The organism is Veillonella criceti, from assembly GCF_900460315.1.
Lineage (GTDB): Bacteria > Bacillota > Negativicutes > Veillonellales > Veillonellaceae > Veillonella_A > Veillonella_A criceti.
Genome location: NZ_UHIO01000001.1, coordinates 1,517,501 through 1,575,171 on the forward strand (window position 1 = coordinate 1,517,501; position 57,671 = coordinate 1,575,171).

Consider the following 57,671-nt stretch of genomic DNA (forward strand, 5'->3'; position numbering starts at 1 on the left):
ACTTCAAAAACAGCTCTTAGCAACTTTTGTGTATACGGATGCTTTGCCTTTGTCAATTGTTTAGCCGCTACCTCTTCAACTACTTCACCATAATACATGACTAACACACGATGGCACATACTACGAATAAAAGCAATATCATGAGCTACAAAGATATATGTTAAATTCTTTTCTTTCTGTAGTTTTACCAATAATTTAGCAATGGAATCCTGTACTGATACATCTAGAGCTGACGTAGCTTCATCAAACAGAATAATATCTGGTTCTAACACCAAAGCTCTAGCAATTGCTACACGTTGCCGCTGCCCACCACTCATTTCATGAGGATATCGGTTAGCAAACGAACCATCTAACCCTACCATTTCTAAATAGCGAATAGCTATATTAGTTGCTTCACCACGTTTCAGTAAACCGAAATTATATAAAGGCTCACAAATAATATCAGCTACCGTCATACGAGGATCAAAGGCTTGTGAAGAATCTTGAAAGACCATTTGTATCTTACGTCGCTGTTCACGAGCCTCTTTACCAGTCCGTTTTTCCATACGAACACCATCTAGATAGATTTCACCACTAGTAGGCTCCAGCATGCGCATAACCATCTTCATCAACGTACTCTTACCACAACCAGATTCACCAACAATCCCTAGCGATTCCCCACGCCACAAAGACCATGAGACTCCTTTACAGGCTTCTAACAAACCACCATTAGGCAAGGGAAACGTTTTACAAAGTGATTTCACTTCTAAAATGGGAGTACCAACCTCTCCTTTAGAAGCTAATGAGTCCTTTGTCATCACCACTTCTTTATTCAACTGTGTCAACATACCGCGTCCCTCCCAATGTTGGTACCGCGTCCAATAATTGAGCGGTATAAGTCGAATGCGCTTTAAATAACACATCATCACGCGTTCCATAGTCAACAACTTTGCCCTGTTGCATAACCATAATTTTATCTGCCATATACGCAGCCACACCTATATTATGAGTAACCATGATGATTCCCGTTTTATTTTGCTTACAAAGTCGCATCAATTCTTCAACAATCTGTGCCTGTGTCGTTACATCTAGCGCTGAAGTCGGCTCATCAGCTAACAATAAATGGGGCGTAAACGCCATGGCCATCGCAATGCCCAAGCGTTGCCGTTGACCACCACTCAATTCAAATGGATAGCGATGGAGTAATTCTTTGCCAGCTGGTAATGAAACCATATCCAATAAGGCCAAAGCTTTCACTTCAGCATCTGACTTAGTCATTTGGCTATGACGACGAATATGAGCAATAAACTGCTTACCTATGGTTTGAATCGGATCCATGGCACTACCACTATCTTGGAAAATCATAGAAATGTCGGTACCACGATACTTACGCCAATCAGCGTCTGACCAAGTACTGACATCTTGACCGCGATAGCAAATCTGTCCTTCCACTACATGACCGCCAACCGATAAACAGCCAATAAGAGACCGAATAACCGTTGTTTTACCGCTCCCTGATTCACCTACAATCACAAGGATTTCGCCTTCCCCTAAAGAAAAGTTAACGTCTGTCACCGAAGGCGCCGCTTCACCATAGGCTATACTTACATTATTAACTTCAACCAGTGCTGCCTCCCGTGTCATACGTTATGCGCACATCCCTTCTTTTAAATCCTATATATATTCTATTTCAAACGAATATATCTGAAATGACATACTTATGAAATGAAATTCTTATTTAGCAATATCATTGGTAATCCAATAATAATCAGATGGGAACATCACCATCCCTTTAAGCGCTTTATTAGCAATAATATTAGTCATAGGATAACCAAGATATAACGCCGCCCCATCATTTAACAACAACTGTTGAATATCAATAATCAACTGCTTGCGTACGGCTGGATCAAACTCAGTAGATAAAGCCTCTAACTTCGCATCTACTTCTGGATTGCTATAACCAGACCCATTTTGAGGATTATCACCATTTACATTCGTTTTCCAGTACCATTTTAAGAATGTTTCAGGATCCCCTGTATTGGCTGTTACAATGTTAGAAATGAGCAAATCATAATCGCCATCAATCCCCATTTTATCAATTAACGTATAATCAACTGTTTTGATTTTTACATCCACCCCGACTTTACGAAGGTCAGCCTGTACTGCCTCTGCATAAATCGGTAATTCAGCACGACTATTATATACTACAAAATCAACGGATAATGGTTTACCGTCTTTATCTAAAATGCCATCACCATCCGTATCTTTCCAACCTGCTTCAGCCAATAAGTGTTTAGACCGTTCTGGATTATAAGCATTAGGATCTGTTAATTGGTCAAACCCATAATCCATAGATGGTGGAATTGGTGCCTTCCCTGGGATAAAGGTACCTTTCAATAGCACATCGGCATAGTTTTTACGATCAGTCGCACTAATAAAAGCCGCTCTTACTTTAGGATCTCCGAGTAACCCTTTTTGATTAATCCGCGCTAATACAACTCGCAGGGAGGCAATTTCATCAACTTGGAATTTATCATTCCCCTTGAATAAGCCAATTTCACCAGGCCCAATATTCACAGCCATATCCACTTCCCCAGATTGCAAGGCCATAGCCCTTGTATTTGGATCTTCAATGGAAGGTACTTCAACTGTTTTAAATGGGACTGTGCCATTCCAATAATTTTCATTCGCTGCTAACACTGATTTATCTTTACTATAGGACACCACTTGGTATGGGCCTGTAGCAATAGGTCCTTCTTTAGAAAAATTGCGCCCCTCTTTTTCAGATTGTACATCAACTACCAAAAATAATGGATCAGCTAAAAGACCTAGCATATTAGGCATCGGTTTCTTTGTTTTAATGGTTAATTCTTGCCCATTAGCTTCAATGGCATCATATTCAAAAAACGTAGCCGCCCGTTTACTCTTAGCAAACACTCGTTCAATAGATTCTTTTACTTCTGCAGCCGTTAATTTTTTACCATTCGAAAATTTAGCTTTATCATCAATTGTGAATGTCCATGTCAACTGGTCATCACTTAACGACCATTTTGAAGCTAACCAAGGGGTTGGTTTCATTGCTTTGTCAAACTTCGTCAACGTTTCACCAATGCCATAACGCATAACAACCCAAGCATAGAAATTATCCGTTGGCTCAAGTGTATCAGCAAAGTTAGTCACCCCAACTTTTAATACATCCTTATTATCTGCTGATTCACTGCCACAACCAGCTAATAAAGAAGCACATAATACAACACCCACACTACCCAATAGAGCTTTACGCCAAAACTTTTTCATACTCAACATCCCTTCTTTAAATACATACCCTAAACCTAATGTTTACATCTGATACCACTTACTATATTTAAAATCACTCGCCCAAATAATCCTGACAACAATGTTTTATTATCAGTCTATAAAACACCCTATTTTTGGCGAGGATCTAATATATCACGCAAGCTATCACTCCATACATTAAATATAGCTACAACGAGTAAAATAGCAGCCCCTGGAAACATCATAAGCCAAGGCGCTAATTGTAAATATTGACGTCCTTCATTAAGCATAAGGCCCCACTCTGGTGTTGGTGGCTGCGCCCCAAACCCCAAAAAGGATAAACCAGCCACTTCTAGCATCATAATCCCTAAATCCATACTGGCGGTCACGACGACTAATGGCATACTATTCGGCAAAATATGGCGACGCAATATAACTGATGATGTTCCGCCACTCATAATAGCGGCCGCAATATAATCTTCTTGCCGTACTTTAATAACTAAACTTCGCACCAACCGAGCATATTTGGCCCAACCTACAATCGTAAGCGCTAAAATGGTATTGCCCACACTACCACCCATAATCCCAGCAATAGCAATGGCAAGTACAATACCAGGAAAAGATATCATGATGTCACAAATGCGCATGAGCACCATTTCAACTACACCACCGAAATAACCTGCTATAGAACCTACAATCGTACCAATAATGGCGACTAAACACACGATTGTAAACGCCATAAATAGAGATAATCCCGTGCCATAAATAATCCGTGATAATACATCACGCCCCAATTTATCAGTACCAAACCAATGCGTTTCACTGGGGGCCTTTAAAGCATTCCCCAAATCTGAAGCAAAGGCATCATGAGGTGTTAACCAAGGTGAAAAAATAGCAATAATAACAATTAACAATACAAGTGCTGAATACAATGAAAATGCCGTATGTGTTCTAATAAATTCTTTCATTATTTGTGCCCCCGTTTCAAACGCGGATCCAATAATGTATAGGAATAATCAATGATGCCATTAATCAACATATACGCTATGGACGCCCACAGTACAAATCCTTCAATTAGAGGATAATCACGGAAAGTAATAGCTTGTACCGCCATCTTTCCAAGACCGGGCCAAGAAAAGACCATTTCTACCACAGCTACACCACCTAACAGCCAACCCATCGACATGCCAAAGATGGTCAATAAGGGTAAAAACGCATTAGGTAAAATATGTCGGAACATAATTTCCATATGTCCCATACCACGAGCCCGTGCACCGACTACATAGTCTTTATTAATTTCCTCTAAAATAACAAGTCGCACTTGACGCATAAACTTAGATATTAAAGCAAACGCTAATGTAAACGCTGGTAAAATAGCATTTTTCAAAGATACCGTAGCCGTTGCAATAGGGGCAATCCCCAATTTATAGCCAAAAATATACAATAACATAAGACCTAACCAAAAAGCTGGTAACGAAATTCCTACAAACGCAATGCCACGAATTAAATAATCAGGCCATTTATTTTGATGAAGCGCTGCCACAATCCCTAACGGCACCGCCATAACTAAAATCATAACAATTGTTACACCTGCTAACATAAGGGTGCCTGGCAAGGCTTCCATCATCTTATCCACTACAGGCTTCTTAGCTGAGTATGACATCCCTAAGTCACCTTGCATAGCATGCATGACCCAATTACCATACTGCACTAAAAAAGGCTTATCTAATCCCAAATCCTGTCTTGTTTGATCAATCAACTCTTGTGAAACAATCGTATCTGCCGTTTCTAATAACATAAGCACTGGGTCACCAGGCGCCAAAAAGCTTAAACTAAAGGTTAAAAAGGTAACCCCTATTAATGTCACTAACACTTGCCCTAAATGTTGCAGTGTTTTCTTAACCATACCTTATCCTCCCTAATATATCTATTTGTTATCCCAATAAAAAAACTCGCTCTTTGAAAGAGCGAGTATGGACTCAGCAACAAATTAATCCTATATCAAGATATCTAATACAAAATCGTTAGACATCCATTGTGTAGTCAATAATTTGTTATAAGCAGGCTTTCTGGCTCATGATTCCTCATCAATTTCTAGCCTTCCCAGTTTCCCAGTGACTCTTTAGTGAAATTGACTCCTCATTTACAGCTGTATGGCAGCATAGGACTTACACCTATTTTCCTCTTATTATCGCTCGGCATACCCGACACTTACAACATGAAGTTCATTATAAAGTTAGCAATAGTATATTATCAACAATATATAACATAAAACCTATATCGCTATTATGATATCTTATCTATTTATATTCTGTCAATTATTAGTCATGAATTATTGATATTTTTTCTTAAAAAAGAACAAAATTCTCTTATTCGTTCATAAATACAGTAAATTCATCGATAATTAACTATTTATTATACCTAGCAGGGTATAGTATTAATACTAATAGGGGTATATGTAATAATGTGAAGCAATTAAAATAATCAGATAATTTACCAACTATACTATGTTTTACGACAATCTATTTTATATATGTGTGTTTTTAAATTATTTCTATACAATCAAATTTAATTAGTAAATAAACAGTCATGTTTTTTATTTACATTATTTATAAAAAGAGTATAATAGATGATAATTGGTCGCTGAATTTCATTTTTTATTAATCTAATGCGTATCTAGGAATTGATAGTGTCCATAATAAGACCAAATGCCTACCCTAAATATTTGCTTATACACTTCAATGCGTTTCCTAGTTATGAAAAAACTACCTTACACAGTACAATAGTATTTCAAATTAAGGAGACGATAACTTCATGTATAACAAAGAAAAAGAAGGTATTTTATTACATGTAGGGAGTTATACAAAACCACTTCATGCAGATATTGTAGTTCATGAAGAACATGATTTTTCAAAATATGGTACGAAGACCCCTGAACAGATTAGACAGGCTTACTATAAATCCAAACTACATCGGAAAAATCATTATAGTTAGTACTTGCTCATGATCTAACAATAAATCGTTTATAATGAATGAAATTTAAAATAGGTAGGTAAAACAAAGAACCCAGCAACCATAACGGTTACTGGGTTTTCATGTGTTATGCGATTATTCTGCAGTGAATGGCAACAATGCAATAGCGCGAGCGCGTTTAATTGCAAGAGTCAATTTGCGCTGATGTTTAGCGCAAGTGCCAGAAATACGACGAGGAAGAATTTTACCGCGTTCAGTCGTAAAACGACGAAGTTTAGCAATATCTTTATAGTCGATTTGATCTACATGATCAACGCAGAAGTTACATACTTTTCTTCTTGGCTTTCTGCCTCTATCTCTTCTCATTGTGAATCCTCCTTTTCGAATTAGTAGGAGTCCTAAACACTAGAACGGAATGTTTTCTTCGTTACCGCCACCAAAGCTGTCGAAATTAGATGAACCACCGCCAAAGCTATCAGCGTTTTGAGCATCTAACGACTGACCAACAAAGTTAGCCACTACTTCAGTAACATAGCGTTTTTGCCCATCCTGAGTTTCATAAGAACGGGTATTTAAACGACCTTCAACGAAACAACGGCTCCCTTTGCGAAGGTTACCAGCTGCTTCCCCTAACTTACCCCACGCCACACAATTAATGAAGGCTGTTTGTTCCTTCTGTTCATTGGTTGTAGAGTCAAAATACGTGTTTGTCGCAGCCACTGTAAATGTTGCTACGGCTCTACCAGTTTTAGTAAAGCGCACTTCAGGGTCACGAGCTAAATTACCTAAGATCTGTACTGAGTTCATAGTAAACCTCCCAGAGCTTACTTGCCGTGTTTAACAATTAGGTGTTTAAGGACATCATCGTTGATTTTCAATACACGATCGATTTCTTTGATTTCAGCAGGATCTGCTTCAAAGTTAACCAATACGTAGAAACCGTCAGTGAATTTTTTCACTGCATAAGCAAGACGACGCTTGCCCCAACGATCTACCTTTTCTACTGTGCCGCCTACACGAGCAATCAAAGCTTCTACTTTTTCAATAACCGCGTTGGTTGTCTCTTCTTCGGCTGGTTTCACAATCACCATGACTTCGTATTTGTTCATACAAAATCACCTCCTCTTTTGGACATATGCCCCTATCTTCCATAGGGGTAGGAAGCGCTTACCATCAATAAGCCTTACTATTATACCCCAAGTAAACATAAAACACAATACCCATATATGATATAAATTATTTTTTAATCATATTTATTTAATAATTTATCGCTCGTATTATAAACTTGCATTTCCTGTGAATCTGACCCTGCTATTTTTTAACACTGACTTAGCACTAATATAAAAATATAAAAATTTTCTATAGAAAATTCCACTTTTCTCTGTACAGTCCTCGTTTCAAAAGGTATACTAAAGTAAGATAATTAAATAAGAGTTATTATCACATACATTTTAGGAGGTTTTACCTATGAATTTAATTAAAGTAGGCATCGTTGGCTATGGCAATCTTGGTCGTGGCGTAGAAGCGGCCGTTAAATTGCAACCAGATATGGAATTAGTTGGTATATTCTCTCGCCGTAGTGGTTTAAAAACGGTAAGTGGTGTACCAAGTTATGCTATGAGCGAACTTGAAAATTTCAAAGGCAAAATTGATGTTATGGTTCTTTGCGGTGGTTCTGCCACTGACTTAATTGAACAAACACCAATGGTCGCTAAACATTTCACTGTTATTGACAGCTTCGATACTCACGCACGCATTCCTGAACATTTTGACAATGTAAATAAAGCAGCTAAAGAAAGCGGTCACGCAGCTCTTATTTCCTGTGGTTGGGATCCAGGCATGTTCTCTTTGCAACGTGTATTTGCAGAAAGCATTCTACCACAAGGTAAATCTTATACTTTCTGGGGCCGTGGTGTAAGCCAAGGTCACTCTGATGCCATTCGTCGCTTAGAAGGTGTTGTCGATGCTCGCCAATACACCGTTCCACGCGAAGAATATTTAGAGCAAATCCGTAATGGTGAAACTCCAGAAGTTACAGCTCAATCTGGCCATCTTCGCGAATGCTATGTAGTCGCTGCTGAAGGTGCTGATAAAGCTAAAATCGAAAATGATATTAAAACAATGGAAAACTACTTTGTTGGCTATGAAACCATTGTTCATTTCATCTCTCAAGAAGAACTCGATAAAAACCACAAAGGAATTCCACATGGTGGCTTTGTACTTCGTAGTGGTGAAAGCACAGAAGGAACGCGCCATGTAGTCGAATATTCCTTAAAACTTGACAGCAATCCTGAATTCACCGGCTCTGTATTGACTGCCTATGCACGCGGTATTTATCGCTTGGCAAAACACGGTGGCACCGGTGCTTACACTGTGTTCGATATTCCACCGGCTTGGATTTCCACTCACAGTGCCGAAGAATTGCGTGCTCATTCTTTATAAGAATTAATAAAGTAAAAAGCCTATCCCCATTCAAACGGCGGATAGGCTTTTGCCATAATTAACACACCTTTTATAAATAACAAATCAAATATCATATAGCAATAGCGTTTCAGTAATAGCGTTTCTATGCTATAATATATTGTTAGTATGCCTATATAGTTACTATCGTATAACAGACAACCATACGCATATAACTAGTTAAATTATAAAATAACCAACAATTATGTATACATTGAATCGTTTAAAAAGGTGGTATTATGAGCACAAATCTTGAAGTAGGTATCGTAGGTCTTCCTAATGTAGGTAAAAGTACATTATTTAATGCAATTACCAAAGCAGGCGCTGAAGCCGCTAACTATCCATTCTGTACCATTGAACCAAATGTAGGTGTCGTTGATGTACCAGATGATCGTATTTACAAACTCGCTGACATGTTCAAATCTAAAAAAGTAATTCCAGCCGCTATGCGCTTCGTTGACATTGCCGGTCTCGTAGCCGGTGCATCCAAAGGCGAAGGTTTGGGGAACAAATTCCTCAGCCATATCCGTCAAGTAGATGCCATTGCTCAAGTCGTTCGTTGTTTTGACGATCCTAATATTACCCATGTGTCTGGCTCTATCGATCCGATTCGTGATATTGAAATTATCAATACAGAGCTTTGCTTAGCCGATTTAGACTCTGTAGAAAAACGGAAACAACGTATTGAAAAAATTGCCAAAAGTGGCGATAAAGAGGCCCGCATCGAACTACCTATTTTAGAAAAAGTCATCGAAGGTCTTGGCGATGCCATTCCTGTACGCGCGCAAGGTCTTGACGATGAAGAATTAGAAATTCTTAAAGAATTAACTTTATTAACTGCTAAAAAATCACTATATGTAGCTAATATTTCAGAAGATGAAATTTCTGATTACTCCGGCAATGAACATGTAAAACGAGTACAAGAATATGCTGCTAACGAAGGATCTGGTGTCGTTGTCGTATCAGCACGTATTGAATCTGAAATTGCTGAATTATCTGATGAAGAAGCCACTGCCTTCCTTGAAGAATTAGGCGTAACAGAAAGTGGTCTTGATAAATTAATCAAAGCAAGCTATGCCTTACTTGGTCTTATCAACTTCTTCACAGCTGGTGAAATGGAAGCCCGTGCTTGGACTATCGTCGATGGCACTAAAGCCCCTCAAGCAGCAGGTAAAATTCACTCCGATATTGAAAAAGGCTTCATCCGTGCTGAAATTGTTGCCTATGATGATTTAGTAACTTGTGGTAGCCAAAATGCAGCTAAAGAAAAAGGTCTTGTACGCCTAGAAGGTAAAGAATATGTGATGAAAGATGGCGATGTAACCTATTTCCGTTTTAATGTATAAGTCGTCAACATAAAAGCATTTACAATGTCTTTTTACCTTCATTGACAATTACTTAACAAAAACTCCATAGAAATTTATAACCTATTAAAAGTCCTTATGACGAGGAGTCCATACATATAATGGATTCCTTTCATAAAGGCTTTTTTGCTTGTGTAACAACTGTTACAGACGACCTAATATTTTATTTGTATAATTAAATCACTGTGAGTAGAGCTATTAATGACTTAAGCTAGACATATATTGCGTGGCTTCTGAACAATACGCTTTAAGACGGTCCTTATTGAGCACTTCAAGGCGCATTCGTTGAGTCTGAATAATCCCTTCCTCTTTCAATCGACGAAGATAACGATTAATATTTACCCGGCTCATACCTAAAATTTGACCTAATCGCTCTTGCGTAATATCTAGTTCAGATTTATCACGACAGATTAATAAATAAATAATATTACAAAGCTTATTAAAACCATTATTATAGCCCTGATGGCCCGTTTCATAGAGAAGTAAATTAACAAATTTTGTATACCAACTAATCACGGCCATACTCATAGAGGGATGATGATGTAGTATCCGATAAAAATCGTCTTTTTTTATCGCCACCGTGTGAGTCTCTGTCAGCACATGGCCTTCAAGGGAATCTTCAAGCTGTACAGGTCCTTCATAAAAAACAGGGAATAATGTACTGCGACCATGAAAGGATATAATGCGCTCCCGCCCTGACGGATGATTCATAGCCAATTGAACTACACCTGATTTTATATAATGGAGTTCTTCAATAGAATCTCCTGGTGTCCATAAATAATCCCCTTCTTTAAAATGACAGATCCTAAAGGGCACTGTCTCAAGTAAGGGTTCAATGGCTGTAAAATCTTCTGAGAAAAAATACATAGGATATATCATAGTAACCTCCCTTTTTAAGATTGGTTTTAACGGTTCAATACCTATAAAGTCTAAACTGTTAATAAACGTAATTTTATCGTCCATATGGTAAAAAACAAAGTATAAGTATGCATGTAAAGGAGTTTGTATCATGAATGTAATTGCTATTAATGGAAGTCCACGACCTAACAAAAACACAGCTCAATTGCTCAATAAAGCCTTAGAGGGGGCTAAGCAAAGCGGTGCCACTACGGAATTCATTTCACTCTATCCACTTCAATATCGAGGCTGTGTCAGCTGTTTTTATTGCAAACGCAAAGATAAAGAACACGGAACCTGTATTGTAAAAGATGATTTAAGTCCTGTTATCGAAAAATTAAAAGCAGCCGATGCCATTATTTGGGGCTCACCCGTTTATTTTTCTAATATGTCAGCCGCGATGCTAGCCTTATTTGAACGTTTCCTTTTTTCCAATTATATTTATAGCGCTTCGAATCCTTCTGTATTAGGAAAACAAATTCCTTCTGCTTTTATTTATACCATGAATATGACAGAAGAACAAACTCATCAATTTCACTTTAGAGATGTTGTATTACCTGTTGAAACTGGCGTTCATCGCATTTTAGGCGTTGAGCCAGAAAAATTATATGCATATAATACGGTGCAATTTGATGATTACAGCAAATTTGAATCCTCTATTTTCTCAGAAAGTGACAAAAGAGCCTATAAAGAAGCTCATTTTGAAAATGACTTAAACCAAGCCTTCCAACTAGGGCAAAACTTAGTCGCTAAGGCCCAAGCCATTAATTAATAGCATATCCCCTATAAAATTAATAGCATATCCCCTATAAAATCCAAAATAAAAAGATGTTATGACTAGCTCTGTATGGCCCCGTTCCAGTTAGACCAAATTAATCTAACTGGAACAAATGGCAACACAGCCTCCTTAGTCATGACATCTTTTTTATTTAATATTTTTTTATTTAATATTTTTTTATTTATTTTTATTCAGTCTATTAGCGTTCGCTTTTACCTACAGGTACATAAATAGTACCGGCTGCCATAGATCCTACTGTACCTTGTTGGAAGATAATGTATAACTCATGGTCTTCTGTTGCATAGAAATCAGAAGGTACTTTATCAATTGGTAAACTATCAGGGAAGAACTGTAACTTCAACTCTTCATCGCTATTAATTGCTTTATTTAATACGTCTTTAGACACGCCACCAAAATCACCTAAAGATAATACTCTACCTGTAGTCGTATTGAAAGTAAACGCCTTCACAGTATTCAAGCCATTCGCTGCTTGATCACCAATTGTGTAGGATTTAATTAATACACTAAAAATCCCTTTATCATTAGCTTCTACATCATAGGTAATGTATAAATTTTCCTTCATATCAGCTTTTAGATTGGATTTTTCTAAATTCTTCTGTAATGTCTGTACATATTTTGTAATACGATCATTAATTTCCTTCGTTACAACAGGGCTAACTGAGGTAACAGTTGGATATGTAATATGTAAGCGATCACCTGTTACAGCGACTGGTGAAACTGATACAGCCAAACGTTGATAATAATCATTAGCCTCTGGTACTTGTACTAAATCAGCTTCTCTTGCTAATTCATCGGATTCTTCCCATAAAGCTTTATTCGTTGCAGGCGCAATATCTTTTGAAATTCGTTTCGTCATAATACCCGTTGTATTATTATGGGCTTCAGTTGGGGTAGCAACAGCTACTACATCACCATTATTATTCACAATAGCAGCAGCTGGTTCTGCGTTAACCTTTACGACATCCACATCAGCAGCTTGAACAGCGCCTGTAGCCCCAAAAGCAACTGACCCAATTAAAGCTGCTAACATATATGATTTAAATACACGTTTCATAACAAAAACCTCCTCAAAATATTAATTTTAATTATACTTTTATTGATATATACATAGTATATATGCATAAAACATATGATTAGTATAACAGCTTGTTATGAAAAATTCATGATGAACCGAAATGTATACAATATAGTTCATGACAAATTATTGAATTTTGTCCGTATATTTTGTACAATTGTCTAGTAAGGATATTATTTTATGTATTTATTTTTAAAACAGAAGTAAGGAGGATTAGTATGAAGCATGATTTTATGAGTCATGACTTACATCTGCCGGAATTAACGTTTCGCGGTATGCTACTAGGCGTACTTATAACTATTATCTTTACCGCGTCCAACGTTTATTTAGGGCTTAAAGTTGGGTTAACCTTCTCTAGCTCCATTCCTGCAGCCGTTATCTCTATGGCTATCCTACGTTTTTTCAAAGACTCTAACGTTCTTGAAAACAACATGGTACAAACCCAAGCATCTGCTGCTGGTACATTATCAGCTGTTATTTTCGTATTGCCAGGCCTATTGATGCTAGGCTATTGGCAAGGCTTCCCTTATGGTGAAACATTATTACTCTGTGCCTGTGGTGGTTGTTTAGGTGTATTATTTACTATCCCGCTACGCCGCGCAATGGTTGTAAATAGTGATTTACCATATCCAGAAGGTCGCGCTGCTGCTGAAATCTTAAAAGTAGGTAGCCAAGCTCACTCTGATGAAAACGGAGCTTCTAAATCAGCGAGTGGTATGAAAGAAATCGTAAGTGGCGGTATCTTTGCTGGTATTATCAGCCTTTGTACCAATGGGTTCCACTACTTAGCTGGTGAAATGAGTTTCTGGTTTGGTGTAGGCCGTGGGGTTACCCAATTCCCACTCGGTTTCTCAACGGCACTGTTAGGTGCTGGTTTCCTTATTGGTATTGCCAGTGGTATCGCTATTCTAGTAGGTATGATTATTGCTTGGGGTGGTTTCGTACCATACTTAACTAATGTCTTACCTATGGGTGATGCTAAATCCGTAGAATCCTTTGCTATGGCCGTTTGGAAAGAAAAAGTTCGTTTCATCGGGGCTGGTTGTATCGGTATTGCCGCTATCTGGACATTAATTACCTTAACTAAACCAATCATTGAAGGTATGCGTATTTCCATTAAAAACATGAAAATGTCTAATGAAGAACGTGATACCCATCGTATGGATACAGATATGAAACCTTCAACTGTGGGTCTCGTATTCTTAGTTATCTTAATTGGTCTTGTTATCTGCTTCTACTCCTTCGTAAGCGCTGTTGATATTAATCCAGCTCTTATGTGGACTCTCGTTGTATGTGGTATCGTCATTGCCCTTTGCATTGGTTTCTTCGTAGCCGCCGCTTGTGGTTACATGGCTGGTCTTATCGGTACTTCTGCTAGTCCAATCTCTGGTATCGGTATTTTAGGGATTATCATTTCCTCCCTTGTAGTCTTTGCCATTGCCTCAGCTAATGATTTATTTGCTACCGAAGCAGGCGTTAAATTCGCAACAGCCATGGCCTTATTTATGACCAGTGTAGTTGTATGTATCGCAGCTATTTCCAACGATAACTTACAAGACCTTAAAACAGGTCAACTCGTAGGGGCAACCCCTTGGAAACAACAGGTAGCCTTATTAATTGGTTCTGTAGCTGGTGCTATTGCTATCGCTCCAGTACTTAACCTTTTATATGAAGCCTATGGTTTCACTGGCGCTTTACCTCGTGCTGAAATGGATCCATCGGCGGCTTTATCTGCACCACAAGCTACCTTGATGACTACTATTGCTCAAGGTATCTTCAGTTCCAATCTTGATTGGGATTATATCCTTATTGGTGTTGGTATCGGGATTATCGTTAACTTAATTCTCAAGAGCACAACAGCTACTTTATCCTTACCTCCACTAGCTATTGGTATGGGTATTTACTTACCACCAAGCCTTGAAATGCCACTAGTAATTGGTTCTTTCATGAGCTACTTCGTAGGGAAATACTTAGTAAAACGTGCTAAAGAACGCAGTGGTGAATTAGCAGATGCTGATGTAGAACAATGTAACCGTCGCGGCGTACTTTTTGCGTCTGGTATGATTGTTGGTGAAAGTTTAATTGGTGTATTGATTGCGGTTATTATCGTTATTTCCGTAACCTCTGGTGGTGGCGAAGATCCACTTGGCATGGTTGGCAAAGATTTTGCTAGTACCGCTGAATGGCTTGGCCTAGCAGTCTTCCTCATTACAATTGCTTACTTTGTAAATCTTGTATTATCTACAAAATTCAATCGTGAAGAAGCATTAGCAATCCAACGCATCAATGAAGAAGAACATAAATAATATCTTACAATGAACGTGTAAAACCGTTATACCTTCTATTAATTAGAGGTATAACGGTTTTTTATCTTGAAAAAATTTTAATAAAATTTTACACCGCCTAGCATTTCTATTTACAATACTATGTTTAAATGGAAAATAGAGAGTGCACTAAATTTAATTATTTGTATTATAATCCCTTAAAGGAGGTAAGGATACATCATGAAATGCAAGGCTTTATTAGCAGGTCTTCTTTGTATGACATCCGCATTAATCTTTGCTGGCTGTGGTAATTCCACATCAAATACTACACCAGCCAATGACAAAGTAGTAGAAATTGAATATTGGCATGTAGCCTCTGACAGTTTTGGTGGACAAACCGTTCGCGAATTAGTCGCAGACTTTAACAAAACTCACCCCAATATTAAAGTCACTGAAAAATTTAATCCTGATATGTATAAGGGATTAACACAAAATCTACAAGCTGCTCTCGCCTCTGGCCAAACCCCCGATGTAGTACAAATGGGCTGGAATTTTCTAAATTATGCACATGAAAATTTTGAAAATGATGATATTAATACAGTATTTGCTAAGGCCGGCGATCCTGACTTCATTAAAAATACCTTTGAACCTAATATTGCACGCTTAGCTCAAACAGCAGACGGCAATCAAGTAGGTGTACCGTATTCCTTATCAGTTCCTGTCCTCTACTATAATCCTGACATCTTCAAAGCGGCCGGATTAGATCCTAATACGCCTCCTAAAACTTGGGCTGAAGTACAACAATATGCTAAACAAATAAAAGAAAATACTGGTTCGCCTGCTTTCTTCATGCAAGAATATGCGGATACTTGGACTAATCAGGCCTTAGTAGAATCGAATGGCGGCACTATGCTAATCCAAAAAAATGGTCAATGGCAATCCGGTTTTGATACGCCCGAAGCAGCGCAAGGCTACCAAGTTATTGCCGATATGATAAAAGCGGGTACTGGTTTACATGCTACTAATGAAGAAGGGTTCCAAAGCTTTACATCCGGTAAACTAGCCATGGTAGCAACCACTATCGGCAAACGTGCCAATTTTGAAAAATCCTCCCAATTTAAAGTGATGACCACAACATTCCCTGCTTTTGATAATAAGCCTGTTAAAGTTCCTGCTGGTGGTAACTTCTTAATGATTCTATCCAAAGATGAAGCGAAACAAAAAGCCGCTGTAGAGTTTATTAAATACTTAGAAAGTGCTGAAAACTTAACTAAATGGGATACTGGTACCGGTTATTTACCACCACGTAAAAACATGGATACCGAAGGACCTTACAAAAAACTAATCGATGAAAACGACAACATTAAAAAGGCAATGGCTATGCTCCCTAATGTAACACCTTGGGTTAGTTTCCCTGGACAAAATGGACTTCAAGCCGAACAAGTTCTAATCGATGCACGAGATGTAATCCTTAATGGCAGTCAAACCGCTACCGAAGCATTACATCAAGCAGCACTCAAAATTAATGAATTAATAAAATAAAAAATTTCTAATCTCTCATTCATCAATCAACTAATTTGCTATAGAGGGGTACCTTGCGGGGATTCCATCTAAAAAATAGAATCAATAGATATTACCTATTGGTTCTATTTTTAATTATTAATACTTGTATAACCTATATAACGAGGTATTGTTATGAATAAACTTACTAAAACTGGCTATTTACTATTTTTACCAGCCATGCTATGTTTTCTCATATTTTATTATTGGCCACTAATCGTCAATATAGGCATGAGCTTTTTTTCCTGGAATATGGTAAGTTCAAAAATTAAATTTGTTGGCTTAGATAATTATATAGATGTATTACAAAATGGAGAATTTTATTCTATCATCATTAATACTATATTATTTGTAGTGTTCTTATTGATTTTTAACTTCATACTTCCTTATATTTACTCTTATACCTTAGCGTATATATTAAAATATGGGAAAAATCTATATAAAATATTCTTTTTCATTCCTTCCCTCTTTAGTTTATCTGTAGCAAGTATTTTATTTTTATGGATCTACAATCCATTAGCCGGCCCTATTTTTACGATTCTACAAACCTTTGGCTTAGAATCACCTAGATGGTTAAAAGAACCTATTTTAGTTATCTTCTCTATCAGTCTCATTATTGCCTGGAAAGTATTTGGCTATAATTTTATTCTTATGTTAGCCGCCATGATGTCAGTTTCAAAAGAAATGATTGAAGCTGCTCGCTTAGAAGGGGCTTCTGATTGGATGATTTTACGAAATATCATTATTCCACAAACCTCCTCTTCTGCGATTTATGTCTTTGTTATAACTGTAGTATTTGGCCTACAGTATGTAATGATTCCTGTCAATATTCTCACGCAAGGTGGCCCAAATCAAGGCAGTGCTAACCTAGTATATGTAATATATCAATATGCTTTCGTCTTTTACCAAGTAGGCAAATCAGCAGCCTATGCGGTTGTTACTATGATTCTATTCGTACTCTTTGCCTGGTGGCGTAATAAAGTATTAGACAAGAAGGTTTACTATGAAAACTAATGTAAAAAAAGAACTACTGGGCCATATATTTTTAATCCTTTCTCTAATAATTTGCTTATGGCCTATCATTTTCTTATTATCAGCCTCCTTTAAAGATCTAAACCAAATCTTCCAATATCCGCTCAATCCCTTACCGGAAAACCCAACCTGGGCTAACTATACAACCGTATTAGAGCGATTCCCCATCTTTCAATTTACAGGAAATACATTCTTTATCGCTATTACGGTGACTCTATTTAAAATTATAACTAGTCTTTTAGCTGGCTTTGGCTTTGTGTATTACCGCTTCAAAGGCCGAGAATTTCTATTCAATTCGATGGTGCTTACCTTCTTCATTCCTATGTCCGTATTAATTATGCCTAACTATCTTCTCATATCCTCTATCGGTTTATTAGATACTGCCTTTGGCGTAATCCTAGTAGAAATGGTAGATGGTATGGGCATATTCCTTATGCGTCAAACGATGAGAAGCATTCCCAAAAGTATCTTTGAATCCGCCATTCTCGAAGGCGCTTCACCCCTTTACATTCTTTGGCATATTATAATGCCCCTTGTGCGCCCTTCCATCATCTCTATTAGTATTATGTTCTTTATTAACGCTTGGAACGAATACTTTTGGCCCTTACTCATATTAAAAAGTAAATCAGAATATACCTTAGCCTTAGCGCTCCCTATGTTTATTAGTGCTGAAGGGGGCAGTGAGTGGGGCTTAGCCATGGCTTTGGCCGTCTTAACTAGCCTCTTACCGTTTATCTTATTTATCATTTGTCAAAAATATATTCTTAACACATTTATTCAAGCAGGAGTGAAAGGATAATGCATAATATTGTATTTGATACAGTTACTAAATCGTATCATGGAAAAGAAATCATTAAGCAACTAAACTTTGAAATCAAAGAAGGGGAGCGCGTTGTTCTACTCGGCCCATCTGGCTCTGGTAAAAGTACCACCTTACGTATGATTGCTGGTTTAGAAACGATTACATCGGGTCAACTTTTTATGGGTAATACTTGTGTAAATGATATCCCTCCAGGCGACCGCAATATTGCTATGGTATTTCAAAATTATGCTCTATTTCCTCATTTCAATGTGTGGGATAATATCGTATTTGGCTTAAAACTTCAAAAACTACCACAGTCTGAAATAGAATTACGTACCAAAGCGGCTATTGATATGCTTAACCTTACTGGCTATGAACATCGATTAATACAATCCTTATCTGGTGGTCAAAAACAACGTGTAGCCCTATGTCGTGCTATTGTAAAACAATCGCCGTACTTTTTGCTGGATGAACCATTAGCCAATTTAGATGCGCAGTTACGTCAACATGCACGCCAAGAGCTCATAAAGATTCATGAAAGTTGTAATTCCACTATGATTTATGTCACCCATGACCAAATAGAAGCCATGACAATTGGCCAGCGTATTGCTATCCTCCATGAAGGAATTTTACAACAATTTGGCAACCCCCAAGAAGTCTATAATCAACCAGCTAACACCTTTGTTGCCTCCTTTATAGGAACACCAGCTATGAACTTATGGGAACTCCCTGTTACAAATGGCCAACTTCACCTAGGATCCACCACACTTGATTTACCAGATACTATTACGGATAACTCTATTATCCTAGGTATTCGCCCTGAAAAACTAAAAATAGTTCCTTCTGAAACAGCATTATTACATGGTAAATGTCAATACATAGAAAATATTGGTCATATTCAAAATTGCTTATTAGATTTTTCAAATGATTTAAAAGGTTTCATCCAAATTCCTAGTATGAATGCACAAGTACAGCTTGATGAACAACTCGGTATAACCTTCAATTTAGCAGATGCCTGTTTCTTTGATTCCCAAACCAAACAAAATCTTCAATATAAACTAACACACTAACTCAAATTACATTTTAGATTATAAGGAGTTCCCATGAATACACTTGCAATTAGTGATCTTATATTTCCTGCCTTTGCTAAAAACCAACTAAAAAAGATTCCTCTATCCTATGGCCTCGAATATTTTATTGAATTTGGCTCTAATGCCTATTGGGAACAGCTCTTTCCTCTATTAAATAGTGACCAACGCGCCATTTCATTACACGGACCTTGTGTAACTGTAAATCTAGCAGATCCATTGGATACACAATATATGAATCAATTTAAAGAAGCTTTCACCATAGGAAAAAATATCCATGCCGATTTTGTTGTTGTTCATACCAATGAATTTTGGCTAGGTCATAGAACAGAATGTCAAGAATTAGTAATCAAACGGTTACAAGAACTAGCTGCATTTACTCATTCAATCAATGGTCCCCTTATGGCGGTTGAAAATGTAGGTCTTCACGAAAATAATTTATTTAACGAAAGTGAGTACATATCCTTATTTGAAACCATTCCCCATATTGTGTCTATCATTGATGTTGGTCATGCCAATGTAAATAACTGGGATTTACACCATGTAATAAAAACCCTAAACTCTAAAATTGTAGCCTTTCATTTACATGATAATGATGGTCAACGGGATCAACACCAACCAATCAATACGGGTACCATTAACTGGCCTGAATTATTTCAAACCATACATACCTATGCCCCTAATGCTACTAAAGTCTTAGAATATGCAAATGGAAGTTTTGCTAATAGCAACGATTTATTGCAACATATAATGACTCTTCAAGATATGCTAACCATAAAATAAGTTTTATCCTGCAACCCTAAATTTCGTATTAGTACATTGTTTTCCCTTATATCTTAAAAAATATCTTAAAATATATACTAAAATATATACCAGAATATATACTAAAAAGCATCTTACTATATAAGCGTATCCTAGCTACGCCTAAAAATTAAAGTAAGATGCTTTTTGCTTTTTATATACTATACGTCTACAACGCATTCCCTCGTTTCACACGCCAAATAGCGATTGTACGAAGTTCATCAATCTTTTGTCGATACGTTTCTGACAAATCGTCTTTTTGCTCATGATATCCAGCAGTATCTAGCCATAATTCATGATTAAAGACAAAAATTGTTGATTCAAAAATACTCGGTACTAAGCTTTCATACGTATCACCATACCGTCCTACTAATTCAGCTAGTGTAGGCGCTATTTGCAGAGAACTAGCAAATGTATTTGTTATCCCAAATCCAGTAGCCACGCCCTTTTCAGAAGCTAACCAATTAGCATCTATACCCGCTCCATAAAATATAATAGGAATTCCTGAATTGGTACGGCGATCTACTTCTTTAGCAAAGGTAAACCGTTCTCCATGATCACCTGTGATTACAAACAAAGTACGAGGATCTAATGTTTGTGCTCGTTTCACGAACTGTCCCATCATTTGATCAGCATACCAAATATGCCCCAATTCAACAATTCGTTTTGAATCATCAGGCAATTCTTTAATACCAGTATTCATTACCTTCGTAGTATCAAAACCAGCTACCTCTAAATCAATATCATAGGGTGGATGATTGCTAGTGGTCAAAATAAAGTGAAATATCTTCTCGCCTTTATGCTGAGCCATATAGGTTTCCACTTCTTTAAACAACACACCATCAGGAACACCCCAAGCATTCCCTGATTTTTGTGAAAAGGAACCGACATCGTGAAACTCATCAAAATTCTGGGCCAATACAAAATTGCGCACATCCTGCCAAGCGCCAAAACCACCGTACCAAAATACCGTTTTATAGCCTAACCGCTTCATTGTTGCCGCAATACCAAAACCATATTTTTCTTTATAAGACTCCCTTTCATAGTTTTCATACAGCCCTGTACTCGGTAAGCCTGTGACATAACCATTAACGGCAGGCATTGTCCCCGTGCCATGTGCTAATCCTTGTAAAAATAAACTATGTGATGATTGAGCCAATGCTTTACCTTCACTCACTAAATAATCACCAGGCCCTTTAAAGGTATCTAAAAATGGCCAAAGTGCATAGCTCTCACCTAATACTAATACAACGGTCTTAGGTTGTTCTTTTAACCGCGGTGTCACTACAGTATGCGTAAAAGCCTCATCAATATGTTTTGCCTGTGGATTCCCGCCATTATTGGCTATATACTCTTTTAATTTTGTTTCAGAAATATCTAATTTAACTGCTTGTGCTAACCGTTTTTCACTAGCATATACTCGATACAAAGCTTGCCCATCATCCAGTACTGCTTCATTTAATACTTGTGAAGAGAATCGACCTGCATTTTCCCAATTAATAGAGCTACTATAAGTAAATGCACCACCAAATCGTAAAAATACAGCACTCATTGCCAATATAAGAAGAATTCCTGCCGTACGCCCTATAAGTTCTTTTTTAGACGTAGGTGCTAATGCCTGTAACCAATGTATTGTTCGCGGACATTGATAATCAATCCAACGCCAAGCACACCACCCTAAAATAGCGCCCACTACTAATGCTACCGGTAATCGCCACAACAGACCATAGGTATCAATAGCCGTCATCAATATAGCATACCAATCATCATTTACCCCATTAATTAACATGCGATTAAAACCAGAATTAAAAATAGTAAAATACGGAATGCGTACAAAGAAAAGAAGTGTGAATACAAGGGTGCCACCATAAGCTAACAAACCGCGCAAGAATTGACGCGGCCATTTGGCCCATAATGTGTATGGAACTGTAATCCCAAAAAATCCCAGAGCCATAAATAGGCCTGCTGTTTTTAAACTAATGCGCAAGCCATACCACATAGTTAATACCCAATCAGTCATAGTCACACTATCATGTAACTGATTGCTAAATATAACAATAAATACCAAACGAAATAGGCTGAATAATACAATAAACCAGCCTAATGTTTTCACATCTTGTAATACACCTTGTGTGAAACGATTAAATCTAGCCATTCATAAAACTCCTTATATTGTACTAATTACTAGTGAGCGACCTAATCCAAACTATATTCACCAGTAATTTCACATTATATATCTGATTTATTATATCACCTCCTTTATTCTTTTAACATCTATTTGCTATAATGAAATCAGTTCTTATTAGGAGGTGAATATATGTCACAACGACTGACAAAAGAAGAATTTTTACACCGTTACGCCCTTGATCGACGCGGCACCAATAGCGTAAAATGGGATGCGTTAGCGCAACGTTTTAATACAACTGATGTACTGCCTCTTTGGGTCGCTGACATGGATTTTAAAGTACCAGAAACAGTGACTGATGCATTAACAACCCGTATTCAACAAGGTGCTTTTGGCTATTCCCTAATTAGCCCTACCTACCACCAGACTTTTATTGATTGGTTAACTCATCATCATGGCTATACACCTAAAAAAGGCTGGCTTCGTTTCACTAATGGTACTATTACTACGCTGTTTTGGATTCTTCATGCCTTTACTAAGCCTAAAGACGCTATTATGATGCTAAGTCCTGTATACTATCCATTCTTCAGCACACCACAAGATACTGATCATATCCCCATTTGTAGCGAATTACAACGCGATGAAACGGGTCGCTACTACATTAATTTTGAAGAGGTAGAACAAAAAATTAAAGAACATAATGTAAAGCTCTTTATTCTTTGTAATCCTCATAATCCTGTAAGTCGCCTATGGTCTGAAGAAGAATTAACTCGCTTATTTACTCTTTGTGAACAATATAATGTTCTCATAATCAGTGATGAAATCCATCAAGATTTTCACTTTGATACGTTTATCCCTGCACTAAAAGTCCAAGAGGGGCGTTTCAGCAATTCCATCATTACCATTACCAGTGCCTCTAAGACATTTAATTTAGCTTCCTTGCCAGTAGCGCATGTGATTATTCCTAACAAAGAACATCGCCATATCTTTGATGCGTATGTAAAAACTATCGATCATACACAATTATCAGTCCTCAACTTAGTTGCTACTGAAACGGCGTATCAAACCGGCGATATATGGCTTACGGGCCTATTAGCTACCATTCAAAGTAATTATGAATTGCTAAAAGACTTACTGTTAGCTAAAGCTCCGAATATAAAGTTTACGCCTCTCGAAGCCACCTATTTAGCTTGGCTTGACTTTAATGCCTATATAAAACCGGATGAACTGGATGATTTTCTTATCAAAGAGTGTCGTGTAGGTGTTAACACAAGTGCAAATTTCGCACCTGCTACACCAGGTTTTGGACGTTTCAACCTAGCTGCTCATCCTGATACAATAAAAGAAGCAGCAAACCGAATTATTCAAGGCTTACTGCATCGAAATCTTATATAGTCTCTGAAATCTAAATAATCTCTAAGATCTAAATAATCTATAAAACGTATATAATATCAAACGATTAATTCGATAATACTCCTTGATACTATCAGCACAATTACGAATCCAAGATTGATACCCTATCAAACTATTGGAGTTATAGTGGGTTATAGTTCTAAATATGTATTAAAAAACCGTTGCCCTACGCAAATTGTAGAGCAACGGTCTTTTTTATTTAAATTAATAGCATTAACAGGCTAATCAATAATTACCGCTTATATATCACCTAAGAAACGTTTTGCTTCACAATAGTTAACCATACCTTCCACTACTTTTTTAGCAGCACGCATAGCCAACACAACGGTAGCTGGTTTATGTACTACATCACCACCAGCGAATACCCCTTTGCGACTCGTCATACCATATGGCATTTCACGAGTTACTACATAACCATCTTTGTTAACCTCAATCCCATTACCAGGCCCCACTAAACGAGCATTTGGCTTATGACCAATGGCAATAATAATCTTATCAGCTGGAATGGTTTCATAATGGCCCGTCGGCTTAACCGAACCATCTTCTTGTGGCTCTTGCATTTCACAACGTAACCCTTCTACGACGCCCTCACCCTCAACACTTGCTGGTGAAGCATAGAATTTAAATTCAACCCCTTCTTCTTTCGCCTCTTTATATTCTAAAGGATTCGCACTCATATTTTCTTCGCCACGACGATAGGCAACCGTCACGGAAGCACCTAAACGAACACAAGTACGAGCCGCATCCATCGCTACATTACCAGCGCCAATAACAACTACCTTATCACCTTTTTGAACGGGAATATCATCATCCCCAACACGACCATTTTGATGTAATTGTACTGCTGTTAATAAAGCCATCGCTTGTAAAACGCCTGGCTTTTCATCACCACGCATAGGTAATTCCATCGGTACATGGGTACCCGTAGCAATGAAAATCGCATCATAGCCTTCTTCAAATAAAGAATCAATCGTTTTATCTGGTCCAATAATCGTATTACATTCAAAAGTAACGCCTAACGCTTTTAATCGGTTAATTTCACGATGCACAACTTCTTTACTTAAACGGAACGCGGGAATCCCATATAATAAAATACCACCTGGTTCATCTTGCTTTTCAAAGATTGTAACTTCATAACCAAGCTTTGCCATATCACTAGCCACTGTTAATCCTGCCGGGCCAGAACCAATAATACCAATTTTACCTTGGTCTTTAATAATTGGTTTCATACGACGAAGACCATGCAAACTTTCAAAATCAGCGGCAAATCGTTCTAATTTACCAATATTAATCGGTTTGTTAGCTCGATTTAAAATACAATGCCCTTCACACTGTTTTTCACGAGGACAAACACGACCACATACAGCCGGCAAATTACTCCGTTCCCCAATAATATCATTGGCTTCGCCAAAGTTACCACGAGCTATCGCTTGAATAAAACGAGGAATTTCATTTTCAATAGGGCAGCCTGTACGACATAACGGTTTAGCACAATTTAAACAACGTTTAGCCTCTGCTAAGGCTTCCTCTAAGGTATAATCTCTATCTTCTGTATAACCAGCTTTAACAGCTTGTTCATTTCTATCTAATCCAACCATGGATAAACCTCCTCTATTTCTTCTTGTTGATGATTTCATCAATTTAGCTATATTTTACCTATCCCCTACAATATAAAATTAATTCTAATATACCATAACGCCCATAGCTAGTAAATAGCTAGCCCCTCGCTTACCGTGCGAATAATACCAAAAAAGTCGTCATTTGCTAATTTGACAACAAATGGCGACTTTTAGTTTAACTATTTACTTGTTTTTAAGTTTACCTAATTATTTTTAAAACAGTAACTATTATTTCTCTATATCCTTAATAATATATCACAAAAATTAGTTCATAAGGCCATAGAACATAGCTGCTACTGTAATTAAGCCAACGATAATAACAAAGTAGTTAGAAACACTTTGATATTTTTTCATTTTTTCTACCTTACGTACAGCTACCATAGGCATAAGTAATAAAATGAAAGCTACTGCTGGGCCACTTAGTGTTTCAATAATCCCTAAAATACTTGGGTTTAAGTAAGCAATTAAAGAACAAGTAATCATCATGAATAACAAGATAATACGGTCAATTGTTTTTTCATTGAAGGATTTCTTATTTACTTTACCTAAGTCAATAATAATATCGCGTAAGCCTTCATAGGCTCCTACATAGTGACCTAGGAAAGATTTTGTAATCGCTACAAAAGCAATAATTGGAGCAAACCATGCAATAAATGGAGTATCGAAATGATTTGCTAAATAAGAAAGAATAGAGATATTTTGATCTTTAGCCGATTGTAAGTCAGCTGGCGATAAACTAAATACACAGCTATATACAAAGAACATTACAACTACAAACATTAATAAAACAGCATACCGTTGAATATCACGAGTTTTCTTATCAACTTGATCATCACCATATTCATGACGTTCTTTCATTACAAACGTAGAAATAATAGGGGAATGATTGAAAGAGAATACAAGTACTGGGAATGTCATCCATAATGTCATTAACATCCCCATATTACCGCCTGCTGGCTCAAAAGAAAGAATCGCTGTATTCCACTGTGGAATTAAATAGATACCAATGAGCAATAATGTAGCGATAAATGGATATACTAAATAACTCATAATGCGTACGATAATATCCTGACCCATACGTACAATCGCTAATAAACCTAAAATAACAGCTATCGTAATAATGCCACGATGAATTCCTTCAATCCCCATTTGATGTGTCAATAAGCTGTCAGTCGTGTTAGTAATTGCTACAGAGTATAATAACAAGATGGTATAAATACTAATAAAATACACGATATTGAAAAGACGAGCTGCCACAGGACCCCAGAATTCTTCAACGGCACCAATAATACCTTTATCTGGTGAAGACGAAGCCATAACCATACGCGCTAAAGCACGATGCGCATAAAAAGTAACAGGAAAAGCAAATAACGTAATTAAGATAAGAGGTAAAATACCACCAATCCCTGCATTAATTGGTAAAAAAAGAACGCCAGCACCAATAGCCGTACCAAATAGACCTAACATCCAAACCGTATCTTGCTTGTTCCATTTGCTAGCATCCAAAATTGGGGTACTCACACCTACTTGTGTTAGTGTTTCTTCTTGTACAGGAATCTCACCTTGTACCGGTATGTCCTTTTGGACCATTGTTTGTTCATTCAACATAACCATTACTCCTTAAAATGTAACCTCATAAAAAACACGCATACCCTTTCCTAAATATAAGCCCCCAAAAATCCGTTCAGGAAAGACATTTCATATACGTATGATAGCATGGCATGATTAAAATGACAACTAATCATCATGATTGTATCGCATAGAGTGTACATTCACCGTGTTCAATTATCTATAGAGTAATGTTTTCTATTAAATATAAAGAAATAATAAAATAAAAATAAATAATTATATGCTTTTAAAGTGTATTAAAATTTAAATATTTTAAATTTCTTTGTTTTAATATAAATTTCTCATTTTTTTAATAAAATAAGGTATAATATCCACCCCAAAAAGATACTTTAAAATTAAACGCTATGTTGAAAAAATACCTATATTTTCTTGAAAAAAATAGGCAAAAAGTTACCCATTTTTCGCTGACCTTAGCCATGTATGCTTATTTAATATAACGTATATAGTATTTGGGAATTACTTTCAAATAAAAAAACCACAAGACCTCATGGCCTTATGGTTACTGAATTTTTATGGTGCGCCTAGGCGGAATCGAACCACCGACACGCAGTTTAGGAAACTGCTGCTCTATCCTACTGAGCTATAGACGCATGTATAACATACCATGCACTTTAGAAAGCCACCATTACTTCCTCTATACTAAGTACGCATGTATGTATATATTATAAACGGAATGCTCACATATCGCAATATCAGTGGATATATCCTCTATTCACAAAAACTTATACACAGAGTTATCCACTAATTTATTCACTTATCCACCTTTTTACATAACTTACACACAAGCTATACACAATATATCCACAGAATTTTGTGTATATTCTGTGGATATATTCGTAAATATGTATCAAGTTTTAATCTATCCCCGTGTATAACGTGTTTCAAGTAAAGCTAACCACAACGTTTTTATTCGGGAAAATACATAGTGTCATCAATTTCAATAGGACGGCTCCAATCAACTTGTACGTCCGTACGACCCCACATAACAGTTAAAGCAAGTTTCAAGTCAGCTAATGAGGCTAAGGGATCAACTGTAACTGTTTCATAAGTGTCTAAACCTGTAGCCTTTTCTATGGTTTGAGGCGTATGTAAATACTCCCAAACTTTTTGTTGCCATTCTTCGGCAGGTAATACGACAGTTACCTCATGATTTACCTTGTTATATCCGATATATCCTTTTTCATCCACCCCATAATGGATGGCATAGTATGCTATGTCACTCATTGTACTTGCTCCTTTACATTATTATTGGCACTTACTCTTTTCCTATTTAACCACATCTAGACCTATCTATGCAATGCTATTTGATTAAATTTTATCGTATTAATCGTAAAATTACCAGTAAAAATTCACAATTATGAATAAATGCATTACTTAGGTTCCGCCTTATAATACACCGCATACATAATTGGCAGCACAATTAAGGTTAGAATAGTTGCCACTAATAAACCACCACTGAACGCGATAGCCATAGGTGACCAGAAAGCACTACTCATTAATGGCACCATCCCTAAAATAGCCGCTAAGGCTGTTAGCATAATAGGTCTAAATCGCAAGATAGTTGAACTAATAATCGCTTCATAAGTACTTTGTCCTTCACGACGATGTAATTCAATCTGGTCAATCAAGATAATCGAGTTACGGATAATCATCCCACTTAAGGAAATCACACCTAATACAACCATAAAGCCCATTGGCGTATTAGTTAAGAGCATTGTTAATACAACCCCAATTAGACCAAGTGGAGCCGTTAATAATGCCATTAACATAAGTGGAATCTTTTTCAATTGGAACATTAAAATCGTCATAATTAAACAAAGCATAATAGGCATTGGCGCTTTTAAATTATCCATAGCAATATTACTACGTTCTGCGGAACCGTCTACCTCAATGGTATAACCAGCTGGTAATGTTTCACGAACCGTATCTAATTTCTTATTTAAATCATTAGCCAATGAATTGGCCATAACTGTAGGTGGTACATTGCCATGAACGGTAATGGTCGGTTCCATATTACGACGCCAAATAATTCCATCTTCATTGCCTAAGGAAATCGTTGCAATCTGACTTAATGGCACATAGGCGCCTGAACCTGTTTGAATAGGAATATTCTGTAACACACTCATATTATGTTCTTCATTGCCACTCAATTTAAATTTCATTGGAATCGTCTGATTGCCTACATAATATTGTCCTACGGTTACACCTGAAATTTTACCTTGCAAATCAGTAGCTACTGAATAACTATCAACCCCCATCAAACGTGCTTTAGCCGGATCTATTTGCACTTGAATGGTTGGTGTATTATCTGGCCAATCTTCAGAAATATCCGTTATATCTGAATACGTTTTAAATACATCCTTAACTTCATTAGCTATTTCTTTTACTTTTACCGTATCTGGCCCTGAAACACGGAACATAATTGGATATTTAGAAGGTGGTCCTGTTTGTAAAAACGTCATATTAATTAAAGCTGAAGGAAAGGTATCATTCAAAGTTTCTTGTAATTCTGTATATAACTCATTTCTATCTTCTAATGAATTAGCTACAATCACATATTGCATAAAATTATTACGCTCTACTTCAGGATCTAACGTAAGAATAAAACGTGGGGCCCCTTCACCAATATGTGCTGAATAATGATTAATTCGTTTATCACCACTCAATAAGGAGTCTAACGTTTCAGCTTGTTCTTTAGTATATTGTAAGGAAGCACTTTGAGGAAACTGCACTGACACCATAATTTCAGGCCGTGTAGAAGCTGGGAAAAATTCAACTTTAATTAAAGGCACACTAATTAAAGATACAACAAATAAAACGACTGTTGTAATTAAAACAATTTTACGATGCCCCATAGCCCAATGTAGAAACTTTTCAAAGCGTTGTAAAAAAGCTTTTTGTACGCGTACGGCTTTAGTTTCTGCATGATTTTCTTTAATGCGTATTAAGCGACTCCCCAAAACAGGACTGACCAAGACCGACGCAAACCAAGATAATAACAATGCCATCGCTACTACAATAAATAAGGAATGGGTAAATTCAGCGACTGAACCTTCCGATAAAAAGATTGGTAAAAATCCTGCACAAGTAATCAACGTGCCACTAAGCATTGGAAAGGCTGTTGATGTATAAGCAAAGGTAGCTGCTGAATGCGTATCTAAGCCTTCTTCCATCTTAAGCGTCATCATTTCTACAACGATAATCGCATCGTCTACGAGAAGACCTAAGGAAATAATCAAAGCCCCTAAACTAACTTTATGTAAATCAAGACCATCAGCATACATCCCTACAAACGTAGTGGCTACAACTACAGGAATCGTTAAGGCTACCACAAGGCCACTGCGTACACCTAAAGAAATAAAACTTACCACTAATACAATCGCTATCGCTTCAAATAGTGAACGCGTAAATTCACTAATCGACTCATCTACGACTTTTGGCTGATTTGATACTTGATCAATCTGTAAGCCAACTGGTAATTCTCCTTGATACGAATCAAGTTTAGCCTGTAAAGCTTTACCAAATTCAATATTATTAGCCCCTGGATCCATTGATACAGCAATACCAATAGCTGGTTTACCATTAAAATAAAATAATGGACTTTCTGGTTCCCCATAATCGAGACGAACCGTAGCCATATCCCCTAAACGAAGCGTTTGCCCGTTTACCTGTAGTGGCATTTCACGAACAGACTCAACACTGTCAAAGAGGCCATTCACACGAAGATATACATTATTGGTATCCGTATCAATCATGCCGGCTGGTGCCATCGAACTTTGCTGTTTTAATGCATTTAAAATGGATTCACTACTTATATGATACGATGCCAACTTATCTTTATCCATTTCTACATATAAAGTTTGTTGTTGAACCCCTTTTAAATCAATACGTTTAACATTAGGGACTGTTAATAATACACGCTTAATTTGTTCGGCATAGGCACGTTTTTCTTCATAGGAATAATCTTCCCCTGTTAGCGCATAAATCGTACCATACACATCATCAAAACGGTCATTAATAATTGGTCCCTGTACACCAGATGGCAATTTTGGCCATTCATCATTCACCATATGACGCACTTCTGTCCAAGCAGCTCGTACTTGTTCATCAGGTAAATTTTCTTTTAAATTAATATAAATAACTGTTTTGCTACCATCAGTAAAACTTTTTGTATAATCAAGACCTGGTAAATCACGGATTTTTTCTTCCAATTTATCCGTTACTTGCTCCGACATTTGGGCTGGCGAGGCCCCTGGCCAAGTAGCAGCCACAACCATGGTACGAATGGTAAAATTAGGATCTTCCATGCGACCAATTTTCATAAACGAAAACGTACCTATCGCAAAGAGCATAGCAATAAAGAAATAGATAATCGATTTATGTCGTAAAGCCCAATCAGCTAAATTAAAATTACTCATACTCGTACCTTAGCCCCTTCTTCTAATTTATCAGTACCAGCTGTTACAATACGATCACCAGACTGTAAGCCAGAAGTTACCTGCACACTATTCGCTCCCATAGGGCCTAAGGTAACAGATATTAATTTAACAGTATGTTCTTTAGTTACTACATACACTTGCCCTTTACCATTCTGTTTAGGGTCACGAGTACCTACTAAGGCAGTCAAAGGAACTTCTATAGCTTGTCCATTAGATTGATTAAAAGCTACATTGGCCGTCATTCCTAGCTGCAATTGCGTTGGTCGATTTGACAAAGCAACTTTTACAGTATATGTACGTGCTGTTGCATCAGGCACTGGTGAAATTTCACGAATAATCCCCTTAGTTATTACATTTGGCAAAGCCCAATACGTTACATTTGCTTCGGTACCTACTTGTACGGACGCCATCATCTGTTCTGGCAAGGAAATCACCGCTTCAGGTTCATCACCTACAGCAATCATACCAACCGTTTGACCGGCACCTACCACTTGCCCTACTTCAATCGTACTCGCTGTAATAATCCCATCAGCTGGTGCAACAAGTTGCGTATAATTTTGCTGGTTTTCACTCGTCTGTACATTAGCTTGTGCTTGTGCCAATTGAGCTGCCGCTACTTTATACGAATTTTCCATCTGATCTAATTGTAATTGACTCACTGCTTCCTGTGCATAGAGTACACGATATCGTTCTACATTCGTCGCCGCTAATTCATATTGAGATTGAGCCGCTGCTAAGGCGCCTTGTGCATTCTGCAATTGACTACTCGTATCACCTTGATTTAACACAGCCAATATTTGGCCAGCACTCACTCTATCGCCTACATTAAAATTCTTTTGAATAACACGTCCACCAATTTGAAAGGATAAAGCTGTTTCATAACGGTTTTTTATAGTACCTGATAAGCTATTTTCATTGCTAGCCGATTCTTTACCGACTACCATCGTTTTAACCAGTGGTGCTTGTTCCTTTGTTTTAGAATCACTACCACAACCACTAATAAAAGCTAAACAGCTTATCATTAATACACAAAAAATCATATGTTTACTTCTAAGGGAAGACCACATAATAAACCTCCTTATAGAGACTGTATCATTAGAACTTTAACCAACTTTGCTACTTTTAACTTTATTACTTTTATTATATAATAGACACCTTATTTTTCAATGGAAACTAATACTTTTCCATGTAAGCCACCTTTTTTTACTTTAATGAAAGCGGTTTCACTAGCCTCTAAAGGATATATACTATCAATAGCTGGTTTATAATCAGATTGTAAAAGAATAGCCAATGTGTCTTGTAATTGCTCACCATTTGGTGCTACCCACATGAATTCATAAGTTTGCTTTCTTTTTCTAGCCCTTCTACGAACACCATACGATGCAAGAGCTAAAATCCATTGACGCCACCAACTCAAGCCTAATGATTTAGCAAAATCAGCCGTAGGCATCCCTTTTAAAGTCAGTACTTTACCATTGATTTTAACTAATTGTTGTACTACGTTAGTAGTATTGCCTCCAACCATATCAACGCCATAATCAACTACCTCTTCAATTTGTATAGCTTCTTTACTTTTATAATCAAATACTCTGTTTGCACCGAGTTGTAAAATATTAGAGGCTTCTTTCTGATTACCGCTTACATACATTGTTAAGCCTTTGTGTTTACCCAAAAGAACTAACATAGCACCAACAGCACCAGTACCACCGGCTATAAATATAGTTTCGCCCTTTTTACATTGCAATTTTTCTAAAATTTGAGCCGCTGTTAATAAAGCTACCGATAAGGTAGCACCATCTTGTTCACTCAAATTTTTGGGTAAGAGCGTAATAGCACTGGAAGGAACTGCTATGTATTCAGCTAAGGTCCCTTCCCAAGCCCCCATCACGACGTCACCAATTTCAAAGTCAGTAACAAGATGACCTTTAGCTACAACTGTGCCTACCATTTCAGCTCCTAGGGTATACGGTAATTGAATTGGCTTTATAATATTAATCGTTCCTTCTGCAAATAAATTATCCACTGGATTAACACCAACATAGGATACGTTGATAAGAACTTCATGCTCTTTAGGTTCTGGTTTTGCTATATTATTGATTGTAATTTGAGGTTCTTTTCCTTGTTTAACAATTTGTACGGCTTTCATATAATCGACTCCTTATTAATCCTTTATTAATCACTTATTTATTACTTAATAACTATATTTTTTATTATTTCTGGATTATATTGTTCAATATGATTACGCATTCTATGAATCACATCGGCTAATGATGTCTGTTCTAATTTTTCTCTTACTAACTTATTACATTCGGCTAACAAATCTTCTAGCGTAGGTCTAATAAACTGACCTACTATACACTGATCATTAGCATTAGTATGGATATCCCAAATATATAGAGTATCCGTACCTTGTATAGCCTTATAAATTTGCCACAAAGTAAGTTCTGCTTTAGGTACAGCTAACTGAATCCCTACTTTACCTTGCTGACTACAAATAATGTTTTGTTTTTTTAATAGAGCTAAAATCTTACGAATATAGCTAGCATTTTTATTAACACTTCGACCAATTTGTTCTGACGTTAAATCCTTTGGTCCCTCTGAAATCATAATCAACATATGAATAGCTACAGAAAATTTTACATCTAACATAATAACTCCTTTAACATATTAGATAGCCATTTAAGTATATATATTTCTATCTAACACAATACTTGTATCAATATCTAATACAACTATTATATCATAGATTAACTGTAAATCTTTAGACTCATAAAAAATAAAATCCCCATAGCTCATTTTCTTCAATGAACTATGAGGATTTTTATTATATGTGTAATATTTTATAACTACTTTATAACTTAACTATCTTTATTTTCATCTGTTACTTCATCTATAACAGGTTCATGGGTCACCATAATTTTATCAATACGAACATTGTCCATATCGACAATTTCAAAGGTGTAATCCTCCCATACATAGCGTTCTAGCTCTTTAGGGATACGACCGAATAAATACATAAGAAAACCACCGACTGTTTTGTATAAATCTTCATCTTCACCAGGTAATTCCTTTGTAATATTAAAATAGTCTTTAAATTCGTCAATACTCAATAAGCCATCCACTAACCAAGTCGTATCACTACGTTGAATCACACGATTTTCTTCTTCTTTTAATTCATCTTCACTAGCAGGCATTAATCCCACTAATTTTTCCATAATATCGTGTAAAGTTACCAAGCCACTAAAACCACCATACTCATCAAGTACGACTGTTTCATGAACCCCTTCCGTACGAAATACCTCTAATAATTTCATCAAGCTAATAGATTCCGGTACCATTACAGGTTGCTTAGTACAAGTTTCCACTAATTCTTTTAGCGTTTTATGACCATTTTGCTTCATGTGTTCAGCAAAAACATCGGCTACCACTACTAAGCCTTCTAATTCATCTAAGGAATCTCGCCCTACTGGTAATCGATAATGTGTCGAATGACATAATCGTTCTTTAATCTCTTCTTCGGGACTATTCAAATCTAACCATTTTAGCTGTGTTCGCGGTGTCATTACATCACCAGCATTCAAATCAGCCAAGCGAAAGACATTATCTACTAAACGAGGTTCGTCCTTTTCAAAAGCACCTAGTTCTACACCTTGAGTTAGCATTTTATTAATTTCTAATTCAGTCACCGGTGCTTCTTCTTTATCTTTTACACCCATAACTTTTAATAAAGACGTCGTTGAAACGCTCAGTAAAGCTACTAATGGAGTTGCAACTACAGCAAAATAATGCATAGGTACGGCCATGAAAATAGCAATTTTTTCTGGTGCATTAAGGGCTAAGCGCTTTGGCACTAATTCACCAATAACCAAGGATAAATATGTTGTTAAAGATACAATAATTATGGGACTTACTGAATCAGCATAACTAGCCAACGTAGGTATATATTCTTTAATAACTTTAGCCATCGGTTCTGATAAAGCCGCCCCTGAATACAAACCAGTAACAATACCAATTAAAGTAATACCAATTTGTATCGTTGAAAACATTTGATTAGGATCTTCCGATAATTGAATAGCCCGTTGAGCTCCTTTACTGCCTTTTTCAGCACTATCTTCTAATAAACCTTTACGAGCATTAACAATAGCTAATTCAGTCATTGAAAAAATCCCATTGGCTATAATCAATAATAAAATTATAAGTATCTCCAGACCTACATCACCATCCACTGATTTATCACTCTCCTCTTACTTCAAGTGGATACATTATATAATATGTACTATACAATACTACAAGTACACATGGTATATAGACAACCTATATACTTACCGTATAGTATACCAAAATCTACTATATTTCGCTATGAGTAATCGTAGTTTATAAAATAAGCCTTACCAGACTTTGATTTATAAAGTCATAGTAAGGCTTATATTTTAATTTCATATGCTAGGTTTTATATTCTTTAATTTTTTTATGCTAGACTCTGAGTTTTCTTATTTATTTAAAATCGCTTTAATATCTTCTACGATTAATTCAGGAGATAAATGATAACGAGCTACTAATTCTTTCATTGGTACACGATCATTTACTTCTTTTTTCATACCAATCGTCAATACTTTTACATCAGTTGGCCCATAGAAACGAGCTACTTTTTCACCAAAACCACCGTCTAATACGCCATCTTCTAGCGTAACTACTAAACTATGATTTGCTTTTAAACTTTCCAAAGTTGCTTCATCTACTTCAGAAGATAAACGAGGGTTCACTAAGGTTGCTTCAATGCCTAACTGCGCTTGTAATGCTTCTTTAGTACGTAAACCTAAGTCATAGAAAGCACCAAGACCTAAAATGGCTACCGTATTCCCTTGAGCTGTGACTTCATTTGTCAAAGTTCCTATAAAAGCTTTACCCGCTTCATACGTCTGAACCTTACCACCTGGTACACGAATCATAACAGGCATGTCAGTCTGTTCTAACGACCAATCTAACATAGCGATTAATTCTTCCTTAGTCGCTGGTGATAAAACGCGTAAATTAGGAATATTATTCATCATAGCCATATCAAAGGCACTAGAATGAGTTGCATCCATCGATGAAATGCCACCACCTAGTGGGAAGGATATAATCGTTGCTGGATTACTATTTAAAGCTAAGTCTTGTGTCAATTGGTCATAGGTACGTTGTAAGAAAGTACCTGCATCTAAAATCACTGGTTTAGCTCCATTTTTAGCAAGACCTGCCGCCATAGCTACCATATGTTCTTCAGCAATCCCTACATCAATAAACTGCTTACCGGCTTCTGCACGACGTTCTGCACTAAAACCAGCAATGCCAGGTACACCAGCTGTTAAACCAACTACTGTTTTATCAGCTTTCATTTTTGCTAACAAGTGAGTAGCAATAATTTCATCGTAATGATCTTCTTTCATATAGGCATCAACATCAAAATCTTTCCCCATAATATAATGATAGGATTCTTTATCTGCTTCCGCTGCTGGTAAGCCTTTACCTTTTACAGTAACTACATGAAGGACAACAGGATGATTAGTATCTTTAACCGCTTTAAAAACTTCAATCAAATCATCTAAATTATGACCATCTTCAATAAATACATAGTCAAGGCCCATAGCTTTGAAGAAGTTATTGCTAGCCTTACCTTTACTATCTCGTAATTCTTTTAAATGTGGATATAAACCGCCTTCATTAGGTGCAATCGACATATCATTATCGTTAAATAAAACGATAAAATTACTCCCCAATGTAGCACTTACATTAAGCCCTTCCATAGCTTCGCCACCAGATAAAGAACCATCACCTAAAATAGCCACTACATTACCCGTTTCACCTTTTAAATCGCGAGCTTTAGCTAAGCCAGAGGCTAGACTAACTGCAGTAGATGTATGACCAATAGTAAAGAAATCATGTTCACTTTCATTAGGGTTGGTATAGCCTGAATATTTTGTATAAGACGCTGGGTCAGTAAAGGCTTCTTTACGACCAGTCAACATTTTATGAATATAGGATTGATGGGATACATCAAATACAAATTTATCTTTTGGTGAATCAAATACATAATGTAGAGCTAACGTAGCTTCTACAAACCCAAGATTTGGTGCCATATGACCACCAGTAGCTGTAACCCGTGTAATTAACACATCACGAATTTCTTGGGCTAATGTTTTTAATTCTTCAATACTCATTCCTTTAATATCTTTTGGGGCCTTAATTGTGTCTAATAAACTCATACAATTTTCCTTTCCATACTATCATATATGTTCTAATTGATGATAACCTATGAATCATCAAAAAAACTAGTTATATAAAAATTCCGCAATCTTAAGTAAATATCTTGCTTACTTAAGACTACGGAATTCATTATAAAGCTTGAAGTCAACTTCAAGTCAAGTATTAAATTTTATTTTTCATAATCTCGTTCTAGATTTACTTCTTTTAGTGGAATAACATGTGTCTTATTTTTAGCTTTATAGCTTGCATAAACTAATAAGAATACAGGAATACCAATATAAGCTACACTAGCCCCATACCAGTCAATTGTATCGCCAGTAAAAGCTGTATAGTTTTGACCAGCAATAATGATTAAACAAAGTATCATGGCAAAAATAGGACCAAATGGGAAGAACAAGGCTTTAAATGGAATAGAATCTAAGCTCTTACCTTGTTCGTGGAAAGCACGACGGAAACGATAATGGGCAATAGCAATCCCAAGCCACGCAATAAAACCACTCATACCACTGATATTAATTAACCAGTTATACGCTGTCCCTTCACCAATTAAAGAGGTTAAAAAGGCAAATACACCAAACGCAGCTGTTGCCAATAAAGCAGGTACTGGTACACCACGAGAATTTAATTTTGTAAAAATCTGAGGTGCATCCCCCTCTTTAGCCATGGCATATAACATACGAGTTGAGGCATATAAACCAGAGTTACCGGCTGATAAAACAGCAGTCAAAATGATGGCATTAATAAAGCTCGCTGCAAAAGCAAAACCAAAACGATCCAATACTAATGTAAATGGACTAATGGCAATATTTTCTACACTAGCATTCAATAAATTAGGATCATCGTAAGGAATTAAGAACCCAATAACAGCAAAGGCACCAATATAGAACAATAAAATACGCCAGAAAATAGAGTGAATGGCTTTTGGAATATTCTTTTCAGGATCTTCTGATTCACCGGCTGCTACCCCAATTAATTCTGTCCCTTGGAACGAGAAACCAGCTACCATAAAGATAGCTAAAATAGAGCCAAAGCCACCAACAAAAGGAGCTTCGCCACGAGTCCAGTTTTCAAAGCCTGGCGAAGTGCCACCAATGCCTAAAATCAACATAGTCCCTACAAAAAGGAATACGAATACGGTAATAACCTTCATACTGGAGAAGAAATATTCACTTTCCCCAAAGGAACGCGTTGATAAATAGTTCATTAAAAATAAAGCACATAAGAATAAGGCTGACCATACAATGGCTGGAATCTCTGGAAACCAATATTTCATAATGAGAGCGCCTGCTACCAATTCTGCTGCCAAAGTAATGGCCCAGTTAAACCAATAATTCCAACCTAACGCAAAACCAAAGGCTGGATCTACATACCGTGATGCATAGGTACCAAAAGAGCCTGGTACTGGTAAATAGGTGGCCATTTCACCAAGACTTGTCATCAAGAAATATACCATAATACCAATAAAGCCATAGGCTACTAAGGCCCCACCAGGGCCGGCCGTACTAACGACTTCACCACCAGCAACAAATAAACCAGTCCCAATGGCTCCACCTAGTGCAATCATATTCATATGACGCGATTTTAAACTTCTTTTTAATTTGTTATCCGCTTCATTACTCACTAAACAGCCCCCCTTATTATAAATCCAGATTACGAACTAATTTTGCATTGTCTTCAATGAATTTACGGCGTGGTTCTACCTTATCACCCATGAGAACACTGAAAATTTTATCCGCCTCAATAGAATCTTCTAAGCTCACTTGCAAAATAGTACGATTTTCAGGATTCATCGTTGTTTCCCAAAGTTGTTCTGGATTCATTTCCCCAAGACCTTTGTAACGTTGAATCGTAATATTATCACGACCAATTTCATCGAGCTTAGCTGCCATTTCAGCATCACTATATACATACCAATGACCTTTACCTTTTTTAATTTGATATAAAGGTGGTTGCGCAATATATACGCGCCCTTCTTCAATCAATGGCTTCATATAGCGATAGAAGAATGTTAGTAATAATGTACGAATATGGGCGCCGTCCACATCCGCATCTGTCATAATAATGATTTTATGATAACGACTCTTGGCTAAATCAAATTCTTCCCCAATCCCCGTACCAAAAGCTGTAATCATAGAGCGAATTTCATTATTAGCTAAAATTTTATCTAAACGAGCTTTTTCTACATTTAAAATCTTACCGCGCAATGGCAAAATAGCTTGATAGCGACGATCACGACCTTGCTTAGCACTACCGCCCGCCGAATCCCCTTCGACTAAATAAATTTCAGTCATCATTGGATCTTTTTCCGAGCAATCAGCTAATTTACCAGGTAAAGAACTAATTTCTAACGCATTTTTACGACGTGTTAATTCACGCGCTTTACGAGCTGCTTCACGAGCCCGATTCGCCGTAGTTGCTTTATCAATAATACGTTTAGCTTCTGCTGGATGTTCTTCTAAGAATGTTTTTAACCCTTCTGATACAACAGTATCAGTAATGCCTTTTACTTCACTATTGCCAAGTTTAGCCTTTGTTTGGCCTTCAAATTGTGGATTTAATACTTTTACACTTACAACCGCTGTTAAGCCTTCACGCACATCATCGCCTGATAAATTGCTTTCATTCTCTTTAATAAGACCGGCTTTACGACCATAATCATTTAAGGTACGTGTTAACGCACTGCGGAAACCACTTAAATGAGTACCACCATCAATCGTATTAATATTATTGACAAAAGATAATAAGTTTTCACTATAACCATCATTATATTGGAAAGCTACATCCACCACTACATCATCACGCGTATTTTCCACATCAATAATGGTAGGATTCACAACATCCTTATTTTCATTTAAGAATTCTACAAAGGATACGATGCCACCTTCATACATAAAGCTTTCTACGATTGGTTCTTCTGCTCGTTTGTCACTTAACGTAATGCGCAACCCTTTATTTAAAAAAGCTAATTCTTGTAAACGAGTGCGAAGTACAGCAAAATCAAATACAGTCGTTTCAAAAATTTCAGCATCTGGTTTAAAAATAACTGTTGTCCCTGTATCGGTAGCTTCACCAATGACTTTTAATGGTGATTTTAAATAGCCACGTTCAAAGGTGATTTCATGTTCCTTACCATCTTGACGAACTTTAACAATCGTCCATTCACTTAACGCATTGACTACGGAAATCCCTACACCATGAAGACCACCAGATACTTTGTAGCCACCACCGCCAAATTTACCGCCTGCATGAAGCTTCGTCAATACCAACTCAACAGCTGGCACCCCTGTTTCATGCATACCACAAGGAATACCACGACCATCATCAACAACCGTTACACTATTATCTTCATTAATGGTCACTTCTATATGTGTACAATAACCAGCTAAGGCTTCATCTACACTATTATCAACCACTTCATAGACTAAGTGGTGTAACCCTTTAGATGAGGTACTGCCAATATACATCCCTGGGCGACAACGTACCGCTTCCAGACCTTCTAAGACCTGTATATTATCGGCACTATAATTTTGTTCTGCCATCCTATATCCTCCCTATTTTAGTAGTAATTAACTATATATCGTTAAGATTCTCTTTTTTAAAGATTTACCCTTAATTATACTCTATTTTTATCGTTTTGTGTATAAGCTCACAGGAATTCCCGTTGTTGCACGCTGTAAACGACGTCCTACGCCTGTAATTGACATGCTTAATCCATAAATAGCATCTACGGTAACTAAATAACTTTCAATGGGTTCATCAGGAAATACATGAATCACTTCACTATTTTGCCACTGCTTATTACGCCGGCGACGCCCTTTTAGGAGCGGAATATCTTGTACTACCGCTACAATATCCTCAATAGATACACTATACGTATCTGATAAATGTACAAACATAGATCATTCCATCACTTTCTTAATTATAGGATTTCTTATTTTAATGACGTTCATAATGAGTGCGTTTTTGTTCATATTGAAAACGCATTTTTTTTATTGCATTTTGGACAAAGCCTTTATCTAATTGTTGTGCTTTTTTATGAGTAATCAACATAAGTAACATATATATATCATAATTATCATCTGATGCTTCACGAATAACTCGATTTCTAAAAAAATACACGCACTCTCTGTGAGCTAACTGATAATCAGCCATAGCACAAGGTATAATCAGCTTACATACATCATCATACACTAAGTATGGTTGTTCAAATAACAGAGTTTTAATTGCTTCAATACGCTGTCTATACTCATACTCAGCCTGTTCTTTAGCTTTTAAAGTACAAGCCATACACACTGTATCAGTTGGCCCTACTAAGGAATCACAATGAGCACATGGATGATAGCCATGCGCCTTTAAATACTTAGTTTTCTTATACTGTTTGATTTGCGCTTCTCTAAACGTTTCACGCATAGACGGTTCTGAAATATGGGTAACTACCTGTTCTATAGTGGCAAGTTCAGCTTCACTCAAAGAAATAGCCTCAAAATCTAATAGGGGTCGTTCATAAGTTTCCGTAGCCTGAGTTGCCCCATAAGCTAATACGCCCTCTTCTTTGATATAACTTTGCTTATACATAGAAAGTTCTATATCCGTCATAAGAGTCTTTCCATAATATGCATTAATTTTTTGTAGCAATTGTCGTTTCATCATCTGCAATTGTTGCAAACAAGGGGAGTTTAAAGCGGCAACTTTTAAAATTGGTGGCTGTATCGCTAATAATCGAGTTTGTTTAGCCAGTAAAGGACCCACCACATTAGGCCAATCTTGGTATAGACGCATAACAGCAAAGATTTGGAATACTTTAAACTGATTATACTTAGTCTTTAAATGGGGATCATATTGTGAAAGATATGTATCAGCTTTATAACCAACAGGTCCTGCTGATCGATGTGTATCAGTAATGGATGACACATACTCCATAACAGAATTAGTTTCTATTTGATTAGTAAAATCAGGATTTATCTGTCGCTTATCAGTCTCCGACTCTTCGCTCTTCATGGTCTCACCGCCTTTCACAATTGACTAACGCTACATCCGTTAAATGCTGCACTTCTTCTAAATCAGTCGTAGTAATAAAGGTTTGAATCCGCTTATGAATAAATTGTAATAAATTCTGTCGTCGTTCCTTATCAAGCTCACTTAAGACATCATCAAGCAATAAAATAGGATATTCGCCCACTTCTGACTTAATATATTCTAATTCACTTAATTTAAGTGATAAAATAGCTGTTCGTTGTTGCCCTTGTGAACCAAATCGTTTTAAATCAATCGGCCCTGAAAAAAAGCCTAAATCATCACGATGAGGACCAAAGGATGTATTCATACGATGCCGATCAACAGCTAAATTAGCCTGTAATTGTTCATAAAAAGCATCTGCTTCAGTTATATAAGCACCATTAGCTTGTTGTTGCTCATAGGTTAATTTTAAATTTTCCTTGCCACCAGTTAAACGACGATTCATTAAATCTAAGAGTAAATTAATCTTCCGTAAACTATCAAGCCGTTTTTTTATAATAAAAGAACCTGCTTCAGCTAATTGATAATCCCATTCAGCTAACGACACCGTTGTCTTACCATAAGAATCTTTAAGCACTTTATTACGTTGTTGCAAAATTTTATTATACATTCTCAATTGCTGATAATATAAAGCACTGGTTTGTGAAATTTCAATATCTAAAAAGCGACGACGTAAGGATGGACTCCCCTTAATTAATTGTAAATCCTCGGGACTAAAAATGACCGTATTTAAGGTACCCATTAATTCCTTTTGCAAAATACGATTTCCATTTAAGCGAATATCCTTTTTTTCCTTACCGCTTAAACGTAAATTAATTTTTTGCTTCGTCTCTTTTTTTATAAATTCTACAATAATGCCAGCTTCACTAGCCCCAAATTGTAATAAATCTTGTGTATCATTGGTACGATAACTTTTACCAATCGTACTGACATAAAGGGCTTCTAACATATTACTTTTCCCTACCCCATTAGGGCCATAAAGAACAATAATATGTGGAGGAAATGTCCAACTAGCTTGTTTATAGTTACGAAAATTAACGAGCTCTAAAGAGTGAATATTCACTCGTCAGCCTCCTCTTTAACGACTAATAATGTGCCAATTCCTTGAATTTTTACAATATCATCAGGATAAATTTTCTTACGTTTTTCATGGCAAAGTTCACCATTAACCGTAATTTTTTCATCATCTAATAAAAACTTAACTTGCCCACCAGTTCCAATAATTTGTTCAAACTTTAATAATTGATCTAATTTAATATACGGGGTATGAATTTCAACTTGAATTGGTTCCTCTTTCATTTTCATAGGATCCTCCTAACTCAGTGCTTAATTAGTACGCACTGGTGTTACAACATAGGTATAATTTGGATTATCGTCTTGACGGATAACAACAGGACCATTTTGTTTTAAATACAAATGAATACGATCACCACTACTATGACGTAAAATATCACCAATATAACGGCCATTAAAGGAAATCGTAAATGGGGTGCCATTAAATTCACAAAGAACTTCTTCTTTAGCCATACCAATTTCAGCATTTTGTGTTGATAAGGTCACTTCTTTATCATTCCAATCATAGCGAATGACATTATAGCTAGCATCTTTAGCTAATAAAGATACACGATCAACAGCACCAGCAAAATCCCGACTATTTAATATAGCATTGGAATCAAATTGAGAAGGAATTACTTTTTCATAATCAGGATATTGACCTTCTATTAAACGAGAGAATAAATAAATAGTATCAAATAAGAAGACCACATTCGTACGATTCCAGATAATACGAACCATAGTTGGTTGATCTGTTGGCAATAAACGTGATACTTCCGCCAATGTTTTAGTAGGTATTAGAATACGCATAGCTGATGGCATAGCTTCTGATAAAGTAATTTTTTTTACGGCCATACGATGTGTATCTGTAGCCACCATGGTTAAATGAGTGCCTTCACCTTCTAATAAAGCACCTGTAAAAATAGGACGATCATCATCACTAGCGGCCGCATAGTTGGTCAAATCAATCATTTGCTTAAATTGTTCACCATCTACATCAATATGGTATTCATCATGAATTTGTTCTACCAAATTAAATTCACTAGGATCCATCATGATTAAGTTAAATTGCGAGCTTTCAGAACTGAGCAATAATTGTTTAGTGTCTTCATTAGATTCTAAGGTAATCGTATCTGTTGGTGTTTTACGAACCCATTCTTGGAAGTAACGAGTACTCAATACGATAGTTCCTTCTTCAATAATATTGGCATCAATAGTAATGCGAATACCAATTTCATAATCATTGGCTTGCATTTCTACTTTACCATTTTTAGTTGTCATATAAATAGCACCTGGTAAATTGGAACTTGTTTTATTTTGACTTACCTTGGCTAATGCATTGAGTGCTTTTTGTAATGTGTCTTTTGAAAATTGAATTTTCATAGGTACTCCTTTACTAATACTGATGTGATTAATTTTTAATTATTAGTAGTCTTAGTAGTAGGGATGGTGGATAAGTGGATAAGTATTTGAAAGTAGCATTTTTATTAGGTTTTCCACATGCGTATAAGTATGTGAATGAAAATAAAAAGTTATCCACATATGAACTTAAATTTTCGTAACTGTTTAAAAGTTGGAAGTTAAACACAAATTATAAACAGGTTATTCACAGAGTTATCCACACCCTGAATCGTATTAATTATGACCGTTAATTTTACTGATGATATCGCTTATCATCCGCTTTAAATCAGCATTCTTTTCCATATCTTCACTGATTTTAGTATAGGCATGAATCGCAGTAGTATGGTCTTTTTTGCCAAAGGCTTGTGAAATTTGTGGATAACTTTCATTAATTAGTTCACGACATAGATACATGGCGATTTGTCGAGGATGAGCATATTGCTTATTTCGTTTTTGTCCTACTAATAGTTCTTTCTTAATTTTGAAATAATCAGCAATAAAGTCTTGAATGTAAGTAATGGATAAAATAGTTTCTTCTGTTTCAGGAATTAAATCACGTAATACATAACGAGCATATTCAACTGTAATTTGATCTAATTTTTGTTCCATTTCAGCAGCGCTAATTAATTTAATAAGGGCACCCTGTAAATCACGAACACTGCGATTATAATAGGTGGTACCAAAGAAGCGAATGACTTCATTAGGAATCCATAGATCATGTAAACGTTCTCGTTGTTTATCTATATAGGACTTAGTAATAGCCTCTAAAGTTTCTGAATTAGGTGGTTCAATAGTAACAACTAAACCTGAATTAAAACGAGTTTTTAAACGATCTTCCATTTGGTCCATGTCTTGAGGTAAGGTATCACTGGTCAATACGATTTGCTTTTTGCCATCGGTTAAGGCATTAAAGGTATGGAAAAATTCCATTTGAGTCCCGGCATAGCGATTATCCTGAATAAACTGAATATCATCAATTAATAGAACATCTACTTTGCGGAAGGTATTGCGAAATTCTTCATTCTTTTTAAAACGGATGGCCTGCACAAATAGATTTAAGAAATTTTCACTGGTAATACACATTATTCGAAGTGATGGATAACGACGTTTTATTTCATTACCAATTGCGTGCATTAGATGTGTTTTACCTAATCCAGATTTACCATAAATAAAGAATGGATTATAGCGAGTGGCTGGATTTTCAGCAATATTTTGTGCGGCAACATAGGCCATTTGACTGGAACCACCAGGAATAAAGGTATCAAATGTATAGGCTGGGTTTAATTGCAAAATTGATTTATTGTTTTCATTTAAAATTGTATTGGCATCTGGCTGGGGTGTATCAGCCGTTTCTAAATGAGGAAATAACGAATCAGATCCCATAGCTGGTTCTTCAGGTATATAGGGACGTTTACCATCAATCATTGATTTCTTATGTGTCGTCTCTATTCGAATTGGTTCATCATAGGTCGGTGATGAAGTCACTACTTGCGAGGGTTTATTACTAATAGGCGGTAAGCCATAACGCTGTGCTAATTGCTCATAACCATTGGATATAGGCTCAGTAGGAAGCTGGTTGGTTAATGGTTCTGATTCGTAAGGTGTGCCTGTATAAGACGTTATGGTTGGAGGGAATTCATCGGTGGGCACAGTCTCTTTTGATTCACTAACAATAGTAGGTTCTTTATCACCCACTGTTGTAATAATAATGGTAAGAGTAGAGTTATTTTGTGATAGCCGTTGCCAAATATTATTTACTGAATTACGAAATGCAGTATTAATCATTGGTTCTTTTTCAATGAAATCCCTAATATATGATTGCATTGTCGTTAAGGTAAGTGTTTTGCTTGCTTCATCTAAGGTGAGAGGCAATAAGCGAAGAATGGTGCTCTCTAAAATTTGTTTTGGTAATGTGTTTTCAATATCTTCACGCACCTTGTTCCAAAAATCATTAAGATTTATGTTTGACATACCGTTTCCTTCCTAGGTGTAACATATTGTGAATAAGTGGATAACTAAAATACCTATAACTGTGCATAAGTTTTTTCTTTTTAGTAAAAAAAGAAAAATAAAAAGGTTAACACGTTAGATAAACACTGACTTTATACGTTGATTAGATTAAGTGTGGATAACAAGTGTATAAGTTGTGTATATCCTGTTGATAACCTGTGGTTAGATACTCACAATATGTTTTTCCTGTTTTATTTTGTCACTTAATATTTTATCAGAAAATAGCCACCTTGTCATTGCTAGTTGTGGATATCTTTATGGGGGACTGACGAGCACTAAAAATAGTAGCTAATTGTATAAATGACTACTATATAAGGTATAATATAATAAAAGTATCCACAAAACGCTAAATAAAAAGGAAGATAAAGCACATTACTATTGACATTATAAGGGTTTATATTTATAATTATGCTGTTATGGTATAAGTAATTACTAGACCAATCTCGAGGAGGTGTTTGATACATGAAACGTACATATCAGCCAAATACGCTTTGGAGAAAACGTACTCATGGTTTCCGTGAACGTATGAAGACTATTGGCGGTCGTCTTGTTTTGAAAAGACGTCGTGCTAAAGGCAGAAAGAAATTGTCTGCATAATATAATAGCTTTTAGGCAGGAGAAAAAAACTTGGCGCTGCTGCCAAGTTTTTCTATTCATAATGGCATAGGAAGAAAGTATGAGTGAATTAACGTTTACCCTAGATAAAGCACGAAGAATTCGTAAAAATAATGAATATCGTCTTGTCTATAAACATGGCAATTATGAAGTAGGTCGCCTTTGTGTGGTCTATCGTATGCCAGTAGCTAAACAACCAACCCGTATTGGTTTTGTAACGGGGAAAAAGGTTGGTGGTGCTGTGGAACGTAATCGTGCTCGACGTTTGATGAAAGAGGTATATCGCCTCAATCAGCATGCTATTAGAGAAGGGTATGCCATTGTGGTAGTCGGTCGTGCTCGTATGGCTGAAGCTACTTATGAGCAAGCGCGTAAAGAGATGATGTATCTTTTTAAGAAAAGTAAACTATTGAAAAATAGTGATACTTAGAAAGAGGTGCTTCATGCAACGCAGTATAACCTTATTAATGGGCGCATTAAATTGGCTATTCATTGGATTGGTGCAATTTTATCGCTATGGAATCTCTCCATTGAAGCCTAAAACTTGTCGATTTTATCCCTCATGTTCGACGTATACCTTGGAAGCATTACGCAAATATGGACCTTTTAAAGGCAGTTATTTAGGAATTCGGCGCATTTTACGTTGTCACCCTTTTAATCCTGGTGGCTACGATCCTCTTCCGTAATAACACAAATTTGGAAATGTCAAAGTGTCTGTATGGATGAAATATAGACCATACCATAACGTATATGGACACGCAAAGGCCATTTGTATTCGTCATCAATACTCGTAAGGAGAAGACTATTGGAAATTTTTCAGGTATTAGTTGATTTTATGCGAACCTTGCTTACGTATTGCTATAATCTTACGCAAGCGATTGGGTTCCCAAGCTATGGTATAGCGATTATTATTTTAACCATTGCTATTAAAGCTGTATTAGCACCATTAACGGCAAAGCAGGTTAAATCCATGAAGGGCATGCAAAAGTTGCAGCCTAAGATGAAAGAAATTCAAAAGAAATATAAGAATGATCCACAAAGAGCACAACAAGAAATTGCTAAAATGTATAAAGAATTAGGGGTTAACCCGTTATCTGGTTGTTTGCCATTACTTGTACAAATGCCATTCTTAATTGCTATTTTCTATGCCTTACAAGGGTATCCATATGATCCAGCTTATGAAAGTTTCTTATGGTTGCCAAGTTTGGGTGAAGCGGATCATTTGTATATTTTACCGGTTTTGAGTGCTCTTTCTACATTTGTAATGAGTAAACAGACTGCTGGTGATAATTCTGGCGTAGCGGCAGGGCAACAGAAAGTTATGCAAATTTTCATGCCTCTTTTCATTGGTTACATCAGTTTGAATTTCCCAAGTGGTTTGGTTATTTACTGGGTTGTATCAAATGTATTCCAAATGATTCAGCAGTTCTTTATCTATCGTAATGATAATAAGGAGGCTTAATTATGGATTATATTGAAATTTCGGCAAAAACCATCGAAGCTGCTGTAGCTAAAGGTACAGAACAGCTTAAAGCCGATGGTAAAGTAGTAGCTGATACAAAAGTCCTAGAACAACCATCCAGTGGTTTTTTAGGTATTGGTCGTCGTGATGCGTTAGTGCGTTTATATTTTGAAGAAGCACCAGTAACAGAAAAAATAGCACAAACAGTTAATGAAACAGTAAATACGGTAGCCGAAGAAGTATCTATAGCGGTGGCCGATGTTAAAGTAGCTGTTGATGAGGCTAAAGAAAATGTAGCTGACACTGTTGAAACAACCGTAGAAGCAGCTACGGAAGTAGCCTCTGAAGTGGTAGCTTCTGTAAAACCACAGCGTGAAGCGATTTCAAAAGAAGAACAAATCCGTATTGCTGATAAAGGTAAACAATTCTTACAAGATATGTTTGCTAAGATGGGCTTAGCTGTGCAGATTGAAAAAATGATGACGGCCGATAAGATTACGTTCCAGATTCATGGCGAAGAATTAGGAATTTTGATTGGTAAACATGGTCAAACCTTAGATGCTATTCAATATTTAACTAATTTAGTGGCTAATAAAGAAGTCGCTGGTCATTGCCATATCGTGGTTGATGTAGAAAATTATCGAGCTCGTCGTGAAGAAACGTTAGTGAATTTAGCGAAACGTTTAGCTTCAAAGGTAAAACGAAATCGTCAAAAGATTTCGTTAGAACCAATGAGTGCATTTGAACGTAAAATTATTCATTTAACACTTCAAAATGAACCACATATTGTGACTGATAGTGAAGGTGAAGAACCATATCGTCACGTAGTCATTGCTTATAAACGATAAGCTATGTGCGAGTCATAAAACCCGATCTATGATCGGGTTTTATTTTTACTATGATTTACAATGTTTTAATTACTAAATTACTCCATTACTGATAGTGTATTGTAGATAGTAAGATGTTAGGATTGTAAAATCGTTGCTATAGAGGAGCAAACCATGTATACAGAAGATACGATTGCTGCCATTGCTACGCCCCCTGGAATTGGTGGTGTAGGTATCATTCGAGTGAGTGGCACTCGTTGTTTTGAAATAGTGAGCACATTATTTCAGGCTAAGGGAACCGTACCTTTAGAAAAACGGCCAAATCGAACCATACAATATGGTCATATTATAGATCCTCAGAAAGGTAATAAAATACTGGATGAGGTATTAGTTTTAATTATGAGAGGTCCTCAATCTTTTACGGCTGAGGATGTTATAGAAATCCAGTGTCATGGCGGTATTGTCGTGGTGCGTGAAATTTTGAAAGTATTGCTACGCCAAGGGGCTCGTTTAGCCGAGCCTGGAGAATTTACGAAACGGGCCTTTTTAAATGGTCGTATCGATTTAACGCAGGCGGAAGCTATTATAGATATTATTGAAGCTAAATCAGAGCAGTCTTTATCAGTAGCGGTAAAACAATTGGATGGTACCTTAGCTAAATTAATTCGTACAATTCGCGAAGATTTAATTGCACTGATTGCTCATTTAGAAGTGGCTATTGATTATCCTGAGGAGGATATTGAAGAACTAACTATGGAAGAAACGGCTGATAAATTACGGCCGATTTTAGTTCAAATTGATACTTTATTAGCAACAGCTAATCGAGGACGGTTGCTGCGTGATGGTATAGTTACGGCTATTGTAGGTCGTCCTAATGCAGGGAAATCCAGCCTTATGAATGCATTATTGCGTGAGAATCGCGCTATTGTAACAGATGTGCCGGGAACGACTCGTGATAGTATTGAAGAAGCCATTACTATTGAAGGAATTCCTGTACGTTTAATTGATACAGCAGGGATTCGTGAAACAGAGGATATTGTAGAAAAAATTGGGGTAGATCGAGCTAAGGAATATCTAGAATCAGCTCAAATCGTCGTATGTGTCATTGATGCTTCAAAGCCATTAACACCAGAAGAAGAAGCTATCTTACATAGCACATCAGGTAAAAATACCATTGTATTTCTGAATAAAGCTGATAAAGGCGCTGTAGTAACGGACTCTATGATAGCACAATATGGAACCTTTACGGTAGTAGCTACAATTAGTGCTGCTAATGGTGAAGGTATGGATATATTGGCGGAAGCTGTAAAACAGTTAGTATATGGTGGCACCGTTCAAAATGAATCAACCGCCTTATTAAGTAATGTCCGTCATATCACATTGATGGAACAAGCTAAGAGCCAACTACAGACGTCCTTAGAAACTATTGAAGCAGGTATGCCTGTGGATTTTGTGGTTACTGATATGCGTGAGGCGTGGGAACGTTTAGGGGATATTACAGGGGATAGTTTACGAGAATCTATGGTGGATGAATTATTTAGTCGATTCTGCTTAGGTAAATAAGATAGCCTCGAGAGAGGGATAGGAGATAATATGTATACAGTTGATACTTATGATGTTATTGTCATCGGTGGTGGTCATGCTGGTTGTGAAGCGGCGCTTGCTACAGCTCGTATGGGCCAACGAACATTGATGGCGACTCTTAATTTAGATAATATTGCCCTTATGCCATGTAATCCAGCCGTTGGCGGTCCTGGTAAAAGTCATTTGGTTTATGAATTGGATGCTTTAGGTGGTCAAATGGCTATTAATGCGGATGCGACAGCAATTCAAATGCGAATGCTAAATACGGGCAAAGGCCCTGCTGTGCATTCCTTACGAGCTCAATCAGATAAAGTAGCCTACCAACGGTTAATGAAAGAAACCTTGGAAAACACCGATAATTTGAATGTAAAACAGATTATGGTTAATGAACTATTAATTGAAGATGGTGAAGTAAAAGGGATTTTGAGTGAACTTGGTGAAGTATATGAAGCAAAAGCGATTATACTTTGTACGGGTACTTATCTGAAAGGTAAAATTATTACTGGTGAATTAACTTATACCGGTGGCCCTAATGGCCAACGAACAGCAGAATTGTTATCTGATTCTTTACGCAAACATGGTATTGAGTTGATGCGTTTCAAAACGGGGACGCCCGCACGCGTAGATAAACGAACGCTTACTTTAGAACATATGACAGAACAGCCTGGGGATGGTATGTATCGTTCCTTCTCTTTTATGTCAGATTGGACGAATCGCAATGAACAGGTGTGTTGGTTGACGTATACCAGTGAAGAAACACATGATATTATTCGTGCTAATTTGAATCGGGCACCTATGTATACAGGCATTATTGAAGGAACAGGCCCTCGTTATTGTCCATCTATTGAAGATAAAGTGGTACGTTTTAGTGATAAAAGTCGTCATCAATTATTCGTAGAACCTGAAGGAAATCATACGAATGAAATGTATGTACAGGGGATGAGTACGAGTCTTCCTATTGATGTACAATATAAATTCTTGCGTACGATTCCTGGCTTGGAAGATGTGGAAATTATGCGTCCAGCTTATGCGATTGAGTATGATTGTTTAAATCCATTACAATTAACACCTGCTTTGCAAGTTAAGATGATTAAAGGCTTGTATTCTGCAGGACAAGCAAATGGTACTTCTGGTTATGAAGAAGCAGCGGCTCAAGGATTAATGGCGGGGATTAATGCCGCTTTATATTTACAAGGTAAAGAACCATTTATCTTATCTCGTTCAGAAGCTTATATTGGTGTTCTGATTGATGATTTAGTAACTAAAGGGACAAAAGAGCCATATCGTATGATGACGAGTCGCAGTGAATATCGTTTATTATTACGTCAAGATAATGCGGATATGCGTTTAACTGAAAAGGGCTATGAAATTGGTCTAGTTACGGAAGAACGGTATGCTCGTTTCAAAGCAAAAAAAGAATTGATTGAACAAGGGTTAGCTGAATTGCATAATACGCCAATTAATCCATCCAATGAAGTGCAGGCTAAATTAGAAGCAATGGGTACAGCGCCTATTAAAACAGGAATTAAGGCCTTTGACCTAGTAAAACGTAATGAATTATCTTATGGTGACGTAGCAGAAGCTTTTAATTTAACACGATATACGCCTGATGTAGAAGAAGAAATTGACATCATGATTACGTATGATGGATATATTAAGAAACAAATGGAACAGGTAGCTAAAGTACGGAAATTAGAAGAAAAGATTATTCCTGCTGATTGGGATTATGAAACGATGAAGGGCATTTCTTTAGAAGCTAAACAAAAATTAGCACAAATTAAGCCACATTCCATTGGTCAAGCTAGCCGTATTTCAGGCGTTTCACCAGCAGATGTATCCGTATTGCTTATTCAATTGGAACAGTATCGTCGTGAACAACAGTCCTAGGAGGGCCTATGAATTTTACTGATAATTTGGCGGTTCAATTAGAAGCTGCTGGTTTTACTGTTACAGAAAAACAATTAGAGCAATTTACTACCTATTATGAAATGCTTATAGAAACAAATAAAAGCTTGAATTTAACGGCGATTACGGATCCACATGAAGTAGCTGTGAAACATTTTGTAGATTCGTTGACGGCTTTAGATGAGGGGCAAATTGTTTTTAAAACAGGAGCCACCCTTTTGGATTTAGGTACTGGTGCGGGCTTTCCAGGTATTCCGTTAGCGATTATGCGACCTGATTTAAAGATAACTCTCTTTGATTCGTTGCAAAAACGACTTACTTTTTTAGAGTCAGTTATTAAAGCCCTTCATATATCCAATGTAACTACTTTGCATGGCCGTGCTGAAGATCTGAGTCATATGGTGGCACATAGAGCTACTTATGATATTGTAACGAGCCGAGCAGTAGCACGGTTACCAATTTTGTTAGAATGGGCCTTGCCTTATGTGAAACAGAATGGGTATATGGTTGCTTTAAAAGGCGCTGCCTATGAAGAAGAGTTACAAGAAGCTAAAAAAGCATTACAAATATTAAAAGGGACTGTGGATAGAGTAAAACCTGTACAATTACCTACATTAGCTGATAAACGAGCGATTATTTATGTGCGTAAAACAGGCATTACCCCAAAACAATATCCTCGTAAACCAAAAGAAATAAAGACAAAACCATTAGTGTAAATCTAACTAGTAGATTGCATTAAAGCATTTACATGCTTAAACCCCTGAGTTGAAGTTTTTACCTATAACAAAGTGTATTTTTTACATATAGGCTAAAACCTGCATACTCAGGGGTTTTTCTTGACAATCTATAGCATAGAAGGTATCCTATTTTTATGTGTTGACCTTATCAAGAGCGATGGAGGGACTTGGCCCTATGATATCCAGCAACCAGCAGAGGCAAGGTGCTACTTCCAACAGGAAACTGACAGATGAGGTAAAGTCCTCTGTCTGTATAGATGGAGGTTTTTTTATGAGAAAATGTAGTGAGAGGTGGGCGTATGGCTATTTATAATGGGCGATTACCACAAATTGATAAAGCAGAAGTAACGCGCTATGCAGGCTTACGCCAGGCAAAGGATTTTCCACAACAATATGTAATGGAGGCCTGTTTAGAGGTTCAGTTAGTGGCTGAACCTAAAGGTATATTTGAAGAATATGACTATGATGCGGAAACAGGCCTTATAAAAAGTAATCCCCCTTTGCAATTAACAGGACATTCGATTCGTCAGCATTTAGCAAAAGCGACTAAAGTATATGTTATGGCGGTTACAATTGGGGAAGCCGTTGAATTAAGGAGTGCTGAATTATTTAAAGCTGGTAATTATACATTAGGTTTATTGGTCGATGCAGCCGCTACAACAGCAGTTGAACAAGTGGCGGATCAAGTGAATGAAGTGATTAAACAGTCGGCCGCCAAAGCTGGTTATACGACGACTTGGCGTTTTAGTCCTGGATATGGTGATTGGGAATTATCTATACAAAAACAACTAGCCGCTATAGTAGGGACGGATAAAATCGGTTTATCCGTGACAGAGGCTTTTTTATTATTTCCACGTAAGTCAGTTACCGCGATTGTTGGCTGTATGCCTAATGGGGCGCAACTTTCAACAAAACGAGGTTGTACTTCTTGTACACAAGCAAATTGTGCTTCGCGTAATGGATAAGCGTGATGGATTTATGAATTTGCTAATAAAGAGAGTATACAGTAGGAATTAAAGTACAATTATAATTAGATACTGATAAGTAGTTTGATTAGAGGGTTAGGTATAGTTAGAGAGAAGAGGCGATAGTATGTATATTTTTGATGGAGCTATGGGCACTATGCTACAACAATCAGGTCTTGAGGAGGGGCAATGTCCTGAATTGTTTAATATAGAACATCCTGAAATTGTGACCAGTATTCATGCAGCATATTTACAACATGGGAGTGATATTGTAACAACGAATACCTTTGGCGCGTGTAGTCTAAAATTAGCCGATTATGGTTTAGCACAGCGTGTGAAAGAAATTAATACAGCAGCTGTAATAGCGGCTAAGCAGGCTATTATGGAGGTTAAACCTAATGCTAAAATAGCAGGTTCTATGGGACCTACAGGCCAGTTTATTGAACCATTAGGACAGATTTCTTTCGATGCAGTTTATGATACCTATTATGAACAGGCCTTAGCTTTGATTGAAGCGGGTGTAGATTTTATCATCATTGAAACGATTATTGATGTACAAGAAATGCGTGCTGCTTTATTAGCCGCTCGTGATGCCCGTAAACGACTTAATAAAAGCAAGAATGATGTGGGCATTATTTGTCAATTTTCTTTTAGTGAGGATGGTCGTACCATTACGGGAACACCACCAGAAGCCGCGGCTATTATGGTAGAGGCTATGGGCGCTGATGTTGTGGGAATTAACTGCTCCTTAGGGCCAGAACAATTAATTCCTTTAGTTGCACGATTGGCTGCTGTTACTAATTTACCAATAAGTGCGCAACCTAATGCAGGTATGCCTATGTTAGTAGGTACAGAAACAGTATTTCCTTTATCACCGCGTGAAATGGGGTCCTTTGTGCCAGCTTTACTTGATGCAGGGGCTACATTTGTAGGTGCTTGTTGTGGTAGTACACCGGCTCATATTGCTGAGATTACAAAAGCGGCACAGCATCATACACCAAAAGAACGGGTAGAAGTAGCGCCTTTTACAGCTTTTACGAGTCGTACTCGTTTTGTTAAAGTCGGTCATACAGAAAAACCAATTATCATTGGGGAACGAATTAATCCTACGGGACGTAAAGTATTAGCCAAAGAAATTAAAGCTGGTAGTTTTGCTATGGTAAAACGAGATGCATTAGCACAAGTAGCCGCTGGTGCTGATGTATTGGATGTAAATATGGGCGTACCTGATATAGATGTAGTCGCTGTTATGAAACGGGCGATTATGGAACTTTCTATGTTGGTTGATGTGCCTTTATCCATTGATACATTAGATCCAGATGCTATGGAATCTGGGCTAAAAGCGTATCCAGGCCGTCCTTTAATCAATTCTGTCAATGCTGAACCAGAACAATTAGAACGGGTATTACCTTTAGCTAAACGATATGGTGCTGCTGTGCTTTGTTTGCCTTTAGGTAAAGGTGATTTGCCAGCTACAGCGGAAGAACGGGTAGCGTTAGCTAAAGAAATCGTGTTAGCTGCCTATGCAGTAGGTTTACGAAGTGAGGATTTATTATTAGATCCGTTAGTATTAACCTTAGCGAGTGGTCAAGATAGTGCTGTGCAAACTTTACGCACGTTGGCTATGTATAAGGAAACATTTGGTTTTCCTACTGTTATGGGATTATCTAATGTGTCATTTGGTTTGCCACAGCGGCCGTATTTGAATAGCCAATTCTTAACGATGGCCTTATCTCATGGATTGACGGCTCCCATATTGAATCCATTAAATGGGATGGTTAAAAAAGCATTTATTGCGGGGCGAACTTTATTAGGTTTTGATCCTGCGGCAGCTGAATTTATTGCTGATTATGGGCAAGAAGAAGAGGGAGTGCCAACAGGTACTGTAAGTGTTACGAAGGAAAGTACGGTTACCTTTGATAGTGTGGATCCTTTAGAAAATATTCAACATGCCGTTGAACAAGGGGAAAAGGAATTAGTTATCCAGTTAGTGGAACAAGCGTTAGCACAAGGCATTGACCCTTTGAAAATTACTAAACAGGCTTTATCAGAAGCTATGAATGTAGTGGGCGATAAATTTGGTAGTGGTAAATTGTTTTTACCGCAAGTCATGTTAGCCGCTGAAGCTATGCAAGGGGCTTTTCAAACGATTAAGCGTGTGTTACCTGAAAGTGATGGTGTGACAAGAGATACAGTCATTGTAGCTACGGTAAAAGGGGATATTCATGATTTAGGTAAAAATATAGTAGCCGCTTTAT

At 36.9% G+C, this 57,671-nt stretch carries 49 protein-coding genes, 1 tRNA gene and 2 riboswitches (2 of these 52 running past the window's edge); of the genes, 21 read left to right on the forward strand and 29 right to left on the reverse strand.

The features are described 5' to 3' along the window. The 5 genes from DYE54_RS06780 to nikB form a co-directional block, all read right to left on the reverse strand. Window positions 1-797: the 5' portion of an ABC transporter ATP-binding protein gene (locus tag DYE54_RS06780; protein WP_245935731.1), read on the reverse strand. It extends 31 nt beyond the left edge of the window; only the first 797 of its 828 coding nucleotides appear in the window; it begins with the start codon at window positions 795-797; its stop codon lies off the left edge, out of view. Between the two features lie 10 nt (window positions 798-807). Further along, a complete protein-coding gene (locus DYE54_RS06785; protein WP_115310525.1) occupies window positions 808-1,623 on the reverse strand; it encodes an ABC transporter ATP-binding protein in 816 nt (271 codons plus the stop codon). A gap of 90 nt (window positions 1,624-1,713) precedes the next feature. Then, entirely contained in the window at window positions 1,714-3,276 is a 1,563-nt protein-coding gene (locus DYE54_RS06790; protein ID WP_115310526.1) for an ABC transporter substrate-binding protein, read from the reverse strand. A 128-nt stretch (window positions 3,277-3,404) separates the two neighbouring features. Beyond that, window positions 3,405-4,223, reverse strand: coding sequence for a nickel transporter permease (gene nikC, locus DYE54_RS06795; protein ID WP_115310527.1), 819 nt, complete (start codon window positions 4,221-4,223; stop codon window positions 3,405-3,407). Further along, window positions 4,223-5,161, reverse strand: a complete 939-nt coding sequence (gene nikB / locus DYE54_RS06800; protein WP_115310528.1) for a nickel ABC transporter permease — start codon at window positions 5,159-5,161, stop codon at window positions 4,223-4,225. The genes nikC and nikB overlap by 1 nt, the downstream gene beginning before the upstream one ends. Before the next feature lie 136 nt (window positions 5,162-5,297). Next, window positions 5,298-5,485, reverse strand: a riboswitch (cobalamin riboswitch). A 584-nt stretch (window positions 5,486-6,069) separates the two neighbouring features. Here nikB and DYE54_RS06805 point away from each other — a divergent pair. Beyond that, the gene (locus DYE54_RS06805; protein WP_115310529.1) at window positions 6,070-6,249 is read left to right on the forward strand and encodes a hypothetical protein; all 180 of its coding nucleotides are present in this window, start codon (window positions 6,070-6,072) and stop codon (window positions 6,247-6,249) included. Window positions 6,250-6,363: 114 nt separating this feature from the next. Here the strand turns inward: DYE54_RS06805 and rpsR are convergent, their stop codons facing one another. Genes rpsR through rpsF form a run of 3 tightly spaced genes read right to left on the reverse strand, consistent with a single transcriptional unit; the run spans window position 6,364 to window position 7,337 of the window. Further along, on the reverse strand, window positions 6,364-6,594 hold the full coding sequence (rpsR, locus tag DYE54_RS06810; RefSeq protein ID WP_115310530.1) for a 30S ribosomal protein S18: 231 nt from the start codon (window positions 6,592-6,594) through the stop codon (window positions 6,364-6,366). 39 nt (window positions 6,595-6,633) lie between these two features. Continuing rightward, window positions 6,634-7,035, reverse strand: coding sequence for a single-stranded DNA-binding protein (locus DYE54_RS06815; RefSeq protein WP_115310531.1), 402 nt, complete (start codon window positions 7,033-7,035; stop codon window positions 6,634-6,636). 17 nt (window positions 7,036-7,052) lie between these two features. Further along, complete coding sequence (gene rpsF, locus DYE54_RS06820) at window positions 7,053-7,337, reverse strand: 30S ribosomal protein S6 (protein WP_006555211.1); 285 nt, start codon at window positions 7,335-7,337, stop codon at window positions 7,053-7,055. A 358-nt stretch (window positions 7,338-7,695) separates the two neighbouring features. On the opposite strand from rpsF, the gene DYE54_RS06825 reads away from it, so the two are divergent. After that, entirely contained in the window at window positions 7,696-8,670 is a 975-nt protein-coding gene (locus DYE54_RS06825; protein ID WP_115310532.1) for a diaminopimelate dehydrogenase, read from the forward strand. A 257-nt stretch (window positions 8,671-8,927) separates the two neighbouring features. Continuing rightward, on the forward strand, window positions 8,928-10,034 hold the full coding sequence (gene ychF / locus DYE54_RS06830; RefSeq protein WP_115310533.1) for a redox-regulated ATPase YchF: 1,107 nt from the start codon (window positions 8,928-8,930) through the stop codon (window positions 10,032-10,034). Between the two features lie 216 nt (window positions 10,035-10,250). Here the strand turns inward: ychF and DYE54_RS06835 are convergent, their stop codons facing one another. Then, window positions 10,251-10,931, reverse strand: a complete 681-nt coding sequence (locus DYE54_RS06835) for a Crp/Fnr family transcriptional regulator (protein ID WP_172460574.1) — start codon at window positions 10,929-10,931, stop codon at window positions 10,251-10,253. Between the two features lie 130 nt (window positions 10,932-11,061). Here DYE54_RS06835 and DYE54_RS06840 point away from each other — a divergent pair, with 130 nt between their 5' ends. Beyond that, on the forward strand, window positions 11,062-11,721 hold the full coding sequence (locus DYE54_RS06840) for a flavodoxin family protein (protein WP_115310535.1): 660 nt from the start codon (window positions 11,062-11,064) through the stop codon (window positions 11,719-11,721). A 205-nt stretch (window positions 11,722-11,926) separates the two neighbouring features. Here the strand turns inward: DYE54_RS06840 and DYE54_RS06845 are convergent, their stop codons facing one another. Next, complete coding sequence (locus tag DYE54_RS06845; RefSeq protein WP_115310536.1) at window positions 11,927-12,802, reverse strand: polysaccharide deacetylase family protein; 876 nt, start codon at window positions 12,800-12,802, stop codon at window positions 11,927-11,929. 239 nt (window positions 12,803-13,041) lie between these two features. On the opposite strand from DYE54_RS06845, the gene DYE54_RS06850 reads away from it, so the two are divergent. The 6 genes from DYE54_RS06850 to DYE54_RS06875 all read left to right on the forward strand — a co-directional run bounded on the left by DYE54_RS06850 (window position 13,042) and on the right by DYE54_RS06875 (window position 20,352). Then, window positions 13,042-15,129, forward strand: a complete 2,088-nt coding sequence (locus DYE54_RS06850; RefSeq protein ID WP_115310537.1) for an OPT family oligopeptide transporter — start codon at window positions 13,042-13,044, stop codon at window positions 15,127-15,129. Between the two features lie 198 nt (window positions 15,130-15,327). Beyond that, the gene (locus DYE54_RS06855; protein ID WP_115310538.1) at window positions 15,328-16,629 is read left to right on the forward strand and encodes an ABC transporter substrate-binding protein; all 1,302 of its coding nucleotides are present in this window, start codon (window positions 15,328-15,330) and stop codon (window positions 16,627-16,629) included. A gap of 153 nt (window positions 16,630-16,782) precedes the next feature. Next, a complete protein-coding gene (locus tag DYE54_RS06860; protein ID WP_115310539.1) occupies window positions 16,783-17,661 on the forward strand; it encodes a carbohydrate ABC transporter permease in 879 nt (292 codons plus the stop codon). After that, window positions 17,651-18,478, forward strand: a complete 828-nt coding sequence (locus DYE54_RS06865; RefSeq protein ID WP_115310540.1) for a carbohydrate ABC transporter permease — start codon at window positions 17,651-17,653, stop codon at window positions 18,476-18,478. The genes DYE54_RS06860 and DYE54_RS06865 overlap by 11 nt, the downstream gene beginning before the upstream one ends. Then, the gene (locus DYE54_RS06870) at window positions 18,478-19,551 is read left to right on the forward strand and encodes an ABC transporter ATP-binding protein (protein ID WP_115310541.1); all 1,074 of its coding nucleotides are present in this window, start codon (window positions 18,478-18,480) and stop codon (window positions 19,549-19,551) included. The genes DYE54_RS06865 and DYE54_RS06870 overlap by 1 nt, the downstream gene beginning before the upstream one ends. A gap of 33 nt (window positions 19,552-19,584) precedes the next feature. Next, complete coding sequence (locus DYE54_RS06875) at window positions 19,585-20,352, forward strand: sugar phosphate isomerase/epimerase family protein (RefSeq protein ID WP_115310542.1); 768 nt, start codon at window positions 19,585-19,587, stop codon at window positions 20,350-20,352. A 187-nt stretch (window positions 20,353-20,539) separates the two neighbouring features. Here the strand turns inward: DYE54_RS06875 and DYE54_RS06880 are convergent, their stop codons facing one another. Continuing rightward, complete coding sequence (locus DYE54_RS06880; RefSeq protein WP_245935700.1) at window positions 20,540-22,525, reverse strand: LTA synthase family protein; 1,986 nt, start codon at window positions 22,523-22,525, stop codon at window positions 20,540-20,542. Between the two features lie 162 nt (window positions 22,526-22,687). Between DYE54_RS06880 and DYE54_RS06885 the strand changes: the two genes are divergently transcribed. Then, window positions 22,688-23,890 (forward strand): MalY/PatB family protein, encoded by a 1,203-nt coding sequence (locus DYE54_RS06885; RefSeq protein ID WP_115310543.1) that lies wholly within the window; start codon window positions 22,688-22,690, stop codon window positions 23,888-23,890. A gap of 257 nt (window positions 23,891-24,147) precedes the next feature. On the opposite strand, the gene DYE54_RS06890 is transcribed toward DYE54_RS06885, so the two are convergent. The 18 genes from DYE54_RS06890 to dnaA all read right to left on the reverse strand — a co-directional run bounded on the left by DYE54_RS06890 (window position 24,148) and on the right by dnaA (window position 47,279). Then, complete coding sequence (locus DYE54_RS06890; protein ID WP_115310544.1) at window positions 24,148-25,506, reverse strand: NAD(P)-dependent oxidoreductase; 1,359 nt, start codon at window positions 25,504-25,506, stop codon at window positions 24,148-24,150. Window positions 25,507-25,791: 285 nt separating this feature from the next. Beyond that, complete coding sequence (locus tag DYE54_RS06895; protein WP_115310545.1) at window positions 25,792-27,135, reverse strand: amino acid permease; 1,344 nt, start codon at window positions 27,133-27,135, stop codon at window positions 25,792-25,794. Between the two features lie 534 nt (window positions 27,136-27,669). Continuing rightward, a tRNA-Arg gene (locus tag DYE54_RS06900) sits at window positions 27,670-27,746 on the reverse strand. Window positions 27,747-28,062: 316 nt separating this feature from the next. After that, window positions 28,063-28,380 carry a hypothetical protein gene (locus tag DYE54_RS06905; protein WP_115310546.1) on the reverse strand — a complete coding sequence of 106 codons (318 nt, stop codon included), beginning with the start codon at window positions 28,378-28,380 and terminating at the stop codon, window positions 28,063-28,065. Window positions 28,381-28,526: 146 nt separating this feature from the next. After that, complete coding sequence (locus tag DYE54_RS06910) at window positions 28,527-31,574, reverse strand: efflux RND transporter permease subunit (RefSeq protein ID WP_115310547.1); 3,048 nt, start codon at window positions 31,572-31,574, stop codon at window positions 28,527-28,529. Beyond that, window positions 31,571-32,662 carry an efflux RND transporter periplasmic adaptor subunit gene (locus DYE54_RS06915; RefSeq protein ID WP_245935701.1) on the reverse strand — a complete coding sequence of 364 codons (1,092 nt, stop codon included), beginning with the start codon at window positions 32,660-32,662 and terminating at the stop codon, window positions 31,571-31,573. The genes DYE54_RS06910 and DYE54_RS06915 overlap by 4 nt, the downstream gene beginning before the upstream one ends. An 89-nt stretch (window positions 32,663-32,751) precedes the next feature. After that, window positions 32,752-33,741 carry an NADP-dependent oxidoreductase gene (locus DYE54_RS06920; protein WP_115310548.1) on the reverse strand — a complete coding sequence of 330 codons (990 nt, stop codon included), beginning with the start codon at window positions 33,739-33,741 and terminating at the stop codon, window positions 32,752-32,754. Between the two features lie 41 nt (window positions 33,742-33,782). Continuing rightward, on the reverse strand, window positions 33,783-34,244 hold the full coding sequence (locus DYE54_RS06925; RefSeq protein WP_115310549.1) for an Rrf2 family transcriptional regulator: 462 nt from the start codon (window positions 34,242-34,244) through the stop codon (window positions 33,783-33,785). 209 nt (window positions 34,245-34,453) lie between these two features. Next, the gene (locus DYE54_RS06930) at window positions 34,454-35,821 is read right to left on the reverse strand and encodes a hemolysin family protein (protein WP_115310550.1); all 1,368 of its coding nucleotides are present in this window, start codon (window positions 35,819-35,821) and stop codon (window positions 34,454-34,456) included. Between the two features lie 264 nt (window positions 35,822-36,085). Continuing rightward, window positions 36,086-37,837 carry a 1-deoxy-D-xylulose-5-phosphate synthase gene (locus tag DYE54_RS06935; RefSeq protein WP_115310551.1) on the reverse strand — a complete coding sequence of 584 codons (1,752 nt, stop codon included), beginning with the start codon at window positions 37,835-37,837 and terminating at the stop codon, window positions 36,086-36,088. Between the two features lie 170 nt (window positions 37,838-38,007). Next, complete coding sequence (locus tag DYE54_RS06940) at window positions 38,008-39,408, reverse strand: amino acid permease (protein ID WP_245935732.1); 1,401 nt, start codon at window positions 39,406-39,408, stop codon at window positions 38,008-38,010. 67 nt (window positions 39,409-39,475) lie between these two features. After that, window positions 39,476-41,377 carry a DNA topoisomerase (ATP-hydrolyzing) subunit B gene (gyrB, locus tag DYE54_RS06945; protein ID WP_115310553.1) on the reverse strand — a complete coding sequence of 634 codons (1,902 nt, stop codon included), beginning with the start codon at window positions 41,375-41,377 and terminating at the stop codon, window positions 39,476-39,478. Window positions 41,378-41,464: 87 nt separating this feature from the next. Continuing rightward, window positions 41,465-41,734, reverse strand: coding sequence for a hypothetical protein (locus DYE54_RS06950; RefSeq protein ID WP_115310554.1), 270 nt, complete (start codon window positions 41,732-41,734; stop codon window positions 41,465-41,467). 40 nt (window positions 41,735-41,774) lie between these two features. Further along, window positions 41,775-42,836 carry a DciA family protein gene (locus DYE54_RS06955; protein ID WP_115310555.1) on the reverse strand — a complete coding sequence of 354 codons (1,062 nt, stop codon included), beginning with the start codon at window positions 42,834-42,836 and terminating at the stop codon, window positions 41,775-41,777. A gap of 4 nt (window positions 42,837-42,840) precedes the next feature. Next, the gene (gene recF, locus DYE54_RS06960; RefSeq protein WP_115310556.1) at window positions 42,841-43,917 is read right to left on the reverse strand and encodes a DNA replication/repair protein RecF; all 1,077 of its coding nucleotides are present in this window, start codon (window positions 43,915-43,917) and stop codon (window positions 42,841-42,843) included. Beyond that, a complete protein-coding gene (locus DYE54_RS06965) occupies window positions 43,914-44,159 on the reverse strand; it encodes an RNA-binding S4 domain-containing protein (protein WP_245935702.1) in 246 nt (81 codons plus the stop codon). Before DYE54_RS06965 ends, recF begins: the two co-directional genes overlap by 4 nt. Before the next feature lie 21 nt (window positions 44,160-44,180). Next, complete coding sequence (gene dnaN / locus DYE54_RS06970; RefSeq protein ID WP_115310557.1) at window positions 44,181-45,290, reverse strand: DNA polymerase III subunit beta; 1,110 nt, start codon at window positions 45,288-45,290, stop codon at window positions 44,181-44,183. A gap of 252 nt (window positions 45,291-45,542) precedes the next feature. Next, window positions 45,543-47,279 carry a chromosomal replication initiator protein DnaA gene (gene dnaA / locus DYE54_RS06975; RefSeq protein WP_115310558.1) on the reverse strand — a complete coding sequence of 579 codons (1,737 nt, stop codon included), beginning with the start codon at window positions 47,277-47,279 and terminating at the stop codon, window positions 45,543-45,545. 501 nt (window positions 47,280-47,780) lie between these two features. Between dnaA and rpmH the strand changes: the two genes are divergently transcribed. The 10 genes from rpmH to DYE54_RS07025 all read left to right on the forward strand — a co-directional run. Further along, complete coding sequence (rpmH, locus tag DYE54_RS06980) at window positions 47,781-47,915, forward strand: 50S ribosomal protein L34 (RefSeq protein WP_006555255.1); 135 nt, start codon at window positions 47,781-47,783, stop codon at window positions 47,913-47,915. Between the two features lie 79 nt (window positions 47,916-47,994). After that, the gene (gene rnpA, locus DYE54_RS06985; protein ID WP_115310559.1) at window positions 47,995-48,363 is read left to right on the forward strand and encodes a ribonuclease P protein component; all 369 of its coding nucleotides are present in this window, start codon (window positions 47,995-47,997) and stop codon (window positions 48,361-48,363) included. A 37-nt stretch (window positions 48,364-48,400) separates the two neighbouring features. Beyond that, complete coding sequence (gene yidD, locus DYE54_RS06990) at window positions 48,401-48,619, forward strand: membrane protein insertion efficiency factor YidD (protein WP_479694054.1); 219 nt, start codon at window positions 48,401-48,403, stop codon at window positions 48,617-48,619. Window positions 48,620-48,738: 119 nt separating this feature from the next. Next, window positions 48,739-49,395: a YidC/Oxa1 family membrane protein insertase gene (locus tag DYE54_RS06995; protein WP_422822090.1), complete on the forward strand. Its 657-nt coding sequence runs from the start codon at window positions 48,739-48,741 to the stop codon at window positions 49,393-49,395. A gap of 2 nt (window positions 49,396-49,397) precedes the next feature. Further along, on the forward strand, window positions 49,398-50,243 hold the full coding sequence (jag, locus tag DYE54_RS07000) for an RNA-binding cell elongation regulator Jag/EloR (RefSeq protein ID WP_115310561.1): 846 nt from the start codon (window positions 49,398-49,400) through the stop codon (window positions 50,241-50,243). A gap of 153 nt (window positions 50,244-50,396) precedes the next feature. Beyond that, window positions 50,397-51,785 (forward strand): tRNA uridine-5-carboxymethylaminomethyl(34) synthesis GTPase MnmE, encoded by a 1,389-nt coding sequence (gene mnmE / locus DYE54_RS07005; RefSeq protein WP_115310562.1) that lies wholly within the window; start codon window positions 50,397-50,399, stop codon window positions 51,783-51,785. 30 nt (window positions 51,786-51,815) lie between these two features. Then, window positions 51,816-53,693, forward strand: coding sequence for a tRNA uridine-5-carboxymethylaminomethyl(34) synthesis enzyme MnmG (gene mnmG / locus DYE54_RS07010; protein WP_115310563.1), 1,878 nt, complete (start codon window positions 51,816-51,818; stop codon window positions 53,691-53,693). 8 nt (window positions 53,694-53,701) lie between these two features. Continuing rightward, on the forward strand, window positions 53,702-54,427 hold the full coding sequence (gene rsmG / locus DYE54_RS07015; protein WP_115310564.1) for a 16S rRNA (guanine(527)-N(7))-methyltransferase RsmG: 726 nt from the start codon (window positions 53,702-53,704) through the stop codon (window positions 54,425-54,427). A gap of 163 nt (window positions 54,428-54,590) precedes the next feature. Beyond that, a riboswitch (SAM riboswitch) is annotated at window positions 54,591-54,685 on the forward strand. A 62-nt stretch (window positions 54,686-54,747) separates the two neighbouring features. Beyond that, on the forward strand, window positions 54,748-55,413 hold the full coding sequence (locus DYE54_RS07020; protein WP_115310565.1) for a methionine synthase: 666 nt from the start codon (window positions 54,748-54,750) through the stop codon (window positions 55,411-55,413). A 127-nt stretch (window positions 55,414-55,540) separates the two neighbouring features. Continuing rightward, window positions 55,541-57,671 carry the 5' portion of a homocysteine S-methyltransferase family protein gene (locus tag DYE54_RS07025; protein ID WP_115310566.1) on the forward strand. The gene runs 299 nt beyond the window's last position, so the window shows 2,131 of its 2,430 coding nt (coding positions 1-2,131); its start codon is at window positions 55,541-55,543; its stop codon lies beyond the right edge, outside the window.

Coding starts and splice junctions, on each gene's coding strand:
- DYE54_RS06835 (WP_172460574.1), bottom strand. CDS start 10,931: ATGATATATCCTATGTATTTTTTCTCAGAAGATTTTACAGCCATTGAA.
- DYE54_RS06935 (WP_115310551.1), bottom strand. CDS start 37,837: ATGAGTTTATTAGACACAATTAAGGCCCCAAAAGATATTAAAGGAATG.
- dnaA (WP_115310558.1), bottom strand. CDS start 47,279: ATGTCAAACATAAATCTTAATGATTTTTGGAACAAGGTGCGTGAAGAT.
- DYE54_RS06870 (WP_115310541.1), top strand. CDS start 18,478: ATGCATAATATTGTATTTGATACAGTTACTAAATCGTATCATGGAAAA.
- DYE54_RS06855 (WP_115310538.1), top strand. CDS start 15,328: ATGAAATGCAAGGCTTTATTAGCAGGTCTTCTTTGTATGACATCCGCA.
- gyrB (WP_115310553.1), bottom strand. CDS start 41,377: ATGGCAGAACAAAATTATAGTGCCGATAATATACAGGTCTTAGAAGGT.
- DYE54_RS06895 (WP_115310545.1), bottom strand. CDS start 27,135: ATGTTGAATGAACAAACAATGGTCCAAAAGGACATACCGGTACAAGGT.
- nikB (WP_115310528.1), bottom strand. CDS start 5,161: ATGGTTAAGAAAACACTGCAACATTTAGGGCAAGTGTTAGTGACATTA.
- dnaN (WP_115310557.1), bottom strand. CDS start 45,290: ATGAAAATTCAATTTTCAAAAGACACATTACAAAAAGCACTCAATGCA.
- DYE54_RS06915 (WP_245935701.1), bottom strand. CDS start 32,662: ATGTGGTCTTCCCTTAGAAGTAAACATATGATTTTTTGTGTATTAATG.
- rnpA (WP_115310559.1), top strand. CDS start 47,995: ATGAGTGAATTAACGTTTACCCTAGATAAAGCACGAAGAATTCGTAAA.
- DYE54_RS06885 (WP_115310543.1), top strand. CDS start 22,688: ATGTCACAACGACTGACAAAAGAAGAATTTTTACACCGTTACGCCCTT.
- rsmG (WP_115310564.1), top strand. CDS start 53,702: ATGAATTTTACTGATAATTTGGCGGTTCAATTAGAAGCTGCTGGTTTT.
- DYE54_RS06840 (WP_115310535.1), top strand. CDS start 11,062: ATGAATGTAATTGCTATTAATGGAAGTCCACGACCTAACAAAAACACA.
- DYE54_RS06965 (WP_245935702.1), bottom strand. CDS start 44,159: ATGAAAATGAAAGAGGAACCAATTCAAGTTGAAATTCATACCCCGTAT.
- yidD (WP_479694054.1), top strand. CDS start 48,401: ATGGGCGCATTAAATTGGCTATTCATTGGATTGGTGCAATTTTATCGC.
- DYE54_RS06880 (WP_245935700.1), bottom strand. CDS start 22,525: ATGGCTAGATTTAATCGTTTCACACAAGGTGTATTACAAGATGTGAAA.
- DYE54_RS06905 (WP_115310546.1), bottom strand. CDS start 28,380: ATGAGTGACATAGCATACTATGCCATCCATTATGGGGTGGATGAAAAA.
- DYE54_RS06955 (WP_115310555.1), bottom strand. CDS start 42,836: ATGAAGAGCGAAGAGTCGGAGACTGATAAGCGACAGATAAATCCTGAT.
- DYE54_RS06910 (WP_115310547.1), bottom strand. CDS start 31,574: ATGAGTAATTTTAATTTAGCTGATTGGGCTTTACGACATAAATCGATT.
- rpsR (WP_115310530.1), bottom strand. CDS start 6,594: ATGAGAAGAGATAGAGGCAGAAAGCCAAGAAGAAAAGTATGTAACTTC.
- DYE54_RS06850 (WP_115310537.1), top strand. CDS start 13,042: ATGAAGCATGATTTTATGAGTCATGACTTACATCTGCCGGAATTAACG.
- DYE54_RS06890 (WP_115310544.1), bottom strand. CDS start 25,506: ATGGTTGGATTAGATAGAAATGAACAAGCTGTTAAAGCTGGTTATACA.
- DYE54_RS06940 (WP_245935732.1), bottom strand. CDS start 39,408: ATGAATATGATTGCACTAGGTGGAGCCATTGGGACTGGTTTATTTGTT.
- DYE54_RS06845 (WP_115310536.1), bottom strand. CDS start 12,802: ATGAAACGTGTATTTAAATCATATATGTTAGCAGCTTTAATTGGGTCA.
- DYE54_RS06805 (WP_115310529.1), top strand. CDS start 6,070: ATGTATAACAAAGAAAAAGAAGGTATTTTATTACATGTAGGGAGTTAT.
- DYE54_RS06865 (WP_115310540.1), top strand. CDS start 17,651: ATGAAAACTAATGTAAAAAAAGAACTACTGGGCCATATATTTTTAATC.
- mnmG (WP_115310563.1), top strand. CDS start 51,816: ATGTATACAGTTGATACTTATGATGTTATTGTCATCGGTGGTGGTCAT.
- nikC (WP_115310527.1), bottom strand. CDS start 4,223: ATGAAAGAATTTATTAGAACACATACGGCATTTTCATTGTATTCAGCA.
- DYE54_RS06875 (WP_115310542.1), top strand. CDS start 19,585: ATGAATACACTTGCAATTAGTGATCTTATATTTCCTGCCTTTGCTAAA.
- DYE54_RS06815 (WP_115310531.1), bottom strand. CDS start 7,035: ATGAACTCAGTACAGATCTTAGGTAATTTAGCTCGTGACCCTGAAGTG.
- DYE54_RS06860 (WP_115310539.1), top strand. CDS start 16,783: ATGAATAAACTTACTAAAACTGGCTATTTACTATTTTTACCAGCCATG.
- jag (WP_115310561.1), top strand. CDS start 49,398: ATGGATTATATTGAAATTTCGGCAAAAACCATCGAAGCTGCTGTAGCT.
- DYE54_RS06790 (WP_115310526.1), bottom strand. CDS start 3,276: ATGAAAAAGTTTTGGCGTAAAGCTCTATTGGGTAGTGTGGGTGTTGTA.
- DYE54_RS06825 (WP_115310532.1), top strand. CDS start 7,696: ATGAATTTAATTAAAGTAGGCATCGTTGGCTATGGCAATCTTGGTCGT.
- ychF (WP_115310533.1), top strand. CDS start 8,928: ATGAGCACAAATCTTGAAGTAGGTATCGTAGGTCTTCCTAATGTAGGT.
- DYE54_RS06785 (WP_115310525.1), bottom strand. CDS start 1,623: ATGACACGGGAGGCAGCACTGGTTGAAGTTAATAATGTAAGTATAGCC.
- DYE54_RS06925 (WP_115310549.1), bottom strand. CDS start 34,244: ATGTTAGATGTAAAATTTTCTGTAGCTATTCATATGTTGATTATGATT.
- DYE54_RS06920 (WP_115310548.1), bottom strand. CDS start 33,741: ATGAAAGCCGTACAAATTGTTAAACAAGGAAAAGAACCTCAAATTACA.
- mnmE (WP_115310562.1), top strand. CDS start 50,397: ATGTATACAGAAGATACGATTGCTGCCATTGCTACGCCCCCTGGAATT.
- DYE54_RS07020 (WP_115310565.1), top strand. CDS start 54,748: ATGGCTATTTATAATGGGCGATTACCACAAATTGATAAAGCAGAAGTA.
- rpsF (WP_006555211.1), bottom strand. CDS start 7,337: ATGAACAAATACGAAGTCATGGTGATTGTGAAACCAGCCGAAGAAGAG.
- rpmH (WP_006555255.1), top strand. CDS start 47,781: ATGAAACGTACATATCAGCCAAATACGCTTTGGAGAAAACGTACTCAT.
- DYE54_RS06950 (WP_115310554.1), bottom strand. CDS start 41,734: ATGTTTGTACATTTATCAGATACGTATAGTGTATCTATTGAGGATATT.